The organism is Idiomarina sp. ST20R2A10 (assembly GCF_051842345.1).
Taxonomy (GTDB): Bacteria; Pseudomonadota; Gammaproteobacteria; order Enterobacterales; family Alteromonadaceae; genus Idiomarina; species Idiomarina loihiensis.
The window spans coordinates 1-56,892 of sequence record NZ_JBNIEY010000003.1 but is presented as its reverse complement, the minus strand read 5'-3'; the positions used below and the strand labels follow the sequence as shown (position 1 = coordinate 56,892).

Here is a 56,892-nt window from a genome sequence, read left to right as displayed (position 1 = left end):
GCATACTTAATAGCGTTATCCAGTGCGTTAGCAAACAAAAGATAGAGATGACTTTCATCACTTGTTTGCTGAAACACAGTGGGAAGTTGTGCATGGTAGCTCAGCCCCTTCGATTCCGCAGCGACGTACTGGTCGGCAAGTACCTGCCTGAGAACACTGGCAACATTAACTTGCTTTAGCTGTTCAGGTGGCAACTCAGCTTTAGACAACTGCAATAAGCTTTCAACCAATTTAACCAACCGTTCGGTACTGTCTAGGAGAGGCTGAAGCTCATTCTGCTGCTCTGAGGTAGCGCTCCCAAGTCGACTCTGAATCTGAGCCTTCAAACTGGCCAAAGGAGTTCTAAGCTCATGAGCTGCATCTGCGGAAAAACGCTTCTCACGTAAGAACGTTTGCTCTATACGATTTATGTAGTGATTTAAAGAACGTTTTACTAATGCAACTTCCTCTCTGTCGTTATCTTCAACAAAGGCGGTGTAGTCGTCAGCACGTTTACGCCTTAACTCACCTGCCAGACGGTTAAAGCTGGAGAAGTTCCGGTTGATGGTCCACCATCCCAACCAAAGCATAAAAGGTAAAATCAGTAATATCGGAATAACCGTATCGACGGTTAAATCCATTCTAAGTTCAGAACGAAAGCCGTCTTCCTGCAACATTAGTATTCGCTGTCCAGTTGCGTTCTCCAAGCCAAATGCATGCCAAAGTTCGTCTTTCACTCTCTTAACTGAAAAACCCGGGATAAACTCAAAAGCACTGGCATCCGGGGCGCCTTCAGTTTGCATAAGAAGCAGCTCTTCAGTGTTTTCTATCCTATAAGACAGCTTATCTTCATAGTTGTGCGCACCGATTGATTCAATGATCACCCCGGCTTCAGGCAAGCGCTCGGAATTCACGGACATAAATGCAGATAAGGTTTTTGCCTGCTGCAGCATTTCCGCATCAAAGAGTTCATCAACCTCATGGCTCACTTCAAAGTAAATCCATACTGCTGACAAGGTTGAACTGACAAGGTACAAAAGAGATACAGCGACAAGAATACGCCTACGAATAGAGTTTAGCTTGTGCCTTACATGCTTAACTAATTGCATTGCAGTCGGTAACCAATACCGCGAATAGTCTGAATCCACTCTTTATGGCCCAGCTTTTTACGTAAATTATGCACATGAACCTCCAGCGCGTTACTCTCTACCTGAGCTTCATTCTGAAACACAACCTGCTCGAGCTTGTCACGGCTGTGCACACGTTCCGGTGCGGACATTAATGCTTTCAGTAGCTCAAATTCGCGGCGGGAAAGGTTAACTGCCAGTCCTTCAACAACAACGGTATGGTTAGCGTCGTCCAAAACAATATCACCCACTTTTAACTCCGGGGAAGCATAGCCGCGCTGGCGACGAACCAGAGCGCGCAGGCGGGCAGCCAGTTCGTTCATATCGAACGGTTTGATCATATAGTCGTCAGCGCCGTTATCCAGCTGCTTTACAATTTCACTGGATTGATCTCGCGCTGTCAGAACCAATACAGGCAACGTCATACCCTTTTTTCTGAGGCTGGCCAAAACGCGGGTTCCGTCTAAATCCGGCAACCCCAAATCCAGAACAACAGCATCGTAGTGAGTTCGGTTTAGCTCGCTAATAGCCGCAGCTCCCGTGCGTACCCGCTGAACCAGGAACTGACGCTCGGACAAGCCGAGTTCCACAGCCTGTCCTAACATCGCATCATCTTCAACCAGTAACAACTCCATGCGGCCAATTACCTCTTCAACTCGTGATGAATCTTTTTCAGTAACGCCTGAACCTCTTTGCGTCGCTCCGCATCAGCTAATGGTCTTTGCTCCCGCACTTCAGCGCTCAGCGCATGCTCTGCGTATTTTCTTGCATCTGAGTACTTGCCCTGTTCATACAGATAGTCGGCGTAAAAGTAGTTAGGGTCAATACCGTCGGGGTTTATTTCCAATGCGCGTTGCAATAATTCACTGGCTTTGTCGTCGTCACCAAAACCAAACGGCCAGCCGGGAACTTTGTAATATAGCGTACCGAGACTTGCATAAGCAGAACCCTGCAAAGCTTGAGGATCAAGCTGCAATGCTCTTTGCAGAGATTTTCTCGCGTCTTTTGCCAAACCCAGAGCGCTCAACCCACCTTCAGCACCTGCCTGAGTGCTTTTAATAATACCCAGCCAAATATGCGCTTCGGCATTATCGGGCTCTTGCTCAACCCATTTTTCAGCTTGCGCCGACAGTTCTTCAAACGCTTTTAGCTGCTCGTCGCCCGCAATCTTATAATTCACTTCAGCCCAGCGTTGCTGAACGCTCAGCAACTGGCTGACTTCTTCTGCAGCAACCGGCGACAAGTAAAGCGTTACAGCTAACGCCATTGAGGTAAATAATACAGTTATTGGTTTCATAGCGATTTTTCCTTGATCAATTGGTGTAATAAAATTCGTGGCTTTTTCATACTGCGGTTAACCAGTTCCGGTAACAGCCCGTTAAGCCGGGCAAATAACTTTTCCGGCCAGCCCAGGGTTTTCAGTGGTTGTTGTTGTTCAATTTGATGAACGATTTGTTGCGCAACCCATTCCGGGGCATCCGCCGAGGTTTTCAACTGTTGGTTTAAACGACTGATAACGCCGTTATTGAGTTGCGTCTGTATTGCTCTGGGGGCGCAGTAAAGCACTCGTACGTCCTCTGGTTGCAACTCTCGCTGCAGCGCCTCACTAAACCCTCGTAGGCCAAACTTGCTGGCGCAATAAAGTGCCTGCCCCGGAAAACCAATGGCGCCAAATACAGAGCCAATATTCATGACCCAGCCATGATTTGCTCTTAGTCGAGGCAGTAGCCTATAAATAAGAGCCACGGGCACGGTTAGGTTGGTGTCGATAACACGCTGAATGTCCTCAGAGGTAGCGTCTTCAAGCAGTCCTTCATGTGTGGTTGCTGCATTATTGATAAGACCGGTAATGCGCAGGTTTTTCTGCTCAATAAACTGGTGCAAATGGCTTATTGCATCGGACGCACAGAGATCCAACACAAAACAGTCCTGCTGCAAATGCGCGGCAAGTGCAGTTAGCTCGGGCTCTGAGCGTCCTAATAATAAAAGTTTTGCTCCTTTAGCACTAAGCAGCTCGGCAAGTTGAATACCTAGCCCTCCGCATGCGCCCGTCAGTACTATGCTTTGTGATTTCCAGTTTATTTTGCTCATACACTCGCTTCCGGTTGTTCACCCGCAAGCTCCGGCAAAGCTCTGAACATATCACCATACAAGCGATAAACGTGTTTAGCGGTTTGAATAATGGCGCGCTGCGCGTCGGCGTCTTCAACTCGGTTCATCAGTTGCTCAAAAAACTGAACGTGCTCCTGATCCAGGTCTCCGTGGGACAGCAAATAACTAAAAGCTGACTCCGGCAAGCCAAGTGTGCTCTGGATTTTATGTGCGGCGGCCGTTGCCAGCTTCACGCTGGTTCCTTCCAGTACGTGTGCCATGCCAAAGAACGCCGTAGGATGCACATTGTCTATCGCGTTATAAACCAAAGACACCATGGCCTGTGTCGGTGTATGTGGCTCTGAGTTCTGCACCATATCCACATCGCCGCCAGCGGCATCGAGGTCGTTGAGTATCCAGCGCTCATGACCATATTCTTCGCCAATGTATTCAATAACCGCTTTGCGTAACCACTCATCGTTTAGCGACAGGCGGCTGCCACAGCGCATCAGCAATGGAACCGTATGCTTTACATGATGGTAAGCCTGACTTAAAAAAGCCTGATAACGAGGCAATGAAATATCGCCCTGCAATGCCTGTTGAATAGGTCTTGCGCTCAGCAAATACTGCTGTTCTGTCTGGGTCTGCTCACATAAAGTGTTAAAAAAGGACATAAAATACCTCTATAGCGTTAATAGCTCGGAATAGTCGTTAGCAATTTGATGACGACGAAGACGTCCGGTTCCGGTCAACTGTTGGTTGGCCTGAGAAAAAGGTTCAGTGATAAGAAAATACCGCTCGATTTGCGCGTAGTCAGGAAGCTGCTGATTAACCGCTTTAACACGAGCGGCAACAGAGTCGATGTTTTCAGGAGAATATAGCAGCGCGGTAATGGGTAACTCTTCCGAGCCCCAAATGGCCGCTTGTCGGATGTTGGGCTGCAGGCTCAACAGGGCTTCTGGCCACTCAGGGTCAACATTGCGCCCAAACGCCGTAATAATAATATTCTTAATACGCCCGCCAATGCGCAGGTTGCCCTCAGCATCCCATGAGCCAAGGTCGCCAGTTCTTATCCTTTTCGGATACCAGGAGTCTGGCTCACCCAGGTAACCCAGCATGCAGTTGCCGGAGACCACAACTTCGCCCTCATCAATAGTCACCTGTGCATGAGGTAGCGGTTTGCCAACCGAAGCGACAACCGGACGGTCGGGTGAGTTCAATGCGACAACAGAACAAAACTCTGACAATCCATAGCCGTGAACCAGCGGCAGGCCTAATGCCAATGCTTTTGACTCCAACGGCAGGGGTAATTTTGCGCCACCTATCGCTAACAACTTGAACTGCTGACTATCTAACAAACCTTGCTCAACACCCGATACAATAGCCGCCAACAGTGCAGGCGTTAGAATTAGGCTATCCGGTTGGTAGAGCCGTAGCGCAGCAAAAAAAGACTCTGCACAGAGTGATGATGATCCTTTCAGCCCCAGAGTTTCTGAACCAACCAGAACCACTTCATTACCTAGCCAAAGCGATAGATACACCCCGGCAATATTTTCCAGCAATACAGCAAGCGGCATCAGTACCATATGCCGCTTAACCTTCACCGCTCCCAGACGCTCCGCCAGTGCTTTCACTGTTTCCATCTGAGACGCGGCAGCAAGACAAACTCCTTTAGGTTCACCGGTTGTTCCTGAGGTATAGGTGATTTTAGCTGTCATCGACGGCAATTGCGGCGACGACAAGGTTTGCTGAACCAAATGCTGCTTCTGCTGTTCAGTAAAAAATGGTGGTACCGGGACACTGACTTTGCCCGCCCACAGCAGCGCCAGGTCATCTATAACCCAATCAATGGAGTTGGGTTTGTCGATAAGAACAACAGGGTCTGGCTGTTGCAGGTAATAGTCGCGTCGGGCGGCCACCCGACTAAGTAACGTGTGGTAAGTAATAGCCGTTTGCTCGTCACTTACAGAGAGCTGATTTGGATTACTTTTTGCGTGCGCTTGCAGTTGGTCAAAAAACTCAGTTACAGGCATGACGCAGCCCCTACTGTCGACCTGAAAACAGACGCAGGGCGTTGCTTAGTGAATAACGCATGCCCCTGGCTCAGCCAACCACCCAGAACAAACGGTGTGTGCTCATAGTAATTGCCCCATATATCGCGGACAGACTCGGGCAAAGCGTTTTTCTTAGCTTCGGCTAGAAGGGTTAATTCTATGCCTTGTCTCGCGAAATACTTTTGCAGAGCCCGGGTTGCAGTGAAGACAACAGCGGTTATTCCTCTCGACAAGAGAGAATCGATAACAGCCTGAAACAGCAAAGGTAAATAAGGCGGTGCCAGAGCGGCCATTGAACCGACTTCAGCTATCTTTTCAAGCGCTGGCATCGGCTTGTTGCCAACAGAGTATTGTTGCAATGGCTTATCGAGATAGAACTCTGAAAACAACGGCTTTTGTTCGGCAAACTGAATACCACATGCCGCAACCAGAGTGTCGTTTTCGTACAGGGCTAGCAGCACCTCGGGCAGTTGACTAAGGCAGGCATTAAAATTGAGCCAGTAGCGTTCACAGATAAATGCCTCAACCGACGACCGGTTAGCCTGTGTTGTTGTAACCCATTGGTAGCGCATGACGATTACTCCTTTTCCAGCGGACATCGCTGACAGAATCATTCATGCTGCTACTGTATGAGCGTTTACTTAAGAGAACCTTAAGGGCTATTAAGGAATAGTGGAGCGTTAGTTTGTAGAAAGTTCCTGAACATACCCAATAAATCAAAAAAACAGAATGCTAACCCAAACCACGAGCATAAACAGTAGGGCAAAAAAGACCGCTGCCGAGGCTAAATCTTTCGACCTTCCACTAAGCTCGTGGAACTCTGCCCCAACTCGGTCAACAACGGCTTCTACCGCCGAATTAAGAAGCTCAGTAATGAGTAGAATAAAAAGACTTGCAAGCAATAGCAGCCGCTCAGCCAACGATGCTTCAACGTAAAAAGCAACTGGAACCAAAATCAAACACATTAGTGCTTCCTGTCGAAAGGCCGCCTCGTACTGCCAGGCACTTTTAAGGCCTCGCAGCGAATTAAAAGTTGCGTACCAAATTCGTTCTAAGCCTTTCTTTCCCGGTTTCATTCTATCGCCCTCTTAGCCATCAACATCTTTAAATAACTTATTAAATGTTTCTTAAGGCTTACTTAAGAATGCGCTGCTAGTTTGCCTTTTATTAAGCAGCAACAAAGAACTAGTACAATATTTATGATCAAACCAATTTTACCAATTGCAGAATTATTGCGGCCAATATTTCTTTTCTTTGTTTCTGCGCTCGCTCTGCTTAGTGGATTCCGCTTTCTTCACTTCTCTCTGTACAGCAACCGTGTCAGCGAAGCTATAGGGTTAGGAGAGTTTTTCATTCTGGGCTTACGAGCCGATCTTATGCAAGTAAGCTATTTTATTATCATTCCACTTCTTGCGTTCCCACTTTTTATTCCTTTTATGAACCGATATCGAGTCCAGAGTCTCTGGTATCGTGCTGCTTTACTGTGGTTTACATTATGCTTCATCATTTTATGGTTCATGGAGATTTCAACACCGGCTTTTTTGGCTCAGTACGACACTAGACCCAACCGCTTATTCTTTGAATACCTAGAGTATCCCGCCGAAGTATTTTCCACACTATGGAACGGATTCAAAACTTGGTTAATGATAGGTGCGGCTTCTACTTTACTAACCATATACATTTTAAAGCGCATAGCCCGTATTATTGCTCAACGATTTCAACCAGAACCAATGCGCCGTCGGTATTTGTTGGGTGTTTACCCTCTTCTTCTAGTGATGGTAGTACTCGGCATCCGTTCAACACTAGCGCATCGCCCGGCTAACCCAGCATTTTTCGCGGTTACCTCTGATGCCATGGTCAATTCATTGATTCTGAATTCCACTTATACCTTAGAGTATGCACTTTACAATTTAAAACACGAATCAAAAGCAAATCTTATATATGGTGATATGAAAACCGATGAAGTTTTAACAACAGTTAAGCAGAACACTCACCTTAAAGAATATGAATTTCCTTATAAAGACTACCCCACAGTACACTTTCAGCCTGCGACACGGAAAAGTGAAAAGCCTCTTAATATTGTCATTATTTTAGAAGAAAGCCTGGGTGCGACATTTGTCGAATCACTTGGTGGCGTACCGGTAACACCTAATCTGGAGCGACTGAAATCAGATGGCTGGTGGTTTGAGCGGCTTTACGCAACAGGAACCCGTTCAGTACGCGGTATAGAGGCTGTTGTTTCAGGTTTTTTACCGACTAGAGCACGAAGCACCGTAAAACTTTCAAACTCACAGCGTCAGTTTTTTACACTTGCCGATGTTTTATCCCGGCGGGGTTATTTCACCGAGTTTATCTACGGCGGCGAGGCTCACTTTGACAATATGGCCAACTTTTTTGTCGGTAATGGCTTTCAATCGATTATCGATCAAGATGATTACAAAACACCGAATTTTACTGGGAGCTGGGGTGTTAGCGATGAAGATTTATTTAATAAACTACATCAGCGATTAGTAGTCAACACAGCTAAACACCCCACCTTCACCCTGGCTTTTAGCTCCTCTAATCACGAACCGTTTGAGTTCCCCGATAACACTATAAAGCTTCATGAGGAGCCTAAAAATACCGTGAATAATGCAGTTAAATATGCGGATTACGCACTCGGAGAGTTCTTTAGAAAAGCCAGACAAAGTGACTACTGGGATAACACCTTATTTTTGGTCGTGGCCGATCATGATACCCGGGTTTACGGTGACGACTTAATCCCGGTCAATAAATTCCACATACCAGGACTGATTTTAGGCGCAGATCTTGAACCACGAACCATTAAGTCGACGGCAAGCCAAATTGATTTGGCTCCCACATTACTCTCTTTAGCAGGTGTTTCCGCCTATTTGCCAACAGTAGGACAGGATTTAAGCCGCACAGATAAAGCTCCCGAAAACCGGGCAATGATGCAGTTTGGCGACAACTACGGCTGGTTGGAAGGTGAGACTTTAACCGTTCTTAGGGTAAATAAGCCAACTGAGCATTATCGCTATATCTCGGAAGCCGATAAGCAAGAGCCGATAGAGGATCCGCTAAACCCCGAGCAGTTAAAAAAATAAGAGCATTCGCTATGTTGCCGTCTATTTTGTATCAATCGCGAGAATATTATGTTCCTAAAGATTAGACTACTTCGGCGTACCAAACAGAATCTTGTCGGCTTGACCAGCTAACGCAATGATCATGGTCACAACCCAAACGCCCAGTATCCACCAAAAAGTTGACCAGGACATCCATGCCAGGTCTAAAAACAGCAAGTCGAAAATCCAGACAATAAATGCCGCGAATAAAATTGAAGGCAGAAATACAACGAAAAGAACGCAAAGGGCTAGAGGTATCGTGCCCAGAGTTTTCATCCAGTTTAACAAAGAGGACATAATGGCTTCAGATTAGTGAGAATGGACTGAAAATTACATTGAGTTGCGGGAGATATCAACTCACCCCGTGATTTCCCGGAAAAATCGACTACTATTTGTTCTTAGGAGGCCTTTATGACTCAAGAAGAAATCAATTCTCAGGAATGGCATGACGAAAGCAACTGGTCACGGCCTTTGTGGCTCGGCATATACTTTAGCAAGAAAGATACGCGCAGCTGGGTGCCGAAATTTTATCCAATGCTTGGCTGGACAATTAATTTAGGAAAGCGGGCTGGAGCTGCATGGTTTATCGCTATTATTGCCGGGGCACTTGCCGCAGCATTTTTTGCAGGGTGGCTAACAGCCAGCAAGTAGCCACCCCTAAACCCTTTATTTTTTAAATTGCTGACTGGCCGATTTCAGCGCCGTTGATAAAGACTCTGTTGCCGACTCAAGTCCCTTACTAACGTCAGACCATGCGTCTTTGCTGGATTTCTTAACTTCTTCCAGCTTAGTTTCTGCATCATTTCTTAACGCTTCAAGTTCACTAATTTTTTCTTCATACTTAATTTCAGACTCCGCTTCCGACTGCTTTGCTTTCGCTTTTAAGCGGTCAATCTCAGCTTTCATTTCTTCTATTTTTGCTTCGTGCTTTTTCTCAAATGCGTCTTTGTTATCCATTTAAACCTCCAAGTTTTTACCGTTACTCAGTAACTTAATTAAAATAAGCATGGTCAAAAGTCGTCGGGGAATCAAGCGCCCCTTGGTTCTCATGTATGATTACTGTAAAGATGCTTGTCCGGTTTATGGTTTTCGGGTTTCATATTCGCATTACCCAATAGACAGGGACGTCATGGCAAAAAGTAGAACAAGCACGCTAGATCGGAGTATCAGGCTCTATGAGCGTTTTAAAGATTATGCCTGGTTAATGCCTGAGCCGGTGCACAATGCTTCCTGACTTTATGCCATTCATAATAAAGCTGATCTTGTCGCAAATAGTCTGCCGATGTCACAAAAGCTTAAATGAACTGTCAACGGCGGTTCATTTAAGCAGAGGAGTATGGACGAAACCCACAGTGGGAGATCGTTATGCCTCAGGCTCGCTTGAACGCCCGAACTTTGTTTATTTCCGACGTACACCTTGGCTCTAAAGATTGCAAAGCCGAATTTCTGCTTCACCTGCTCAAACGCGTTGATATTGAGCGGTTGTATCTGGTTGGCGACATTGTCGACTTTTGGGCAATGAAACGGCAGATATTTTGGCCGGATCAGCATCATAAGGTACTTCAGCAAATACTGGCAATGGCACGTAACGGTGTCGAGGTTATCTACATTCCCGGCAACCATGACGAAGTTATGCGTAAATATCGCCATCCAGATGTGGCCAGTATTCGCATTCAACGTCAGGCTATTCATACTACCGCTGACAACAAACGTTTGCTGGTAATGCACGGCGACGCGTTTGATGCCGAAACCTGCCATAGCCGCTGGCTGTCGTTTGTTGGCGACCATCTTTATGACTTCTTACTGTGGCTTAACCGAACAACAAACCGCATTCGCAACCTGTTTGGCCACAATTACTGGTCATTGTCGGCCTACGTGAAAAGCCAAATTGGTAAAGCCGAAGAAGTCATTGGCCGCTATCGGGCGGCCTCATTCCGCGAAACTAAAAAGCGTGGTTTAGACGGTATTGTATGCGGACACATTCATCACCCAGAATTGGTTGAGTCTGACGGCTTACTGTACGCCAATACCGGTGACTGGGTGGAAAATTGCACGGCTCTGTTTGAAAACCATGACGGCGAGCTGTCGCTGATGAAATACACATTCTCGGATGCTCAGCCAGCTCGCTTAAGTCGCTTTCGTCGGCGCCGTCGCGCCTATAACAACGCGGCCTAAAGGCTAAGTTAAGGTATCGACAATACCGCCTTCGACTCGCAGCGCTGCGCCGGTAGTGGCGCTGGCCTGCGGCGATGCCACGTAAACACTCATATTAGCAACCTCTTCAGGCGTTGCTAAGCGCTGAATAATGGACGAAGGCCGGTTCTCCTGAACAAAGCGGGACTCTATTGTTTCCTGTGAAACGCCCTCTTCCTCAGCCATGTCTTTAAGCATATTAAGCACGCCTTCTGAGCGTGTGGGTCCGGGCAGTATGGCGTTAACTGTCACTTGAGTGCCGCTAAGTACTTTCGCCAACCCCCGGGAAATGGACAACAGCGCTGATTTTGTCATGCCGTAATGCACCATTTCACTAGGAATATTAATGCCCGATTCACTGGATATAAACTGAATACGCCCCCAGTCACGCTCCTTCATGCCTTTCGCATAATGGCGCGAGAGTCTCACCGCACTCATCACGTTCACATCGAAAAATTGCTGCCAGGTATCATCATCCACCTCAAAGAAGTCCTCAGGTCCGAAAATACCGACATTATTAACCAAAATATCAGTGTCTGGTTGCTGTTCAGTCAGAGTTTTACAACCTTCCGCGGTTCCAAGATCGGCTGCGACACCTTCAATGCCAGCATCAGGAGCCGCTTTTTTAATCTTGGCGATGGCTTCATCAACCCGCTGTTGAGTACGCCCGGTGATCACAACATTAGCACCAGCCTTGGCGAGCCCTTCGGCAATTGCAAAGCCAATACCGGCTGTAGAGCCAGTAATAATGGCGTGTTTTCCGTTCAGATCAATGTGCATAAGCTGCTCCTTTTTTCTGAATACCCGTGCTACATAGAAAAACGATGAACGCACGGCTTGTTAAGGAAAACATGGGACTCTTTTTATTATATTCAAGGTGCAGAAGGCCGGAAAGTCGCCGCCTCTTTCTCTTCATTAGACGAAGGTTTACTCAGCTTCAGACTGCCTTCATGTAATACCAGATAGACCTCTGGCTTATCTGCCAAATGATAAGAAGACCACTCACTATTGGACAGGCCTTCAACTTGCTTAAAGGTCGCGTTGGCGATAAAACTGTCTGAGCCATCATGCTTGCTTACGGTTAACTTACCGTTTTCCGAAACAAGGTAGAAACCAGGTGATGCTTCAGGCTGAAACGAAACCGTATTCTTCTCACCGCGTAACGACTGCAGATGCCACAGCTGGCTATAGTTTTCTTTCTCACCTGCAGCAACAGCGGCACCGTCACCCTGATAAGTCAGAAACTCTTTATTTGAAAAGGCCTGCAACTGTTTCGCATTGTAGTGAATACCCGACGCCGTTGGGGTAATTTTCTGGATGCTGCCGTCCTCATTGTACTCAAGATGTTCTATCGAAACCGAACGACGATAATTCCCACCCGTTGGCAGCGCGGCGGTGTGATAAACCAAATACCACTGCTCTTCGAACTCAAGAACAGCCTGATGGCTAGTTCCGCTATCAGGTAACACATCCATTATCAGCCCCTGATATTCCCACGGCCCTTCAGGCGAGTCACTTACCGCATACGCCAGCTCTTCAGGATAATTCATCGCAAATGTCAGGTAATATTTATCCTGGTATTTATGCAGCCACGGCGCCTCAGTGAAGGTACCTGGCATGTTATTGATATCAACTTTATGAATTTCGCTGTCCAGTTCGGTCATATTGTCTTTCAGACGTGCGTAGTAGAGGTGCGTGTTCCCCCAATACAAATACGCTTGTCCGTCATCATCAATAAATACAGTTGGGTCGATATTGTCCCACGGCTCATCCTTCATAAATTCAGGCGATTCTGTCATATCAGCGGTTATCAATGGCCCGCCTATTGCGTCTTTCCAACCATTAACCGGGTCATCCGACACCGCCACTCCTATCGCAAAACCTTGTTTTTCCGGAGCGGGGTCGTCGTTTAGTACGGTTACATACCAGTAAAACTTACCGTCTCGTTCAGTCGCCTGGGCAGCCCAGGCGGTATCGCCTTTTGCCCACTCAAATTCCGTGCGGGGAAAAGCGCCTTCCAGCGTCCAGTCCTTCAAGTTATCTGACGAATAGATAGACCACTCGCGAAGGACAAAAAAGTCGCCGTCTTCTTTAGCTTCGTCATGGCCTACATACAGATAGACCACACCGTCATGCACTAAGGTTGCCGGGTCGGCGGTAAAGCGTTCTTTAATAATAGGATTTCCGGCCACAGCAGAGCCAATAGCTGAAGCCGCCAGCACAAAGCCCCCGAGCATAGTCATTAATTTATTCGGCATATAACATGATTCCTGGTTTAAGGTGCCCGGGAAATAGCTTTAGAGACTACCCCGAACTTAATTCGCACAAAGTTAATTTGTATTACTATAAGACATTAACTGATTTAACTACAAACCCTAAACTTTGTTTGTAAGCTGACTTTGCGTATCATTGAGACAAACGACACAGGAGCAACGCATGGCAGACAATAACAGTAATAAAGTGCTCAGGCTGGATAACCAGCTTTGCTTTGCGTTGTACTCAACCTCGCTGGCAATGAATAAGCTCTACAAGCCGCTGCTCTCGAAGCTTGATTTGACCTATCCGCAATACCTTATTTTATTGCTTTTATGGGAGCGCGATGGCGTGACCATTACGGAAATAAGCCGCAAGCTGTTTCAGGAAAAAGGCGCGTTAAGTCCGGTTATTAAGCGGCTGGAACAGCGCGGGCTAATAACCCGAAAGCGCAATATCGACGATGAGCGACAACTGCATTTATACCTCACCGAACAAGGTCGGCAACTGGAACAGTCTGCCTGCGATGTTCCGGAGCAGGTTTTCTGTGCCACTCAACTTGAGCCTGATGAGGCCCTTGCCTTAAAACACACCCTTGAATCACTGCGGGCGCAGTTACAAGACAAGCCCGACCACTAGCCAAGTCCGATGTATCGAAAATATCGATAACTTCGTTCGGAAAATGCTGTTATCGCGATAACTATTATTGCACTAACATTATGCGTGTTAGTTCCCAACACACCAAATAGTGAGGTAATCGTTATGGATATTCTGTACAAAGCTGTAGCAACATCAACCGGCGGACGCGATGGTCAGTCAGAGTCTGACGACGGCCAACTGAAAGTAAAATTGACTACGCCTAAAGAACTGGGTGGCGCAGGCGGTGATGGCACCAACCCTGAGCAATTGTTTGCGGCAGGTTATTCAGCCTGTTTTATCGGCGCACTGAAGTTCGCGGCGGGTCAGGAAAAAGTGAAACTGCCCAAAGACACTGAAGTTAAAGCCGAAATAGGTATTGGCCAGATTGAAGGCGGATTTGGTATTGATGCCACGCTGAACATTCATTTGCCGGGCATGAGTCAGGACGAAGCGGAATCTATTGCTGAAAAAGCACACCAGGTTTGTCCGTACTCAAACGCGACGCGTAATAACATCGACGTACGCCTGAACGTCACGGTGTAACCGCTATTAACAGCGGTGGTGTTGAGAGTGTCAGCCGATCAGTTTAACTGATCGGCTGGCTATTTCAGGCTCCTACTACCCCGCCGTCTTCACGAGTAATAATAACCGTTGCTGAACGCGGGCGTGCACCGTTACCGGCAGGCCAGCTACTGCTGAACTTACCGGGCGCCAGTCGGTCACCAGGGTGCTGAACATTAACAAACATAGTTTTGCCATCCGGCGTTGTTACCACTCCGGTAATTTCGCAATCTACAGGGCCAACTAAAAAGCGTTTCAACTCGCCAGATTCAGGGTTAGCAGCGTACATACCGTTGTTACCAAAACCGCCCTCACTTAACAGCTCACCACTCATGTCGGTTTGGATCCAGAGCGTGCCTCTATGATCAAACCACAAGCCATCCGGGCAGGCGAACTGATTGTCGGCCGTTAGAGTCAGGTCATCCCCTTCAGCGTTTGGAGTGCGTGTACCCGCTTCACCGCCCATTAAGAAAATGTCCCAATGAAAGGATTCAGCACTTTGCTGGTGGTCTTCGCTCCAGCGCACAATATGCCCGTAAGCGTTTTCCGCGCGCGGGTTAACGGCGTTGGTCTGCACTTCGGTGCGGCGGGTGTTATTGGTTAAGCTGAAATAGACTTCTTTGGTCGTTGGGTGCACAGCGCCCCATTCCGGGCGATCCATTTTCGTCGCACCCATAACATCGGCCGCAAGCCGGGTATTTAACAGCACATCGGCCTGAGAATGGAACTCGACACCCGCTTCACTGGCCTTTGCCTGGAACTCTGAGTTTTCAATATCTAACGGCAGCCAGCGACCCGTTCCGTCATCATTAAAGTGCGCAACGTACAGTGTACCTTCATTCAGCAGCTCACCTGAGGCAGTCGCTTTGTAATAAGGCTTCGCCGAAACAAACTTATAAATATACTCAAAACGCGAATCATCGCCGGAATAAGCCACCAACGGCTCACCTTCCACTGCCGGAGCAAACACAATACCTTCGTGAGCAAAGCGACCCAGCATGCTTCGTTTAACCGGTGTGCTTTTAGCGTTAAAAGGGTCTATTTCAACAATCCAGCCAAAGTGGTTCGGTTCATTTCGGTAATCATCTGCGGCTGCAGCACCGGTAGAAGAGGCATTAAAGCGCGCGGTTTCATCAAGACCCGGCGTTGCCGTTTCCCAGTAATAACGGCTGTTCCCGCGGTTCACACCGTATCTTTCATGCTCACGAGGATGAGTCTCGTCATCGTTCATGAGGCAGCCCGCCCAGTTTTCTTCGCAGGTTAAGTACGTGCCCCAGGGCGTATGGCCATGCGAACAGTTATTGATGGTTCCGCGAGTCCTGGTGCCGTCAGGGCTAAAACGAGTTATCAACTTGTCATGACCGGCAACAGGCCCGCTCATTTGCATTGGGGTACTTGCGGTAATTCGACGGTTGTAGGAGCTGCCTTCAACAAGCTGCCATTCTCCGTCGGGTTTACGAATAATATGAGCGACCGATACTCCGTGCGCCATCATCTCCTTCAATACTTCGTGCTGCGGGCGCGGTGCGTTAGGGGAAAAACTGGTGTGAAGAATTTGCGGATCGACGTATTCATGGTTCATCACCAGCAGCCCTTCTTTCGAGGAAGCACCGCCTTCTTTCACATCTATGGGAAAGAAATGCATGCCATCGTGATGCGAACCAACTTGCCGCGCCTGATCTAACGCCGAATTGCTTGCGTCAGTTTTAAACTCACCGGCACCAGGCACAAGTGGTGTACCCCAGGGCAGAAAAGGTTGAGCACGATACCCAACGGGTACATCAACAACATCAGTTCGGTTGCCGGCAATGGCCTGAAAACCAAGCCCCGCGGATGAACTAGCAGAGCCTTTAGGGGACGTACAACCGGCCATTAAAGGCGACAACATAAAGGAACTGACAGCAACGCCAAGGCCTCCTTTTAGGAAAGAGCGCCGGCTTAACTGACGGTTCACCACATCATAAAAGTCATCACCTTTTGACTTATTACAAATTGGATCAACACCTGAAATATCAATCTTCAGCTTTTTCTCTTTCGTGGTCATGCCGTCTTCCCCGTTCTGAAACCTCTGGCTTAACAAGCTCAGCGTTATATTTTCGAACAGGCAATAGTACTGACTTTAAATGACAGTTTGATTACGTCGTTAGCCAGCTTTAATGACGGCTATTTCCTACATTTTTTGAATATCAGCGCCCTGCTTTTCAAGTTGCTCAAGCACGCCTTGCTGACCACCAAGGTGCCCCGCACCAACGGCCACGAATACGTTATCAGACTCAGTTACCTTAGCGAGCTTTGTTATCCATTCATTGTTACGTTTAGTGATCAGCTCGTCTAACGCCTTCGGAGGTAGGTTCTGGTTTAAGTAGTGGGTGAGTTTATCCAGATCGCCCTCTAGCCAGGTCTTCTGGATATCGGCAAAAACCTCTTCAATTTTTTCCACTTCCGCAAGCGTCTGCTCCAGCAATTCACCCTCACCAGATTCACTTTGAGCCGCGCGTAAAGCATCAATTTGCCGCTCGACGGTTTCTAGCCCTTTAACCGGTATGTCCGAGCTTTTTGCCAACTCAAACAGTTTTCCTTCAGAGCCACCTTCGGCGGTGTAACCGGATTGCGCAATGGCTTGCGAAACAATGACAATTTGTGCAAACCAGGCATTGAGCTGTTCTAACGCACTGGCGTTCATACCATACTTTTCTGCCAACGTAGTGAGCTGCTGCCAGGTTTCGCTATCAACCGAGTCAGATAACTTACCCTCGGAGCGCCGGGCATGCTGCATAAACAAAGGCTGAGCACTTCCCAGCTTTTCAGGATGTACCTCAAACCACACAGTTTCACTGTTTTTTAGTGCGTTTTTTGCCGTTTCAGACAGGATTATGGCGTCTTTTTTGGCGGCGTGCAGCGTTCCGTAAACCCAAATAGTCTGGTCTTCTTTTGTCACCTTGTAGAGGATTTCAGCCTGCGCGGAGGTACTCAATAAACACAATACAAAACTGATGAGTATCGTTTTCAACTTCAGCATGGTTATCTCCGGTCTATTTTTGTAGCAGTAGTCTCATATTTACCAGTATACGACAACTCTATAGCGCTCATCAGCCAGCTAACGAGTAAAGCCCACCGCTAGCCTGTGTTTTTACAAATCCTTAACTTAAAGTTGTGCGCTTTAACAGGTACTCTTAGCGGTCATGCTTTAAACGAACAGAATTTTTAGCGCCAGCTGGTACAGGTATAAGTAAAACAGATTAGGTACTGTCATGAATAAAAAAGGGATTTTGTTGCTTATTGGCGCGCTTTCAGCGAGCGCTATTACGCTGGGCTGCAACAGTAACGACAGTTATTCAGCAAGAGAGGTACTGAGTGTGGAGCAAAAAGAAGCGGCTTTGGCTGAGTTACAGCAAAAGAGAAAAGAGCGTAAGGAAAAAATCCAAACCATTGAAGATAAAGCTTTGTTTGAAGCTCTGGAAGGTGAAGAATTTATAGCCCACCGGAACATTTACAGAACGATAAAATTCGATGAAAAACCTGCGCAGTACTTTTATGTTGAGCCTTTCAAGGCTTCTTATATTGGCCCTTTAGGTCGCCCCTACACCGCCGACCGCTTTAAACGACTGAAAGACTACGAAAGTCCACAAAAGCTTCTGGATATTTACCGTAACAATTTTGTGGCTTCCACCGCTTCACGCGAGGGTCAGTGGTTTCAGGTCCGTGAACCTTTTGCTTTTCCCTTTAGAAGTCAGCTGCAGTTTACCCAGGTAGTTATGGATAACGGAGACGTTAAAGCCCTACCAGACCTATTAGACTGGGTTGCCCAAACCGATGAAATTCGTTACGACCCGGAACGCTTTTATTTCAAAGAACCACGTACCGAAGACGACCCACAACCCGTTAAACTGCTCGGCGACGTTGAAACTGAGTTACCAAAAGATGTGCTTCAGTTTGAGTTTAAAGCAAGCGATGTTGGCAAAACTCTAGAGCAGCGCGGATACTCTGTCACTCTGGTTAAGGCCGGTGATTTTAACTACGACATAAAAATTGAAGTACCGGATGACCAGGCAATGCCGCTGCGGGACGAAGACATTATCGGCGAAGCCCTCTCTCCGACAGAGCGCGAACTTCAACTACGAATGGATACGACACTGCGGTCTGATTATCACGAACGAATGGGTGAATGGCTTGACGAAATCATAGAACGAGCCATGCGGGGTGAAGTTGATGCAGAAACCGTACGCACCGAGGGCAATAACTTACATGACAAACTTTCAGTGGGCGAAGGCCGCGTTCTGCATAAAGCCTTTTCCTTCATGGGACCTGTGGCTACCGCACGAGTGACTTTGCTGCCTCGTAAGAAAACCACCAATAAAGTAACCCACAAAATTGAAATTCCAATTCATTTCCTTGGTCAGCAAGGAAACAGTGATGAAATTGATTTGAGCACTTTGCCTGATATCGACCTGGAAGGCCCGGTTTATGATGAAAGGCCAAAACGACGAGTCGATTTAACCGAAGAAGAAATGAAGCAGCTTATTGATATTCGCTATGAAAAAAGTCGTCACCTTCCGGAGTATCAACACACAGAACGAATCTATCTGAAATACCCGCCGGTACAAAGCCAGCTTTTTATCAGCAGTTCAGAGCGCTACCATTTCAACTTAGAGCCCAAATTTAAGCGAGTGATACTGACCGAAATGGTGAAGTTTTTCGATGACGCAGACGAAACCATTGAGCTAACACGCGACAAAGATGAGGTATTCAGTTTCACCACATATGGCTTTGCGTATACCCCTGAGTATATGCCGGAGTCGCCCGCCCGTATTGAAGCCCGCATTCCGCTATTAACAGCACCGGATATTGTCAAGAAAAGATACAGTGCCGACAATTTACCCGATGGTATGCGCTTAGACGACAACCGACTTGTCGTTGACTACAGCGTGTTTACTCCCGAAGAAACCCTGGACGGTACGTGGTTGAACACAAAACTTCGCAACCGAATTTTCGCGAAGAACGCAGAGCAAAAATACCTACAGCCCTTTGAAAACGTTATTCTACTTGAGCGCGAAGACGGCGAACCGGTGCATGTGTTCTATTATTACGGGCAGCCTGAAAGTATTGAGCTCTGGTATCGCGGTAAAACGAAAGTCGTCGACTTCAACCTGGATGTCGAGACGCGGGAGCAGAAAGGTTAGTCAGGGCGGCATTCGTTTGATTCATTTTTTCGATGGTTGAGATAGATTATTTCTAATTATCTCAAACCAGTGTCCGAGCTAGTATAGGTGCCTCAAAATTGCTTTTACAGCAAGCGCAGTAATTAACAGGAGTACTTAAGTTGTCCGCATTATTTCAACCGTTCGAGTTAAAAGACGTACGTTTGCGTAACCGCATTGCCGTTCCCCCAATGTGCCAGTATATGGCTGAAGAAGGTGTCGTTAACGATTGGCATTTAAGCCATTACACCAGCCTGGCGCGTGGCGGTGCCGGCTTAGTGATTGTTGAAGCCACCGCGGTTTCTCCTGAAGGCCGCATTACCCCCAACTGCACCGGTCTCTGGAACGACGAACAGGCAAAAGCTTTTGCGCCGGTTGTCGAGAATATTAAAAAAGCAGGCGCCGTTGCCGGTATTCAAATTGGTCACGCCGGACGCAAAGCCAGCGCAAACCGCCCTTGGGACGGTGACGACCATATAGCTGAAAATGATGCTAAAGGCTGGCAACCAATATCGCCTTCTCCTATCGCTTTTGGTGCAAACCTGCCTCGCGAACCTAAAGAAATGTCGCTGGATGACATAAAACGCGTGCAAAATGACTTTGTTTCCGCTGCGGAACGAGCTCGTGATTTAGGATTTGAATGGCTTGAACTGCACTTTGCTCATGGTTATTTGGGACAAAGCTTCTTTTCCCCTCATGCCAACCAGCGTACTGACGAATACGGTGGTTCATTCGAGAACCGCGCCCGTTTTCTGGTGGAGACAGTTCGTGCGGTAAAACAGGTATGGCCAGATAATTTCCCACTAACTGCACGCTTTGGTGTAATTGAGTTTGACGGTAATGACGAGCAGCAGATGCAGGAGTCCGTTAAACTGACTCAGTTGCTAAAAGCTGAGGGACTGGACTTTTTAAATGTCAGTATCAGTTTCTCAACACCAAACGCCGAAATCCCCTGGGGTCCGGGCTTTATGGCACCTATTGCTGAGCGCATTCGTAAAGAGGCGGATATTCCAGTGGCTTCCGCCTGGGGCATTGATTTACCTCAGCTGGCAGAACACACGGTTGCACAAGGGCAACTGGATTTGGTCATGGTGGGTCGTGCTCATTTATCGAATCCTCACTGGCCTTACGACGCAGCCAAAGCACTGCGTGTCGAGAAGCCTTCGTGGGTATTACCAGCACCTTACGCGCACTGGCTTGAACGCTATTAGGTAATAAGTTGTTCGCAGCTCAAGCAAAGGCGGTCACCCTATACGGTGGCTGCCTTTGCTTATTAAGCGCCGAGATCCATTAAGTCGGTTTACGCGTATAAAGGGGTGATGAACAAATAACAGGAGGAATAATGAATACAAGTGATAAAACAGCTGAATTCACCGCCCCTGGGATTAAAGACAAGTCTGCCCAAGACGCTATAGCACTGCTCGACGACCGCCTGGTCGCACTGCTTGACCTTCAACTGACGCTTAAACATGTTCACTGGAACGTGGTTGGTCCAAACTTTATTGGCGTACATGAAATGCTGGACCCGCAGGTTGATAGCATTCGTGAAATGACCGACACCATCGCAGAGCGAATCGCCACTATGGGCGGCGTGCCCGCCGGTACCCCTCAGTCAATTGTGGATCGCCGTTCATGGAAAGACTATTCGATAGGCAGAGGTCTGGTCACTGAGCATCTGGTTGCACTTGATAAAGTGTACAACGGTGTAAATAAAGACCACAGAGACGCACTCAATAAGCTCGCTGAACTGGACCCGGTTTCGGAAGACATGCTCACCGGCCAACTTGCCGAGCTTGAGCAATTCCAGTGGTTTGTCCGCGCTCATATCGAGTCGGCGTCGGGTGAACTCAAAAGCTAATTAATTTTTACAATTAGCAAACCACTCTGGAAGCCCGGCAACGATGTTGCTGGGCTTTTTTGCTTTTAAGGCCGGGCTACTGCAGTTAAGAACTGCCTATCAATGCGGGGGGCCCCGATATAGCTAACAAATTATAACTTTGTTAATATCATTTGAATTAAAATAATAATCATAACGAGATCGCCACATGCAAAAACTTCGCCCCCTTTATATTGCTCTATTAAGTGCTGCATTATTGCAGGCCTGCTCTCCCGCGAATCAAAACACCGATACCAGCTCATCGACCTCTAAACAAGGCGTTGAAGCTCCGGTAGCAGAAAAAGTCCCTCATGAAATGACCATTCATGGTGATACCCGCATCGATAATTATTACTGGATGCGGGACGATGAACGTAAAGACCCTAAAGTACTGGCTTATCTTGAGGCAGAGAACGCTTATACGGATGAGATGCTGGCTCACACGGAAGATTTGCAGCAAAAGCTGTTTGAAGAAATGAAAAGCCGCATTGCCAAAGATGATAACTCCGTACCAGTACGTGACGGCGACTACTATTACTCAACAGAAATGCGCGGCGATAACGAATACCCGATTTACGTTCGCAGTACAGATTTTTCCGGTACCAACAAGCAAATTTTGTTAAATGTTAATGAGCTTGCTGAAGGTAAAGATTATTACTCCGTAGGCAGTCTTGAAGTTAGCCCGGACGATGCGATTCTTGCCTATAGTGAAGATACCGTTAGCCGCCGTATGTATGAAATTAAACTTAAGAATATGAAAACCGGTGAGTTACTCCCGGATCAAATCAAAAATACGTCTGGCGATATTGTCTGGGGTAACGACGGACAGCATTTTTACTACATAAAGAAAGACCCGGAAACCCTGCTGGGTTATCAAGTATATCGTCATAAAGTGGGTACCGAACAGCAACAAGATGAACTGGTCTATGAAGAGCAGGACACAACCTTTTACACCGGCATTCGCAAAAGCAAAGACGACTCAAAAATTTATATTATCCATGATGCGACCGAATCTAAAGGCGTCTCGCTAATTGATGCCAATGACCCCAACGCCAAGCCGGTTGAGTTTGTGCCACGGGAAGACGGCCTGGAATACAGCATAGCTAAACACGGTGATGATTATTATGTGTTGACCAATCTGGATGCCGTGAACTTTCGCCTGATGCGGGTAAGCGCAGATAAGCTTGGCGACAAGCAGCACTGGCAGGAAGTTATTCCACATAAAGAAGACACTCGACTGGAAGACATTGAGCTGTTTGACCAGCATTTGGTTTATAAACAGCGCCAGCGCGGACTAACAGAGGTGTTCGTACGAAACCTAAATACCGGTGATGAACAAGAGCTTTCATTCCGCGACAAAGCTTACACGCTGTATTTTTACGGTAACAAAGAAGCCGATAACCCTGAGCTGCGCCTTTACTACACCAGTATGACCACTCCGGGTAGCCATTATAATGTAGACCTGAACAGTCTGGATAAAACGCTGTTAAAGCAACAGCCTGTACTTGGCGATTTTAAACCTGAAAACTACGCTTCCGAACGGTTATTTGTCACCGCCCGGGACGGTGCTGAGGTACCGGTAACACTGGTTTACCGTAAGGACAAATTTAAAAAAGATGGCGCCAACCCACTTTATCAATACGGTTATGGCTCTTACGGTTCTACTTCAGAACCCAGCTTTAGCAGCAACCGTCTAAGTCTGTTAGACAGAGGTTTTGTTTTTGCTATCGCCCATATTCGCGGCTCGCAAATGCTGGGGCGCCCGTGGTACGAAGACGGCAAAAAACTGACAAAACAAAACACCTTTAATGATTTTGTCGATGTCACTAAGGCATTGGTTGAGCAAGGCTATGGCGCCAAGGATAAAGTCTTCGCCATGGGTGGTAGTGCTGGTGGTCTGTTAATGGGCGCAGTGATCAATCAGGCGCCGGAACTTTACCTTGGCGTAGCGGCACATGTACCTTTTGTCGATGTTGTGACAACCATGCTGGATGAAAGTATTCCTCTCACTACCAACGAGTTTGACGAGTGGGGTAACCCGAAAGAGAAAGTCTATTACGACTATATGTTGTCGTATTCACCTTATGATCAAATCAGCGCACAGGACTACCCTAACCTGCTGGTAACCACCGGACTCTTTGACTCACAAGTGCAGTATTTCGAACCGGCCAAGTGGGTCGCTAAGCTCAGAGATTATAAAACCGATGATAATCTGCTGCTGTTTAAAACCGAAATGGAAGCGGGTCACGGTGGTGTTTCCGGGCGCTTTAAGCGCTTGCAAAACACGGCGCTGGAATACGCTTTCTTTCTCGATTTACTGAAAAACCAATGAGCCAATTAACACAGTCTCCAGCATATAAGGCAACATTATGAATATTCGCGGCATTATAAGCAGTGCCCTACTCATGTCGGTTAGCCTGTTCACTCAGGCGGCCGATAATAACGCATCGTCACACGAGCTCAGCCTCTCGGAAGCCAATAAGCTGGTGGCTCTTCCATTACATTGCGTCGAAACGCCTTATCCGTACAAAACGGGAATAATATTAGGCAGTGCCGATGATTTAAAAGAACCGTCGGTTATACACCCGGTTTTTTATGGTTGCTTTGACTGGCACAGCGCCGCTCACGGTTATTGGTCAATGGTTACTTTGCTGCGTCAGTTTCCGGACTTAGAACAGGCCGACGAAGTCAAAGCCATACTTAAACGTAATTTAACCGCCGAGAAAGTGGCGCGCGAAGTCGACTTTTTCAGTAAAGATATTAATGACTCGTTTGAGCGCACTTACGGCTGGGCCTGGCTGTTAAAGCTGTCTGACGAGCTCCATTCATGGGAAGACCCTATGGCCAAAGACCTAGCCGCTAACTTACAACCATTAGCCGATTTAATTGTTGAGCGCTATATCAACTTCTTACCTCGATTAGTTTACCCAGTGCGGGTGGGCGAGCATACCAACACGGCCTTTGGCTTAAGTTTCGCCTACGACTATGCCGTTAATCAGCAGCACACCGAACTACAGCAGTTAATTGCCAAACGCGCGAAAGACTATTTTCTGGAAGATAAAAACTGCCCCATAGGCTGGGAGCCCAGCGGCTACGACTTTCTTTCGCCCTGCCTGGAAGAAATTGGCTTAATGCAGCGCGTTCTACCGAAGCAGCAGTTTTTAACCTGGCTGGATGATTTTATGCCACAACTCGCTGACCCAGAATTCAGTCTAGCGGTAGGTGAAGTTGGCGACAGAACCGATGGCAAACTGGTTCATCTGGACGGTTTAAATTTCAGCCGCGCCTGGAACCTCTATGCGCTGGCTAACCAATACCCGCAGTACAGGCATTTACGCAAAATAGCCGATAAGCATATGGCGCACTCATACCCTAATCTAATCGGCGATAGCTACGAAGGTGGTCACTGGCTTGGCAGCTTTGCTATTCAGGCGTTAAATCAAGCCCAGCAGTAATTGCTGGGTTTGCTAAAGAGCAAGCTTCGGGTCGGCATCAGCTAAAAAGCCTTCTATGATTAATAGCTCAGCCAGCATTACTCCTAGCGTCTGATGCTTTAGGTTTTACCACTTCTGGATAGTGGTGTATCAATTAATCGTATCTAAAGGTGATGGTTATGTCTGATTATATCCGTATTGAAAAAGCCATGGCCTATATGTCAGAGCATGTATCGAGCCAGCCGACCCTGGAAGACGTTGCTGCTCATGTTCATCTCAGTCCGTTCCACTTCCATCGGGTGTTTTGTAAATGGGCAGGCACCACACCGAAACGCTTCCTGCAGGCCCTCACGCTGGAGCGAAGCAAACGAATGCTGAAGGGAGAAAGCTCTCTTATGGATGTTTCCCTCAGCATGGGTTTAAGCGGAGGCTCCCGACTGTATGACCACTTTGTAAAGCTAGAAGCCGTAACGCCAGGTGAATACAAGAACGAAGGCCAGGGAGTTACTATCCAATACGGCGTAAATGAAACGCCTTTTGGTAAGATATTTGTCGCAATTACTCCACGGGGCGTATGCCGCATTGAGTTTTTGGGCTCCAGAGCTGTTGACGAGATACTTACTGATTTATGCAAAGACTGGCCCAAAGCCTCGCTCGTAAGAAACGACAACGCGATCAACTATGTGGCTAACGTACTGTTTAGTCGATTAAAAGACGGGCAGTCTAACCCCTTGTCATTGCACGTAATGGGTACAAATTTTCAAGTAGCCGTGTGGCGAGCTTTATTGAGGATACCACCGGGAAAGCTGGCGAGTTACTCACAAATTGCCAATGCATTAGGTTACCCTAAAGCGTCTCGGGCGGTTGGTAATGCTGTTGGTTCGAACCCTGTTGCCATGCTAATTCCGTGTCACCGTGTTATTCAGAAAAGCGGTGCTTTGGGCGGGTATCGCTGGGGTTCAACGAAGAAAGAAATGCTTCAGGCATGGGAGTCCCTGCACGAAGAGCCCGTAGAGCAGTAGCATCGTTCGGTAACCGCGTTATTGCCCTTATTTAAGAAGAGTGCGAACGCCAGATTCGAAAGCGCGTCACTATGTACCAGATAAGACCGCCGATAAACATAACCAGAGGTATCACATTAATTTCGTTACTTTGCTGAGACTCCTCGGAGGTTAGAAAAAACCAAAGCACACCCACGATAAGAATAACGAGCGATAACACACCTTGTATCTGCAAACTTTTCGATGTGTTCTCAGACGTAATCGCGCTGTTTTCGCCCGGTTGGTTCTCTTGCTCCGATTTTTCACTCTTCACAAAACCACAGGCAGGACAGCTATAGTTATTATCCAGTACCTGATCTTCACATTTTGGACATTTTTCAAATGCCATTGAGGTACCTCTCTGCTTTATTGATGAGTGTTCATTGTTGAGTGTAGTCAAAAACTTTTGTGTTTGTCATTTCCATTACGCTGATGACATCCGTTATAAGCTGTGCCACGTAATAGGATTTTATGTATTTAAGTATATTTCTGACAGCCTTTCTGGCCGCCACAATACTGCCTGCTCAGTCTGAGTTTGTGGTCGTGGCAGCCCAGCGCATGGATTACGATGTCTGGATAATCTGGTGGCTGGCCTCAATCGGTAATACGCTGGGGTCAGTGGTCAACTATGTTCTGGGTCGTTTTTTGGTACGGTATCAGGATCGCCGCTGGTTCCCGTTCAAACCCAAATCTTTAGCCCGTGGGCACCGCTGGTTTGAACGTTTTGGCAAATGGTCGCTGCTGATGGCCTGGGCACCCTTCATTGGCGATCCTCTTACGTTTATAGCCGGTATGCTGCGATTAACCTTCTGGCAATTTTTGATTCTGGTTTTCATCAGTAAAGCTGGCCGCTACGCTATTTTGTTGGGTATTACGCAGTTGTTTTAATAACTCTCATCGCACCATTACACCTACCGGATTCACTCTAAAACGGTGACCTGTTTTTTTTAATCTGTGAACACAGACGAAATTTTTCTTTAAAGCTATACTCAGGTTCGATAATACGAACATAAGGCTTTGCAATGGAGTTTATTGATTATTACGAAGTACTGGGTGTAGAGCCGACCGCCGATAGTAAAGCAATTAAAACCGCGTACCGCAAACTCGGCCGAAAGTATCATCCCGATGTAAGCAAGTTACCAGATGCAGCCGAGAATTTTAAGCGCGTAGCCCAAGCCTATGAAGTATTACATAGTGCTGAAAAGCGTGCTGAATATGATGCTTTGTGCGAGGCTCGCAAACGCGGTTATAACAATCAAAATAGGAAATCGAGCGCCAACTATCACACTAATAATAGTACGATGGGTAATCAGGACTTTACTGACTTCTTTAACTCAGTGTTTGGAGCAGCAGGTTCCCGCAGTCGCCAACAACATCGTCAGCAACCTTGGTATGAGGACGCCAACCAAGCCAAAGGAGCTGATGTTGAATTCGACTGGCCGGTTATGCTCGAAGACACCTTGGCCGACACGACCAAACAAATTGAGTTCGTTATTCCGGTTTATGACCAACAAGGTTACCAGCAGCAGGTAAAAAAATCGCTCAAAGTAAAAATTCCTGCTGGCGCACGAGATGGCGAACGTATTCGACTAAAAGGACAAGGTGCCCCGGCTTACGGTAACGCCCCAAGCGGCGATGCTTACTTAACCATCAAAATACTTCCGCATCCATTATTTGATGTGGAAGCCAATAATCTTTTGCTCACCTTACCGCTCGCGCCATGGGAAGCGGCATTAGGAACTAAAGTAGAGGTGCCGACGCTCTCTGGCAAAGTTCAACTAACCATTCCAGCTAACAGCCAGGCAGGTCAGCGCTTACGTGTAAAAGGCAAAGGCTTGGTCGGGAAGCTCTCAAATGGCGATTTGATTGCCACAATAAAGATTGTGATGCCATCCTCACTAAATGAAAACAGTAAGACCCTTTGGGCTCAGCTCGCGGACAGCGAAGCCTTTGACCCTCGTCGCGAATGGAGCGATAGATAATGACAACCTTACAACAAGTGTACTCACCCAATTTTCACCTGAGTTTCGAAGAGCTCTGCCTTTCTGCAAATGTCAGCGCCGAAACCATGCTTGAGCTGATTGAGCATGAGATTGCGGTACCAGTCACCGGAGAACACCCGCATCAGTGGATGTTTCATGTTACCTCGGTGATGACAGTAAAAAAGGCGGCGCGTCTCAACCGGGATCTAAATATAGACTGGCCCGATCTCTATTTAGTGCTAAACCTGCTTGATGAAATTGAGCAGATAAAAGCTGAGAACCACAGGTTGAAGCAACGGCTCAATAGAAAAATTTAGAAGAGCCGCCGGTAAATCAAACGTCTGGTCGGAGTCGATTACAGCACGTTAAAGCTTATCGAACTCGGATACTCAGAGTTGTGATAAATTTTATGAGTTGCCTTTGCAAAGTCGCTCTCTTTTGCATTAAAAATGTTTTCAACGTAATTCTGGGGGTTAATATCCAGAAACGGAAACATGCTGCTTTGTATTTGAATCTGCAGCTTATGCCCGCGTTTGAACGTATGTAAAACATCGTACAGCTCAAACCCAATTTCAGTTGGTTGATTTGGAACGAATGCTTTAGGCTCACTCATACTCTCACGAAAACGCCCGCGTAACACGCCCCAACGCACAAGCTCATGGCGGTTCCCGCGCTCCATGTCAGCCTTATTGGTATTCTCATCAATGGAAGGAAAGACATCGACAAGCTTCACCACAATATCCGCCGCTGATTTATTGGTAGCGAACCATAGGTTAAGGTCGATGGCCCCGGCAATTGTTAAGTCCGATTCCAGCGTATCGGTCTCAAATACCAGAACGTCAGGTCTTCTCGCCGTAAAACGCTGATCTTCTACCATGTATGGTCTATCCCAGCCGCGACTGATTTCGGCAGAATGAGGAACCGGCTTGTTAGGATCACTTAGGTACTCGCTGCTACCCGTATTGTTTTCCTGCTCAACGATTTTTTCGTCATCCGCTAAATACAGGGTTTCTCTAGATGTATCCTTAGGCGGCCAAGCTTCAAAATGACGCCAGCGATTACTGCCGGTTTCGAACATGGTTGCCCTAGTCAGATTGGCTTCATCAGCACCTTTTAGGTGCTCTTTAAAAAATGGCAGCAACACATCTCTTTGAAACCAAGCACTGGTATCAAAACCAAAATGAGCCTCTCCAAGTTCAGTACCGCCCTGCTCGCTTTGCCATTGACCGTGATACCAGGGCCCCATGACCAGTTGAACATGATCCTTCTTATTGTTGTCTGACATGGTTTGATAGGTATAAAGCGGTCCGTAAAGGTCTTCTGTATCATACCAACCGCCAACAACTAGCGTGGCAGGCTTAGTGTTTGATAAGTGCTGTAAGACATTCCGCGCCTTCCAGTAATCGTCGTAATTTGGATGCTGAATAATCTCATTCCAAAATGGGCGTTCTCCGTTAAAGTACTTATCGTTTACATTGGAAAGTGGCCCAAGATTTTTGAAAAACTGATAGCCGTCTGGCGTTTCAGTTTTCATACCTTCAGGCCAGTAAGCGAAGGTGCCATCGCGCTGCTTATCGAAGGTATCAAAAAATATGAAAGCCATAGGCGTGACGAAAGCACCATTTCTATGAAAGTCATCAAAGAACCAATCAGCAATGGGAGCCTGAGGAGAAATTGCCTTAAGCGCAGGGTGACTGTTAATTGATGCCACCGACGTGTAGTAACCGGGGTAAGAGGTTCCCCACATACCCACTTTTCCGTTGTTACCCTTTATATTGTTTACGAGCCAATCAATCGTGTCGTACGTATCTGTGGCGTCATCCGTTGCGTTCTTTCCGCGAGTGTAGGCATCCTGCGGGCGCATGTTGACGAAATCCCCCTCCGACATGAACTTGCCGCGCACGTCCTGGAAGACAAAAATAAAACCGTCTTTTTCAAATGCTTCGCTCGGTCCCAAACGTTTTTTATACTCGTCTACCCCGTACGGTGCAACGCGATAAGGCGTTCGCTGCATCATAATAGGGTAAGATTTGCTGGTATCATTGGGTACGTAAACCGACGTGAATAACTTTACGCCATCGCGCATCGGGATTTGATATTCATATTTGGTGTAGTTAGCCCGGATATAGGCTTCCCTTTCATCCGCTACACTTTGTTTACTGAATGCGGAGTTCACCGTCAGCAAACATATAGCCAGCAAAAAGCTGCGTATAACAACCTTCATGTTCTGTCCCTTTTATTATTGAACCAACTCGTTTACCACCTCGAATGGATGCCGCGGATAGCCGTTTTCGACCTTTCTTTGTTATAAATCCAAAACCACTCAGTAGCAAGTTTTGTGTTTGTTCAAAGTTTTAGTTGTGGGAAGGCCGCCGAAGTCCCAAAAATTCTCTGTCTTCGCGTTAATATCGACTGCTACAGCCATCGTGTATTGGGGAGCCAGCTTTGAGCGCCACGGGACACGCCACCATGATTGGCAAGTATCCTTCTGGGTTAATGAAGGAACACTTCCAAATAACTTTTTAGATCGTTCATATCAGCAGTTTTTTCCTTGCTAGATCCAGAACGCCTTTGGTTATTTGTTCTCCTGTTTCCCGATGAAAGTGTTCGGGAGCATCAGCCCAGGTTTTATCAAGAGCACCCTGCAACTCCTCATTTATCGCACCAATTAATTCTTGAGCAATATCGGGGGAAAGGCCAGAAAATTTGGCATGATTAGGCCAATGCCGAGGTAAAATTTTATGCCAATGATAATGGGAGTTTTTACTTTTTACCCTCATTGCCATTTTAGCTTTTTTCGGCTGTATTTTACCCAGGGTTGGATACGCTGAAAGGACATCATAGATTGGCGTTAACCAATAACCCGAAGCGTCCAAATAAACACTGAAATTCTTTGCATGACCATCAATAGCACACAGTAACCAGAATACGTATTGACTCAAAAAAAACACTTGCTGATCTTTTAAACCTTGCTGACTTGTTGCGAGCAGATCCGATATTTCAAAAGCGCCCGGGCCTCCTTTATCTTCATACTTCGATTGCCCGGCTCTGCCCAGAGCCTGGCACATATCTTCCTGGCTTATCCTTAAAATTTGACCATCTTCATCCGTATGTCTATCAAAACGTTCGACAACAAGTACCTTTTGCTCACCAAAAACTTCTATCTCAGCGTGCGCTACATCAAACCCTAAATGATGCATAAAGCGTAAACAAAACCATTCATTGTCGACACTTTGCTCCATATTTATGCCACTAGGTAACTCTCCCATAGCCATTTTAAAAATATGGGTTGTAGGAGTGTTACCTATCGGTTGATGCCACTGACCACGGTGATAGGTTAATGCTGTTTTTTCCTGAGCTCCTGCAATAGAAATACGAAAAGTATCGTCATCCCCCATTCCGAGGGTATGCCCGGTAACCGCATGATTTAAAATCTCATTGATTTCATTCTCATCGACCGGGTTCATCTGCATAGATGGTTCTGGAGGTATTTCCGTTAAGGAAAGAGATAACGCTCCCACACAGTCACGCCCGATAGCTGATAGCAAATCCATAGTGTCTGTTGAGTAAGCGCCGATTCTATCAACAATTTGCTGACGAACTTCTTCATTATCTGGCAACAAATTATCAAAAAAATAACGAACGCGCTCGCCTGTATGTCGTTTAGATGTCATTGGCAGTGACAAGCTTATCGAATGCGCATATTCTGCTCCCAACCATTCATCATCATAAATAAACTCGAAGGTGCCACTTTTCCGCCTTACGGTTCCTACTTTTATTCCATTAATCCCGCAATGTAATTCTCGTGTAGCCTTGCGCCTTGGCATGACGAATCTTCCTTTTACTTTTTAGGTGGTGATTTTCGAATCACAATAGGCCTACGATTGCTCTTAAGCGCATCAAGAGGCCGATGCTTGGTTTGCGGGAGATTTTCATCCACAGACGCTTTCCTGACCCTATTTAAGACTTCATAACCGTCATCTGCGGAATTAGAAATATCGAACCGAATGTTCAAAGCAGCCATTACTTTCATTAAGTTAGCGAAAGTAATGGATGATGTTTTGGTCTCAACACGGGATATAAAACGCTGATCTTTACCAATCCGTTTGCCTAATTCCATTTGGCTATAACCAGCTTCCTGTCGCCGTTGTGCTATATATTTACCCAAGGAACCGGGAGTGGTGATTCGCATTTTAATTCCTTATATAGAATATAGGCATTTATACTAAATAGAGAATATAAAAATTTAGTTTATATATGGAATATAGTCAAATAATGCATATATGGATTATCTCGTAACTAAACCCACTGAATTGAGTGCATCCACAAGTCTGTTATAAGCTCTCCGATGTCTTTCCTCACTCATTTCTCCAAGATTTTTCAGCTTCCACCTAACCGCCGGTAGCCGATCAACACCATCAAGTCCGAGTAATGACCAATCCGGTTTGCGTGATTTAAACGTCAAAAGAAACGACCTCTCCTCGTCAGTAAATGCCGCATGCATGAGTTTTACAATTTTCCCACGCGCAGCCACAAGCTCCGCGAATGGGACATCGATGTCCGCCATCGATTTAAACTCCCCCTCATAAAGTTCGGAAATATCTTTGAAATGAGGTCGTAATAACTCCGAAATAGGACGGGGGTGGCTGACAATATAAACAAGTAACGCTTTACGAATATCATCAGTGAAGCCTTCGTTATCCAGAAGTAGTTTTACGTCAAACAAATCTCTGGGGTGCTGCCGGTCGAGCGCGGCGCAAATCTTACCAGCATAGAGATCGGCGAAATTAACCACGGAAATTTCTGCGAAGCCAAATTCATTTTCCACCGCTTCAGTAACACTCAAGGTTGTCGGTTTGTAGACAGTTCCTCGAAGTACGGGTGACAGTTCTATCTTTATCTGAACCTTTGTACCGCGAACCTCACGCTCCACCAATAAACGGAGCGCGTCTTTTTTGACTTCAAATGGGCGTATGACAGTCACATTCTGAATTTCGGCTGTGAGCTTTTTACCTATTTTCTCCAGGTGACTAGTGATCGTATTAAGTGCTTCATCTCGATCCATCATAGGTAGAAAAACGAGATCAATATCAACCGACAGTCGCGGAAAGTCTCTGACAAATAGGTTAATCGCTGTGCCGCCTTTGAGCGCAAAGCAGTCATGAGCCGCAACAAATGGTAACACCTGCATAAGCAACTGAACCTGCCGATAATAAATGCTATTTCTATCCATGATAATTTACATCTCCTTGGGTACCGTGATCTGCCATTTGCTTTCCAGGCGACCATTTACCGCGATAGCTCTTTTACCTGAGCCTAGATCGTAGTCTGTTGACACTAAACGTTTAAACCAGGGCTGTTGATTGCGCTCCGCTAGCCAAAAGAATAGCCGTTTTACTTTGACATTAAGGCAGTTTTTTAGCAGCGTATCTAACTTCCGGGGTGATAAGTTATGCAACCCCTGAAGCAGCGCATCAGCATGCTCAAAACTGATATGTTTAGGTACCTCGTTGAGCACTTCCAGATAAGCTTTTTCAACACAAGAATACGTTATTTCCGGCAAACCTTTTGACCATTCATAAGGACGGAGAACGCGCTGGTCGCGCATGAGTGATTCTGGCCACAATCGCTTCGTTCCATGCCATTCGAAAGTAGCTTCCACACCAATTTTATCAACCCATACAGGCAGCTTCTCAGGACAATATAGACCAATCGTAGGTTTTCCACTTTGATTTACGTAATGGCTTACACCATTTAACTCTAGAGCTGTCAGGCCCCCCACATTGACTGCGAACGTAGCTATTCGCTGCAATGAAGCCACAACACCTTGCCAGGTTGGGTAAGCTTCTTCGCGATAATAGACCCCGGGCGTAGCAACGATTAAAGCTCCTCGTCGGACGGAGTTGTCGATATAGTGCAAACTCAAGCCCTGCTCTTGTAGCCAACGCTTTGTTGCTATCATACCGAGAGGAAGTTTTTGCTTTAGCGTTTTGCCCGCTTCATGATTTAACATGTGATGCTCTTTTGGTTTGCAATATACTTTATACACGTTAATTATTGACGTGTATAATGAATTAGTCAAACTGAAGGCACAGGAAAATCGTAAACCTGTGGTTAGCTTCTCTTGACCACTACAGTTAGTGTCGCCCGTCTGTCGTGTATATTTCGTGACCGACACCGACGTTGTTGCTTCATCATTGAGCCTGAATACAGATACCAGGAGAATTTGAATGATTAAAAATTGAGAGAACGTAAAAATTGGTCTCAAGAACAATTAGCGATAATGTCAGGCTTGAGTGTAAGAACAATTCAACGTATAGAAAGCGGCAATAAAGCAAGTATGGAATCTCTTAAATCACTGGCCTCTGTATTCGAAGTTGATGTGTCGAAGCTAACGGAGGAAATTACTGTGATTGATAAAGAATCTAAATACTGGAAGCAACAACCGGTCTGGTTCAAATTAAGTTTGTTTGGCGTCAATAGAAGAAATAAACTCGTTTGGGTCGAGTACTTAAGCGTGTTACTGGGACTGGCAACCTGGATTATGCATCCAGACATTTTTGCGACGCCTGCTTTTTTCTTAGCTGCTTACTTAATAAGTAAATTGGTAAACAGAGCAGATAGCCGGAAAGTTTGGTAAAGAATAATAGGCAAAGACCTGTTGAAAAAGAACCGTTATACGTAAAGGGAGTTAAACATGTTCTGGCAAGTATCCTTCTGGATTTTAGTTGGGATACTCGTTCTGCCGTTGCCGACTCGGGCATTACTGATGGTTTATAACCCCGTAGCGCCACGGCCGATTCGCAAGTGCCCGAGCTCGGCAACAGCCTGGCTTACTCCGAATCCGCTCCCATAATTTCATAGCCAGATGGCGCTAAGTCGAACATTTCAGGGTCTATCGCTTCATTAAATGCCACATCTGCCTCAAAAACAAAATACGGTCCATCCATTGTCTCTACTCTTATACGAATAGGTAATTCAGTCTTAGGATCGACCCATAAAGTCAATCTCATGTTTTCAGGCTCCACTGTAAAGACAGTCGTTTCTATTCCATCGATAACTACACCTGGTTCACTCTTCACTTCACCGTCGTAATTTAAAATTTTCGTGTGCCAATCAAGTAACTCATTTTCCAGCGCCTCTTTCGCGTTTTGACCAGGCGTAAAATTAATAGGCATGGCAACTTTGCGTTCAGGGAAGAGTATTAACCCCTTACCAAGTTTAGTATCCATCACGTTCACTACTGAAGGTGCACCTTCAATGTCTGGAAGCGGTGTGTTGACCACCCTAATTTTACTGGGCGATTGGTAAAAAACCTCTACTGTCATAATAACTTGGTCATCCGACTGCATTTGTCCTGTGTACACCATACTGGTGATTTCGCTTAACTTCTTGACCACCGATGCAAATGCAGGTTTGCTCACCGACGTGGTGATAATCAACACAGCGGTTAGCACCAAAGCGGCAGCCGTTCCAGCAAAGCCAAATCGCTTTGGTTGTGAGGCGGTTTTTAACCAACTCCAAAGACGAATCATACCGTTGCCGGGTTCTTCTTCATCTACAGGGTTGTCTTGTGCATCAATGGCAGCGTGAAGTCGGGACTGCATTGCTATATCGTCATGTTCCGAAGGCTTTTGTCCCTTAACTTTATTAAGCATAGTCTGAATAGAATCGTGATTAGTGTTCATGACGAGCTCCTAAATATTCTGATTTACCTACGATACTGGAGAGTTTTAGCTGTGAGCGATGCAGGGATACGCCGACTGAATTGCTAGAGACATGCATTAATTCGGCGATTTCTTGGTAAGAGTATCCTTCGACATGACGCAGGCAATATATGTGAGCGTCTTGCTCTGTCAATTGCAAAAGGGCTTGTTTGAACAGTATCAAATCACGGTCTCGTAAAACTTGGTTCAAAGGGTGCCTTGATGTATCACTTTCATTTTCAGGCACGCTTTCCAAGTCGTCTTCCGCTAATCTTTTATTACGACGTAGATAATCAATCGCTGTGGTAACTGCCATAGACTTTAAATAAGCAGGCCAGTTTTTCACCTCGTTCATGCTTTTAAGAGATTTTTTAAACAGTTTAATAAATACGTCTTGAGTCACATCCTCTGCAAGGTGTGTATCGCTTAACAGTCGATATGCGCAGTGAAAGACTAGCCTCCCGTGTTGCAGTGCCAAGTCAGATATTTTCGCTTTGTGTTGCTGCAATGTCATTCTCCAAAAACACATCTCGACTTAAAGACGATCCAGTTGTCGAAAATATTACCGTTTTTTTAATTCTTTCAGAGCAGCATATGTTAATTGTGCTTTGTTGACAGTTAGGAAAGCAATGAAGGGTAAAACGCCCTACTAAAATAACAAAGTTATCGTAAGCGTGTAGTCGGAGATAATTTGGGACACAGAATGGACACAAGAGAAATTGAGTTAATAGTTACTATCAATGCGAGAACTTCAAAAGATGGCGCGCCCGACAGGAGTCGAACCTGTGACCTCCGCCTCCGGAGTAAATAGCGACTGGCTGACGTTAAATGGTGAGAGAAGTTACTAACCGTGCAGGCCACGTTCTATAGGGATCTCAGGAATATTTTAACGAGGCCATTTAGCCAGATGTTTTAGCGTTTTATCTCCAACCCCTGCAAAACTTGCCACAAAAGGGTATGGAAAAAAGGATAGTTAGCCAGATAACCACTACCCTAAATTATGCGTCGATTAGCAATCACCGTGGTTTAAATATTAACTAAAACGCCTATAATTTGGTAGGAGCAAGTGCTCTTGAAAGGGAGCTAAACCTCCCTATGCAGTTTCTGCCTCTGTGTATTATCTTCATTGGACTCTCGGTACTGATGTTAACTTATGCTGTAACTTTGGGAATTTAAATCTACCGGGCGCTTCTTAGCAGCGCCTGGATTCTACCCACTCAGTTTTTACAAGATAAATTCTGGGTTCCTCATTGCCATTAGGCTCGAGACACATCGCTACATGGAGAGAACTCGAGGCCAGTATTGCTAAGGCTGACAAGTTAAGTATCAAGACTAATGCCGTGTACGGCATAAAGCGACCAACCAATCGCCCAGGGACTCAAGCCCGGGACTTTTAGCGGTACTGGAAGGGTAAACAAAATAGAAACTGTCATCGGTTTGAATACTGTGAAACGGCAATTCAAACAAACTTTCTTCACGCTCTTGCTCGGTTGTCATAAACTCATTTAACAGCGCAATTCCCTGTCCGTATTTAGCCGCCTCGGCAGCAAGTAATAAATGACTAAAGTGGTGAACCCTAGCGCTCACAGGTAACCGAAGGTTGGCTTTTTTAAACCAACGCTGCCAGTCGGTTCCCGGTTCGCCGCTGGCAAATGCGCTTATCGCTGACAGTAATGGATATTGAATGAGGTCACCCGCACTTTCGAGCCGATGAGCCTCAGCCCATAATGCTTTTGAACAATAGGGCTTTAACGTTTCATCATACAAATGGTAGCGCTGATAACCCATGCCTGGCGGCTGTGTTGTAATAAAGCAGTCAGCCCACTGGGTATCAAAATTACCATCCTGAGTCAGCATTTGCAGCGTCAATTCCACATTAGGATAGCGTTGTCGGAACTCATCGAGGGCCGGTATCAGCCACTTTACCGCTAACGAACCATGCACCGCCAGCTTTACCTGCCGGGTATCATATTGCCTGACGTTTGCAGTCGCCCCTTCAATCGCGTTAATTGCTCCAGCAACTTCATTAAAATAGTTCTCGCCGACTGCTGTTAACAAAATTTTGCGGCCCCGCCGAACAAAGAGATCATCACCCAAATATCCTTCAAGTAGTGCCACCTGATGACTCACGGCACTTTGTGACACATGTAAGCGCTCTGCTGCCAGGGAAAAGCTCTCGCAACGCGCAACTTCAACAAAATAATGGATGGAGCGAAGCGGAAGGCTCATTATCTAAAAACCTCATGTGAAAATTAGTTAATATCATTATATTTAATAAAAAGAGCCACGTAAAATGCCCTCATCGCTAACAGTTTAAAGAGGAGAACAAAGGTGGATCGCTCATTGCTCATGGCTATTATTATGTTGGTCTTAGGAAATAACATCGTTATTCTCTCAGATTCTTTGATTAAGCTACTGGATGGTTTTGAGGCACCTTTTCAATTTGTTTTATACCGTCAAATAAGTGCCACGCTGATGCTTTTACCGTTTATGTTGCTTTTTAAGCGCCCATTATTGCCTAAGAATATACGTTGGCATGCCACTCGCGCTCATATTTTTTTACTCGGTACGGTGTTTATGGTGATATCATTAACCACTTTACCGCTAGCGACTGCGAATGCCATATTTTATGCGGCGCCTATTATCACGGTTGTATTAGCCCGCATGTTTTTTAAAGAGCGTGTCACACGCTTATCTTTGATTACTGCAGTCTTAGGCATGGTTGGCGTATTGGTAATTGTGAACCCCTCCTCTACAAACATTTTTGCGTTGGCGGCCCTGGTGGTTGCTACAACCCTGGCGCTCAATAATCTGCTAGTAAAAAAGCTTCCGGCTGAACACAGTATTCTGGACACGCTTTACTTAACTAACCTATTGGGTATTCCTTTAGCTTCTGCAATGGCATGGTTTGAAGGTGCCAGTTTTGATGTCAGTACTTTTTTAATTTCAGTGGGCTCCAGTTTGTTTGCGATGATTTATGCCGGTACCTGCGTTTTTGCTTATCGAGCCGCAGAAAGCAACAAAGTCACCAGCGCCGAGTATACAGGCCTTATTGGGGCGGTAATACTGGGGATTGTGTTTTTTACCGAAACCCCTGACGCAAGGTTTTATATAGGTTCAGTCCTTATCATTGCACCACTCACCGTTTTAACTCTGCGGAACTCTAATAGATCGGCTTAAAGTCGGAAGTCTGGCCTTAAATTACTCTTTGCTCAGCCGGTGGCGGCGTGAAGCCGAACCATCCTCTAAAAAGCTTTCAAGGGATCAAGTAACCCCCGTGACGAAGAAATGGCGCGGCTTAAACGCGAGAATTCCCGGCTTAAAAAGGAACGGGATTTTTGCGAGAAGCGGCAACGTTCTTCGCAAAAGACTCGTTCTGAGATATCAGGCGATAGAGCGTTGCCGAGATAAGTTTCCGATACGCTTAATGTGTCGATGTCTGAAAATGTCACCCAACGGATATTACGCCTGGGCAGCACAGCCTCCCAGTGCCCGGGACGTCGAAAATCAGCGGATACTGACGCGCATTAAGGAGATCCACGAGGACAGTGGTGGTGTAATTGGCGCACCACGTATGCATGAAGATCTGTCTATTGAAGGTGAACGAGTGAGTCTGAATCGTGTGGCCCGCTTAATGGCCGTTAATGGCTTTCAGGGCTGGACTCATAAGAAAGGACGAGGCCGAAAGCGACCGGCCGCCAGACCCGCTGGCCTTAAAGATCACCTGGCACGTGACTTCACAGCAACAGAGCCTGAAACTAAATGGCGAAGTCAAAACCACCGAAGGTAAACCGTTTCTGTGCGTTGTGCTCGACTTGTACAGCAAACTGATAGTGGGCTGGTCTATGCATCATCGGCAGGATCGTTACATGGTTGTTCGCGCAGTGGAAATGGCCGTCTGGCAACGAACAGGCAATCAGCCTGTGATTTTACATTCGGATAGCGGTTCTCAATTTACCAGCGGTGATTATCAGCGTGCTCTCAAATTTAATAACCTGATCAGCAGCATGAGCGCAGTCGGTAACTGCAGCGACAACGCCGGCTGTGAAGGATTTTTTGGGATACTGAAGCGTGAAAGAGTGAATTATCGCCATTATCGAACAAGGGATAAAGCTCGTTCAGATATTTTTGATTATATTGAGCGGTTTCATAATCCAAGAATGCGTCGTAGACTGGCAAAACAAGATCAGCAGTTTAGCGCGAGTTTAAACCGTCCGTGATAACGAAGTAGAACCCCAACTGGAAGGCGCATGGAATTACTAAAGGTAAGGGGCTTTCCGTAAACCAACGAATTGAGAGCGACATCAAAGCGCTTTGGTCTGTCATCAGAAGTAAACTTGAGCAGGCTGTTGATGACGGCATACTAAAGTAAACCAGCTAAACCGGGGGTGAAGGTTTCAAATGTCTGAAAAATTCATGCTGGAAGCTTTGAATATTTCCAAACAAGCACTTCCCCACTGTGAACCGAATCCTCCTGTCGGATGTGTGCTGGTTAAAGATGGCGAAGTAATATCCAAAGGCTTTACGCAGGCCATTGGTGGAAGTCATGCAGAAGTAGAGGCTTTAAATGCTCATTCAGGAGACCTAAGCGGCGTTACTGCATACGTCACTTTAGAGCCTTGTTCTTTTGTCGGCCGGACTGCTGCTTGCGCAAGCACACTTCTCGCTTCGGGCATCAAGCATGTGATTATCGCAATGCTCGACCCAGACATCAGAAACAATGGTAAAGGCGCAGAGATACTAACGGCGGGAGGCGTAAAAGTTGAGGTCGGCCTGTGTGCTGAACTGGTAGCACAATTCCTTTCCCCCTATTTAGCAAAATCATAAATAGTTTCGCTAAAAACCAGAAAGCTATGGTTTAACAAGGATTAGGTTATAACTACACGAATTTTCAGTCTTTCCAGCCCCTTAAACTCGATTAAAGGTTGAGCACTTCTGTTTACTGGGCAAGAACCGACTACGCTCCAATATTGAATGTAAATATTATGGGCAAAACTACTGCAGAAAAGGACGCTCTTGAATCAGTAGATCCCGGAATAGTAGGTGAAATAATAGGGAAGTGGGATGCCAAAAACGGTTTGGAGACAACGATGTATTTGTATAGCGAAAACGGAAAGCATTATATTGCCCAAGTATTCGGGCCAGGTGAAATTAGCAAGCATGAAGTAACATTAAGCGATATAAAACACGGAACAAAAATTGAGAATGTTGAAGAAAACACGTTTGGCGAATATTTCGTTATGAACGACTCAGGCTGGTTATAGTTCTGGAGCGATAACGGAAATTACTACACAGCTCCACCTGCTAAATAAAGCATGTAGTGAGCCGATTACTTTTTCTCTGGAGGAGTTCGTTTTATTATTAGATTAGGCAAAGGTCAAAATTTACATCCGCTAATTTGTCACCCGCAACCGCGGCCACAATCTGGACACAGAATGGACACAGCCCTGATCCAGCGCCAAATCAGCCACAATAGCTAACGGTCACGCCGAAAAATCAGCAAAGAAAAGAATTTAGAGTAGATACGAAAGGAGGAAAATCTCTGCAGGCTAGGGAAATGGCGCGCCCGACAGGAGTCGAACCTGTGACCTCCGCCTCCGGAGTAAACATCACCATGCCGTTTTCAAGTGGTGTTAGTAGGTACTAAGCGTTCAGGCCAAGTATTCTGGAGGATCTGGAGAAATTTAAGCGAGGCCATTTAGCCAGCTATTTTGTCGTTCTATCCCGAAACGCTGCAAAAGTTGGCACAAAGAGGTATGGAAAAAAGGATAGTTAGCCAGACAGTTCAGGTTCCTGACAAGCCGATCAAGGCCCCCAAAATTGAAAGACCAGAGTATAAAAAATCACCAATTCATCAATATTCGGAGAATAAAGTGGGTATGTTGATTTGATGAATTATGGACGATTCTCACCCACCGACCTGATGTCTTCCTCAGACGTTTGATAGCTCAACAGGAAGACAGAGTGCTTTCGCGAAGTGACCTGATGGGGGTAGCTAAGTTCGATCGCGCCCAGTGAATCAGGCAGTACAATACCGGAAGATGTCGATGCCGTTAGGGAGTACTGGGACGTGTATCGGCGACTCAACTATGAGCTTGGGCGCAATAACTTAGGTCAGGGTGAAGCGGATCCACCTGCCACCATACTCAGCGTATGGCTCAACCGCAGAAGCTGAATACCCATAAAAGCTCTTGAAGATACTTCGGGTTTTGGACGCGTTCATCGGTAGGCGGGCAATTGCCTCCTGGCAACAAGCTAAAACGTATGCTGAAGCTAACTATGATTTCCTTATTATAACGGACTAGTGTAAGGCTTTTACTGGTACTGGATCTTATTTGGTCTAATAGAATAATCGAAAGCTTCTACACTAACTTGACAGGCAATTATGAGCGAGCAGCGAACCTCTTAACGTCGGTCTGCTTCAGTCCCATCACTCGTAAGTGAGAGAGATGCCAACGATGCACGGCACGTTCACCTCGAAAATATTACACTTTTTGCTGTTGTGTTGTTTATTTAAGTCTATTAATGTCAATGACATAACATAACCATACGTGCCAGTAGGATAGCTTATTCCGTGGTTTTTTGTGCTAGCGTAGCGGCGAGCGCAAAACGCCACTCCACAAACCGGCGCCGCACGATGCGTTAAATGATACGGAGGTTGTGGTGATAGAAGATATTGAAGGCTACAAATCATATCTGAGGGATGTTAGGGGTTTAGTCGAGGGTACGGTAAATAGTTACCCTACATATTTATCTGCCATCACAAATCATCTACACATTGATATAACCTCAGACTCTGTAAATAGCTCCGAGTCCGTTAGTGATATTCTGAGGCGGTTGAAAGTTTCTCTTAAAGAGAGAAATTACTGGGGAAACTGCCAGTCTGCATTGAAAGCCTACTTAGAGTTTCTGGAATTTAAAAGCCGAGCAACACCGCCATTGAATTCGAATGAGGAAAGGCTTCTAAATTACCTAATTTCACATATCCAAAGTGGTACTATTGATTCAAACAACCCAATGACACATCTACCCTATTTGAAGGTACTCAATGATTTAGAGTTTCCCAATGATGGAAGAACACCTGGCGACAGTCTGAACAAACATGCTATGGGTGGGTTGGCTGAGTGGCTCCATCATAATAAACTGCCTGCTATTACCGGAATTATCATAAATAATAAAAACCACCCTGATAGAGCTTTGTTTCCGTCAAAGTCATATTTTGAGTTTCACAATAAGCAGGATATGGATTTCGCTTGGCAGAGACAACAAATAAAGTTGGCTTGTGAACTTGATTGGGGGACTGAACTGGCAAGCCGAGGGGTTTATCTTTCTGATGATTTTTTCTTTGCTGAAGAGGTTAACGAGCCTCTCAAAGAAGGAGCAAAAACAACTATCACTGTAAATGCATACGAGCGCAACCCCGAAGCAAGAAATGCATGTATCAGAGAATATGGAGCTCGATGTTGCGTATGTGATTTCAGTTTCAGTGAGTTTTACGGAAAGCGAGGCGACGGTTACATCCATGTACATCACCTCACCCCGATGTCGGAGATTAAATCTGAATATGAAGTTGACCCGATAAGGGATTTGCGGCCAGTTTGCCCAAATTGTCATGCAATGCTTCACCGGAAGGGAAATATAAGCATAGAAGAACTAGCGGGTGAAATATCATTTAACAAAGCATTACAGCGGACAAGCCGCTGAATTTGGCGTTAGCCAATCCAACCTCAAACAACAGGTATTGAAATTGAAAAATATTCCTCCAGTTCAAATACCACCACCAAAAAACTGGCAAGACTTTGAGAGTTTATGCTGCGATTTGTGGGCGCAAGTATGGAATACTCCAAATATTCAAAAAAACGGCAGGAGCGGTCAAACTCAACATGGTGTTGATATTTTTGGAAGCCCATCAAATGCTTATGGAAAGTATTATGGAATTCAGTGTAAAGGTAAGGATAATTACAGCGGAAGCATGCTTACCCTCCGTGAACTAAACTCAGAAGTAGAAAAGGCTTCAAGGTTCTTGCCCAGACTTGAGTGCTTTATCATAGCTACAACATCAGTAAAAGATGCTGGCATTGAAATGAGAGCAAGAGAAATAACTGAGGAAAATAGAAAAAAAGGTATTTTCTCGGTTCATGTATTTGGATGGGCCGACATAGTAGAAAGGCTATCCGAGTACCCGGAAGTTATTGATAAATACTATTCTTGGGCCATAAAATCTAATGATCCGAACGAGAAGCTTTTTGAATCGTGGTACAGAGATGCTGATATAAAAAATCTCCAAACAAACGCTAATATTATTCCCTTTCAGCTTTTTAATATCAGGTTTACTGGTAAATTTTTACATACTATTCATTCTTATTTGATGAAAATTGAAACCAATTTAAAGGTGTTTCCATCAAGCTCTGCAAGCCAAACCCTTAAAGAGGCTATTGTCAATTTTAACCATGTTGCTACTGATGTATTGAAATCGTGTTATGAATTTGAAAATAAGTACGATATTGAATCTGATGTTTACACTTACTGGATTGATACCGGAGATCTTCCATACCATGAGCAAGGTCAGTTCATTGACTTAAAAAAGGGAATACTTATGGTTCTTTTTTATAACCTTGTGAAAGCTGCCAATTATGTAATCTACATCCGTAATTCTCTTATTTTAGATAGCAGTAGAACATTGGATTTTATAGGTTTCATTGAGCACTTTAACCCTAATTCTCCTCTTTTTGGAGATCCGTATCCGTCCCCAGAGTACTATCCGCTATACTCGGAACGAGAACTGGAAGAAGTTGGACTGTATCAGGGCTTAGAAAATATTGAACAATATGTTCATGACCAAGTATACAACGGCTAACAAGGCGCTGCTGGTCGACAAGCTTTCCGCTACGCTACAAATTTGCCGCAGAGCGCGGCGTCATAAATTATGAGTCGAAGATACTGGAAGATTGAAGGGTACGACGGAGTCGAGAAGATTTTTGAGAAAAAGATCAGGGCGTGGACATTCTCTGAGGCTCAGATCGAGGACGTATTAAAGACGCTAGTTGCCCGCGCAGGTCTGGAGTTTGAAGACATCCTTGGTGCCTATGCTCGGAGAGGTTCTAAAGAATCAAATGATCTGCTTGCGGTGCGTCGAGAAGGAGAAGCTCCGGTGTTTACTTGCGGAGAAAATCCGCATTTTATTGCTACCGTAATCAACGAGAATGATTTATAACCAGTCGCAACAGTTCGCACTTGCGGCACTGGACTCTTACTTTGTTGGTGCCGCTGTGGTTGGGCGTTCTATTTTAGGGAAAGGTCATGCGTAAAGAAGACATTAGTAAGGAATTGAAAGATATCGCATTTGATTTCTTCTACTGGTTTTCACGGTTTGAGTTTGCATTGAAAGAGAACAAATGCCTAAAGCGGGATGGCGCAGGAGATACTGCTGAGCCAGGATGGGAGAAGTTTATTGAACAGCACAAACGAGCCTTTCAGCACACGGATGAATCGAAAAAGCTGTTAGAGCTAAACCCCAAACGGCAGAAAGTCGGGGAAAACTCAGACCTTGAATGGAGAAACGTGGGTTTAGATGACTGCGGTTCTGACCTGTGTAAAGTGGTTCGTCTGCTGAAAACCATTCGAAACAATCTATTTCATGGTGGCAAACACGGGGTTGAAGGCTGGGATGACCCTGAACGAACTAAAGAGCTCTTGGAGGTTGGGAAAACCATATTAGACCAACTCGCCGAGTTAGCTGCCTTTGAAGCCGATTATACGCAGTATTACTGAAAATAGAACAATGCCATGCACGAGACAAGCGCGTGATGGTCGCCGTTATGAATCATAGGGAATTTAAGTGGAAACCTTACAGAATGCACTTATAAAGCAGATGGAGGACTTTCTTCGAGAAAATCCAGATAAAGTTACTGAATTTGACGTAGAGAAAGTCATCGCCGAAACCACACCCGAACTTGTCAATTCAATAAAGACATCACTCATTAAATCGACATACGGAATGCTTGAAGAGCATAGAAAACTTTCTGCAGAGTTTGTTTCCCGAAACATCAGCAGATGGCAAGAAGGTTTCGATTTATTGGAGGCGTTGATAGTAATTTGCACAGAGTCAGGTGAAGAGTTCAATAAATCCTACCGACCCAATGCTGTCTCTAAAAACAATTTGGTCTTTGATTTGGTAGTGCGGCACCATGCGAGGGCTTGCCATATTGCGAGAGAAATATTGTGCTTGTTAGAGAATGGGTTTGCAGACGCCGCTCACGCGAGATGGCGTGCGCTTCATGAAGTAGCCGCGACAGGAATGTTTCTGGCAAAGCACGACGGTGAATGCGCTAAACGCTTCTACTTTCACGATGTGGTCGATTCATATCATGGAATGCTGGAGCACAAAAAATATGAGCATAGGCTGTCACCGGCAATGTAAAACTGACCCACTAACGGCAATTTAAAATTGACCCACCTGAGGCACAATGACCGCCTGATCTGAAAAAAAGAACGGCGGTTGAGATGCAATGTTAAATCAGGAGTCACTAGTGGATATTCATGTGTTACACCAACAAGGTCACAGTATCCGGGCTATCAGCCGCAAATTAGGCATAGCACGCAACACAGTTCGCAGTTATTTGCGCGACATAGCGCGCACACCGAGTTATGGACCAAGGCTTGAGCGACCATCAAAACTGGATCCCTTTAAGCCTTATCTGCGGGAGCGTATTGAAGCCGCAAAGCCCTACTGGATACCGGGAGCCGTCTTGTTCCGTGAAATTGAAACGCAGGGTTATGACGGTAAGGAAGGGATTGTAAAAATCTATATCCGTCAGTTTAAGCCTCAGACTGAAGAGGAAATTGTCCGATTTGAAACGGCACCGGGGAAGCAAATGCAGGTGGACTTTACGACCATCAAGCGGGGTCGCTTTAAGCTCAAAGCTTTCGTTGCAACCATGGGCTTTAGCCGCGGCTCTTACGTTCGGTTCAGCACTCACGAGAAGCAGGAGGACTGGATAACCGGTATTCGGGAAGCCTTGCACTACTTCGGCGGTGTGCCGAAAGAAGTTTTGTTTGATAATGCCAAATGCCTGATGATTGAGCGCGATGCGTATGGTGAAGGTCGTCATCGCTGGAATAAGCACCTGCTTGAGCTGGCGTCCGATTATGGATTTAGGCTAAGAGCCTGCCGCCCATATCGAGCTAAAACCAAAGGTAAGGTCGAGCGGTTTAACGGCTACCTGAAAAACAGTTTTATTACGCCACTGGCAGCGACGTTGAAGCAAGCCGGGCTGGCATTGGATGTAGAAACGGCTAACGCTCAGGTCGGTCCCTGGCTCGAGGATGTCGCGCATCAGAGAAAACACGGAACCACGAAGCAAAAACCTGCGGTATTGCTGGTTAAAGAGCAACTGGCGTTAGCACCGTTACCGGCAAGGCCGTTGTCCGATAAAACCCGGCCAATACCATCACGTACCGCAATGCCGATAGAGAGCTTCCAGCACCCGCTAAGTGTCTACGACCAATTACTGGGAGCTCGCCCATGAACCTGCAAATGGAGCGGATACAGAGTGCCTGTGACACACTGAAATTAGGCACCCTGGCAACCGAATGGTCAGCAATCGCTGACACCGCCGCCGGTAGAGAAGACTCATTGGCTGACTTCCTTGAGCAGTTGCTGAGCGTTGAGCTGGAAGCCCGGCAGCAACGCACACGGGAAACCCTGCTCAAGTTCGCCGGATTACCGGCCATAAAATCGTTCTCGGATTACGACTTTAAGTTCGCCACCGGGGCACCCAAAAAACAGCTTCAGGAGCTGACCAGCCTGGCCTTTATCGAGCGGGCAGAGAACATCGTTTTACTCGGGCCAAGCGGTGTGGGGAAAAGCCATCTGGCATTAAGTTACGCCTATCAGGCCATTCAGAAAAGCATTAAAGTGCGCTTTATTACCGCTGCCGACCTGATGCTGCAGCTGGCGACGGCAAAGAAGCAGGACCGGCTCGAAAGCTATATTAAACGCAGTGTTATGGCACCCAAACTACTGGTCATCGATGAAATCGGTTATTTACCCTTCGGACGTGAAGAAGCGAATCTGTTCTTTAACGTCATAGCCAAGCGTTATGAGCACGGCAGCGTTATTGTTACCAGTAACTTACCGTTCTCACAATGGTCAACGGCCTTCGCTGACGACCAGACGCTGACAGCGGCACTGCTCGACCGGTTACTGCATCATGCACACATCGTGCAGATTGCCGGAAACAGCTATCGGTTACGAGGGAAAAAAGCGGCCGGAATAGTACCGGTAACGAATCAGCAGATTAATGAGTAAACCGCTAAGGGTGGGTCAATTTTACTTTACCGCTAAGTGGGTCAAAATTAGATTACCGTTGACACATAGGCTACAGGAAAAAGGCCCAAGCGATACTGAGATTGCCAGCTGCAAGTTGGAATACGACGCATTGATTGCTAAATACGGAAAATCGTACGCAGGTAACTACGGATGGGCAGCCCATCTTTTCCCGAATCATAATAGAGTTGGGTTTGCGGCTATCGAAAAGAATGTAAAGCTCGACCATATGCGCCCGTATTACAAATGGGCTAGCCAGAACATACACTCTGGGTCAAAGGCTATGAGAAACCGATTGGGGTTGTGCGAAGCCACGGAAGACATTTTGCTTGTAGGACAAAGTAACTCGGGCATGACAGACCCAGCTCATGCAGCAGCAATAAGCCTGTCACAGATTACTATAACCCTCCTATTTCTTGAGCCGACATTGGATCACATCGTAATTGCCAATATTATCCAGGAATATTCCGATGATGTGGGGGACACTTTCCTCCGGATCGATAGGGCAAATGATTCATAACGAACCGCTCCTGAATCGCCACTAGTTCATTAAACACTCAGTAGCCGCTTTCTCAAAGCGTTTCTCATACTCTACTGGCGACGGTTGATCATTAAAACCACCACGATATCGCGCCTGGCTTCACCCCGGGGTAAAACTTTAACGTCGCAGCTTTCGAGCATGCCAACGAACTGCATCTGCATTTCGATTAAGCACCTGACCTATCTCCGCGTAGCTCTTAATCCCGAGGTTTTGCTCGAGATACTGCTGCTCTTCTTTTGTTAGCGCTTTGACATGACTTGCTGTCGATACACCGAGCCGCTGTGCGCGCTTTCGAATAGCATTTACTGACCTGTTGAGCTGTTCAGCAACAGCTTCTATACCCTGCTGTTCGATAAAACCTTTAATGTAGGCATCCTCCTCGGCTGAGTAAGTAGGCCGCTCGGCACTGTCAGACTCAGTTTTCCGTTTAACGTCAAGCTTCCTTGCACGTCGAAGAACCGCTTGCTTTGATGTCTGTAATTCGGTTGCTATTTGCGATGCAGACTTTGAGTGATAATGGGCCACGAGATACGCGTCCATCTCGTCAGTCCAGTTGGTGTGTTTTGAGCTCATATATAATTCCTTTTAAATTTCTTTTTGCTTCCTTGAGCAAAGATCTTTAGATAACCAGAGAATAATTTATCGTCGTTCGTCAATGACTCACACTCTGATTATATCAGATCCAAATTGGTTTCTTTTTATCCAAAAATATCAACCCTCAGCAAGAAAAACCAATAACAACATTTATAAAAACATAACAAATTCATGCAGTTAAAATTAATTTTGTCGGTTGCGAGAATTTTTTTGAGCAAATCGGATAACTTAGCCCTGAATTCAGGATGAAGGGGTAATCGGAATGGACAACGCAAGAATTCGACGTGTGCCTATCGCGAGAGTCGCGATACACAAAAACGCAAAAGCTGCTTTCAGGTTTACGCAGGGGCTTAAACCCCAATGTGATATTTCATTGCTTAAATCATGCAGTACCGGCACTTGGTCTACGTGTGTACCACGAGCTATTAAAATCGATAAATTCTATCACGTATTCAGTGCCTGGCATGGCCTGCTTTATTCTGGAGCCATCGAGCAACAGATATCGGTGATTATTGAACCTGAACTGGAATCTTACCAAATAACACATGAGGCCTGGCGGTTCGCAATAGGTGCTCTGGCGTTCCAGTCGGACAAAGCTAAGCATCCAGCTTACCTGGCTGAGCTGGCTAAAATCTGTCCGTTGGTAAATTCCGCACGGTTTCTTACTCGTCGTTTTGAAACACCGCGAGCGTTCAGTTATTCATTTGCTTCGATTGATCCAAAGTCAGTGGATACGCAACTCTCAAAGTTGCTTACATCTCGCCTGCAACCGCTGGAGGGTAAACAATGATCCTTCCAGAGCTCAAGCGCCTGAAACCCAATTCCAGCCGTTATAGTCAGTTGCATGAGATTAAACGCAGTAAACTGGCATCCAGTTCGAAAGATCGGCTCTCGATGGCAACTCTATTGGAGCTGGTCAGGTATTGCGATAAGCATCGGCATAAAGGTAACTGGTTTGCCAGTCTCGCATTATTGTCATTAGTGACCGGTTACTCATTCACAAAGCTATTGAGCGATGACCAACGAATTGAGCTCACAGGACTGGGAGTCGCAAAGCTCTATAGCACTTGGGATTTAGCGCAAACGCCGGAATTAGCTCTACCTATGCTAAACCTTGTATCGATTGAGCGAGATGGTTATGTCGTTGTACCAGAGTGGCTCGCAGAGCCAGTTATAAAAATGCGCGAAGAAGGTATTACGGCTGACGACTGCACGAAGAAGTTTAAATCTTTCTTAACCAATATTAAGCCAACCACGGAAGAGCACGTGACGCCAGCTAGGCTATCTAATGTGTTGGGTTACCAAAAACATCAATTTGGTATTACCTCTTTTGAATTGTCATTCATCGTGAATGAACCAAAAGACACTTACAGTCAAAATTCATATATCGCGTTTCATGCACTGCCACTACTTGAGAAGCATGTGGCATTTATGAACCAATACATCGACGTTACTGATGTGCGCAACTATCTCGCGTCAAATGTACCTAATGACCTTCGATTTGGCTCACCCCGTGTGCTGACTCATGATTCTGTGATTGCACTATTTGAATATCTACGCAGCAAACTGAGGTCGGCACTGCAATCTCGTTATGATTATGCCGAGATCCACAATTGCTACACAGATTATGTCATCAATCTACTTCAGCTAGCTACGTTACACCGCCCACATGCCAACATCTTTCGGACCCTTGAATTCTTCGACTTCAACGCAAATACCGTTGAAATTTTGGACAAAGATTTGGGGTCGAACCGACTGATTCCACTTTGCGACTATGCGCTGAGAGAGCTTAAGCAGTATCTCAAATACCTCAGGTCCCTTGAGCGTCTTGTCCGATTTGACAGCCCATCTGTTGCCGAATCCCTAGGGAAGACCCTCAAGGGAAAAGAAAACCTTTTCAGAGAGTGGCGTGGCGATGTTTTACTCGATGACTTTCAGTCGTTAACCAACGTATATCAGCGAGATAAAACCTATGGGTCTAACTGGCACAGACACTTCATGATGACATCACTTTTCGACAGCGGCATCGATCGATATGCAGTCAATACGTATTCGGGTCATCAACTCAAGTTTGAGCACATCTACGAGCGCAGCAAAAACACTAAGTTTGAACAGTTAAGAGAAGTCAGCAAAGTGATTGAGGACATCATTATGGAGATGAACCTTTTTCGGCCAACCAACATGCACCAGTATTTTTAAAGGATTAGATTTATGACAACTGCTATTACCAGGATCGGTGAATTGATTCAGAAATTTGCTGGCAACCCGGCCCAATCAAAATCTTCCGTGCAGGCAACCATCGTGTACGAAATTCTGTATTTGCTTGAACAAGAAAACTTCTTCCCCAAGGATTTACTCGAACAACTACGGAAGCAATGCTCTAACCGTATTACAAACACAAAGACCGCCCGAGTATTGTTTGATGCGCTCCATTTAAAATTGACAGGTCGAACCTACTATAAAAAGAAGAAGGTTAGGAGCCCCATTAATCCAGTCGCAGAAAAATGGTATCGCAGAATTTCAGGGGCTGAGGCGAGAATTTTTGAATATGTGACTCACAGCGATACCATAACCCAAGAAGACCGTCTCGCAATCTTCCTATTCAGTGCCGCAGCAAATGGCGGTTTGTGCCACGCTCCTGGTTTAAATTCGTTATTAAGAACAGTCATTGAGAAAGCAATTGACGACTCACAGGCAGTCCTAACCCAGGCAGGAGCGGAGCGCTATTTTCGTCTAAAATATTCCGCCTCTGGGCATCCCGTGAATGTCAAAAATGACGATGAGCGATACAATACACATGTATTCTATCCACATCCCCTGACAACTGCTGCGCTTATTGGATTGCTACGTAACAGCCACACAAAAAATTATAAAACAGACAATGCGGTGGAGAGGATTAAGGACTTCCTTGCTGAGATTCTGAACGACCGGGAACTCAAAAAAGTCACCAACCAACGTCTCACCGACGCACTATCACTGCTCTTCTTCCGGCAAGAAGGTGGGCGAGTTCCAGTATTCATTCAACATTATGCCGCTGGCCGCGCAAATAACGCATCGACGTTCGATGAATGCCTGCTGTCTCTGAATACACGTCATTGCATAACAAAACGTACGAGGCCAGTCACTAAGAAAGACGGGAAGATCCTAAATAAGCGTGATTTGCAAACAACCTCGGATGCTTTGCTTTATGAAATAGCCGATATTTATAGGCGTTTCGCAGGGCGCGACGATGAAAGCACACTTATCGAAAATGCTCTCATACAACTGCGAGACCAGAGCCAATTTAGTGCCAAAGCGGCGAAGCCCATGCTCAATTGGTTTATTTGGAAGTTTCAAGCTGGCAAATGGACATGCGGGGCTTCTGGCAAACGCACGTTAAGCTGTTTGGGGAAGATTTGGCTATATTTAACCGAAAACATTGGAGCGGAGGGATTGGAAGGATTAGATCAAACAGACTGCTCATTACTTTATACAAAATTGCGTGCTTTTGAGTCAGGCGCGGATTCAACATTCCCATCCACCCTCAGGCATTTTTGGCTGTATATGCATAATCACCTGGGCTTCGAAATTCCTGAACAACTGGCTGACTTTGTCAGTGGTACCAAGTTTGTTCGTTGTGCAATTCCAGGTAGCCATCAGATAAGACAGCTACTGATCGACACGGCTGAAGCCTATAGTCACAGCACTCAACATGTCATCGAAACCGTAACCGCAATGACGTTGTTGATGGCTCGTCTTGGTCTACGTCCGGACGAAGCCATAAACCTTGAAGTGTCGGATATTGACTTGAGAGGAGATGGCCTAGTTTTTATCAGACCCAATGAGCATTTCAATCTTAAAACATATAGTGCACAACGCACACTACCACTCATGCTGTTTCTGATGCCCGACGAGGAGGAATTCATCCGACATTACTGCCGGCGTCGACAGTTAGAAACAACGGAAAGAACAAATGCGCTGTTATTTTCAGAGTATGAGCTCGCTGACACATTCATCAATTATGACACTCTCAGCGCAAACATTACTCGCTTGCTGAGCGACTACTTAAATGTACATACTAATACCTATCAGCTACGCCATTACGCGCTGACTACATGCCAATTAATTTGCTGTGCCAGCAGTGAGCGCGCTCAGCAATTAACGGGATACTCAGCTGAGCAGATAGCGGCTATTCGGCGCTACTTTAACGGCGCTGATCATGACGATGTTCTATCCGAGATAGCTGAGTTTGCAGGTCATCTAAATACCGAAACATCGACCAGTACATACTTTCATCTGACTGATCTGTTACGTTTTGAGGCCGCAATGAGCGGATCTCAGAAGTACGACGTCTCGTTTATAACAAAGCTAACATCGCTCCAAGGAGGAAGATTGAGACGGCTAGCCCAAGAAAACGGTGGCACTGAAATGCTCGATAATAAATCGTTGTTGGCGGTGCTAGACGACGTATTCAAAACCGAACGCACGCATTGGGTTAAATACCTTCGCCCTCAAAATACTCCGAAAAAGAGCAAGGTACCAACGTTCAACACAAACACAAAACGCAGCGCAGAGTACGTTGAAAAAATCCTGCACATGCACGACCACGGAGTTTCCAACAATGAGCTCGCTGACGTTTACAATCTGGACATATGTTGGATTAATGAGGTTATCCAAGCCGCTTATTTCTATCGTGATGACCCTAGGTTTCAGACAGGAGAGAATAAGCCCCGCCTCTACTCTGAGGAGGCATCAAGTGGTCTTACAATCGCTATGCCCGCTACAAATATTCAGAAATTGGAATCCGTTGATATTTTACAACGATTAAAAGAACTCCAAGGTGTCACGTCCAATCGAGCCGCCAAAGCGGCAAACATTATTTTGGAGAAAACGACGAATAATAGGACGTATATACGACTAGACTCCAGAGCCGAACTGCGAAAAATCGCAAAAGGATTAGATGGTGTAGTATTGCCGGATCGTTGGCTACTCAAAGTTCACGTCAAACAGAGAAAAGAACCTGAAGACTCGGAAAAGCTCAACTATTGGCGAACAGCATTGCCAGCAGGAGCCACCATCAAAATAATTAACAGCAAGGACGCTAACGAGTCGCGCTACGGAAAAGCTCATCTTTCATATCGTGATTCGACACTCAGTGAACAAAGAACGGCATTTTTGAAAACAAGAGGTGTCGAGGATGGCAGCTCCAGAGCTATGCTCTCAGCATTACATAAATACATGATTTTTATGCGAGCTGAGGAGCAATATTGTAAATAATAAACACTGAGGAACTTCAATCAGCCAAACCAGTTGCTGGCTCTGCAAATATAATTAGTCTAGTTGTTGATATAGAATTGTATTAAGAATATTTGGTTAAGGACTGTAGGCTTATCGTCCTTAGGACGATAAGCCTACAGTCCAAAACGAGCTTTGTCAAGAGCTCTCATGAATTAAAACTTGACTTATTCATACCTATAATGTATACGTCCTAAGGACGTATACATTATAGGTTGAGATAAAATGGAACTAACGAAGGCAATGACTCTTTCTCTAGGAAATCTCAATTTCCCTGTGTTTACTCAATATCACTTAGGGAAACTCTTATTTGGGCTATATAAGGAAAAACACTTTCGCGGAGAACCACTGATAAAGATTCAAAAAGACTACCCAGACAGCAGAGATTTCACACGTATTACAAATAGGCTACTAGCCGAAGGAATCTTGAGCGAATATCGAGGAATGCCAAATACAGTATTCACTTTATTGGGCAGAGAATTAGATTCAATCGAAGATATTTCATGCACCATTGACCCCTTTTGTTATTTATCTCATTTAAGCGCAATGGATTATCATGGAATAACTGATAGGATCCCATCTAAGCTTTTCCTCTCATCGCCATCACCAAAAGAGTGGAAAGCAACTGCCTTAAAAAGAATGGAGTTAGATCTAAAAGAGGATTTAAACACATACATCGAGTGTGGACTTCCACGATTAAGGCGAGTTAATTTCAAACGAGTCGGTAAGCAGGAAGTTAGCGTACTACATTCCAGCCACTTGGGCGCCTATAAGAACGTTCGTGGACGTAACTTCCGAGTATCAACTGTTGGCCGAACATTTCTAGATATGTTGAGAAATCCTGAACTTTGTGGTGGCATGAACCATGTGATCGACGTTTTCTCAGAGTTTGCCAACCAGTACTTGCGGCTGATAACTGACGAAATCGATGCCAATGGCAGAGCAATTGATAAAGTTCGTGCCGGTTATATTCTCGATGAAGTGGTGGGAGTTAAAAATGAAACCGTCGCATCCTGGGTTCACTTTGCTCAACGAGGAGGTTCTCGTAAGCTAGATCACTCAACAGAATATATACCTCAATGGTCTGATAAGTGGTGTATTTCTATTAACGTATTTAAACGCTCATAGGCAGAATCATGATTTCAGATCATAATATCGAAGACTGGGTCGCTCAGGCGGAAAAAGGTCAACAGGAATTCAGGGAAGCCGTGCACACAATTCTTGTCGCTATAGCCCAACAACCCGACTTAAGAGATAGGATGATTATTAAAGGAGGGATACTTCTCGCCATAAGGTACAAAAGTACCCGATTTACTCGAGATATTGACTTCTCAACCCAACAGAAACTAAATGACATCCCCCCAGAAGAAATTCAGTCCACCCTAGAAAATGCGCTGAGCCAGACAGTCGAGCAACTAGATTATGACCTAGACTGCAAGGTACAAAGCATTACCGTTCAGCCCAAAGACCGTCCGAATGCAAGCTTCCCGAGTATGAAAATAAAGGTTGCTCACGCTTATAAAGGAACAACTAAGCATAAACGCCTTCTAGCGGGTGCGTGTCCGTCGGTCATTTCCATCGATTACAGTCTTAATGAGGAAACTTATTTTGTTGAAGACTTACAGATAAGTGATGATGACAACGTTGTTGCTTACGCTCTGACGGATCTTATATCTGAAAAGTTTCGTGCAATACTTCAACAAATAGATAGAAATCGACAGCGCCGACAGGACATTTTTGACCTTTTCTACTTGCTTCAGTCACAAGGCCCTTTCGACGGAGATGAAAAAGCTCGAATTCTCTACAGTTTAGTTTTAAAGTGTCGCGCACGAGGAATCGAACCAGATCATAAATCGCTGAATAATAGAGAGATTTATGAACGAGCTAAAGCCGATTACCCCACGTTAAAAGATGAAATAACAGGAGAACTGCCAGAATTTGACCAAATCTATCATAACGTCAGAGCTTTTTATGAATCATTAGATTGGCCTTAACGTTTGATATCCCTAGCTTCTCCTATGCCCAGCATTAGTATGCTTTATTAAATACATGGGGACGTTGAAATCAGCCGAAACTTATCTCCATAGTAACGCACAGTTGAGTCAACTCTACAGCTTTCTGTATCACAATCTTTGTCCTACGCTTCACTCACATAACACGCTTCTGGGGAACATCGTGAGCGTGTACTTGATTTTTATATCACTACCCAGAAGCAACTTTCATAGCCAAACACCTTCAAACTAGAACTTTGGAAGATTTTCTAAGTTGTCTTTAGATTTTTTGTTTGCATCAGTTCTCAGGAATCTTCGGCCATCTACCGTAATGATGTGGACGTCCTGTCCTTTCTTCCACTTATTGTCGCCATCTTTAACAATAGTAACGAAAGTCTTACCATCATCCATCTTCGCAAGTACGTCTTTCCTGCTCCAAATATCATCGGCCCCTATAGTGTCGCCGTTGTCTTTATGAACTTTCACCTTATCAATATATTGGTCGTCGCTATCGTAGCGAACAGCTGATATTCCGTAGTCTGCCCATTTAGTCATTTATCTGCCCTCGAAGTTAAGCGGAGCCTTGCTGGTCCCTTTAGTATTAAACGCTCATTCGCGGCTAATTTGATCGACAGCGAATTGAACATGCTCACCTACGCACTATCACTGGCTCACAATATCCAGCTTTGACTCTTTATTACGTAATGGAAGTTAAATCATATAACGATTTATTTCAACAAAAATATATCTAATATCATATTAAGGAGAGAATTATTAAGTAATAAAAGGTGATTATCAGCCAAAAAAAGCCCGCCGTGTTCAAACGGCGGGCTGTAGTGGTCAAGAAAAACTGGCCACCGGTTTATAGTTAATCCAGTATTTTTGCTCTGCCTGATTCGGGCTCAAACC

The 56,892-nt window shown here is 45.8% G+C and carries 56 protein-coding genes and 1 pseudogene (1 of these 57 only partly in view); 32 read left to right on the top strand and 25 right to left on the bottom strand.

What is annotated here, in order from left to right; all coding sequences use genetic code 11:
- From ACP7H9_RS06070 to ACP7H9_RS06035, 8 genes are all read right to left on the bottom strand, one after another.
- Nucleotides 1-1,088, bottom strand: partial view of a histidine kinase dimerization/phospho-acceptor domain-containing protein gene (locus tag ACP7H9_RS06070; RefSeq protein ID WP_439222351.1) — the 5' portion only. The gene continues 256 nt to the left of window position 1, outside the view; only the first 1,088 of its 1,344 coding nucleotides appear in the window; its start codon is at nt 1,086-1,088; its stop codon lies off the left edge, out of view.
- Nucleotides 1,079-1,741, bottom strand: a complete 663-nt coding sequence (locus ACP7H9_RS06065; protein ID WP_034819167.1) for a response regulator — start codon at nt 1,739-1,741, stop codon at nt 1,079-1,081. Before ACP7H9_RS06065 ends, ACP7H9_RS06070 begins: the two co-directional genes overlap by 10 nt.
- Nucleotides 1,742-1,749: 8 nt before the next feature.
- Nucleotides 1,750-2,403 (bottom strand): tetratricopeptide repeat protein, encoded by a 654-nt coding sequence (locus tag ACP7H9_RS06060; RefSeq protein WP_439222350.1) that lies wholly within the window; start codon nt 2,401-2,403, stop codon nt 1,750-1,752.
- Nucleotides 2,400-3,197: an SDR family oxidoreductase gene (locus ACP7H9_RS06055; RefSeq protein WP_439222349.1), complete on the bottom strand. Its 798-nt coding sequence runs from the start codon at nt 3,195-3,197 to the stop codon at nt 2,400-2,402. Before ACP7H9_RS06055 ends, ACP7H9_RS06060 begins: the two co-directional genes overlap by 4 nt.
- Complete coding sequence (locus tag ACP7H9_RS06050; RefSeq protein ID WP_034819173.1) at nt 3,194-3,871, bottom strand: TenA family transcriptional regulator; 678 nt, start codon at nt 3,869-3,871, stop codon at nt 3,194-3,196. The genes ACP7H9_RS06055 and ACP7H9_RS06050 overlap by 4 nt, the downstream gene beginning before the upstream one ends.
- A 9-nt stretch (nt 3,872-3,880) precedes the next feature.
- On the bottom strand, nt 3,881-5,230 hold the full coding sequence (locus tag ACP7H9_RS06045; RefSeq protein ID WP_439222348.1) for an AMP-binding protein: 1,350 nt from the start codon (nt 5,228-5,230) through the stop codon (nt 3,881-3,883).
- Nucleotides 5,221-5,823: a thermostable hemolysin gene (locus ACP7H9_RS06040; protein ID WP_439222347.1), complete on the bottom strand. Its 603-nt coding sequence runs from the start codon at nt 5,821-5,823 to the stop codon at nt 5,221-5,223. Before ACP7H9_RS06040 ends, ACP7H9_RS06045 begins: the two co-directional genes overlap by 10 nt.
- Nucleotides 5,824-5,967: 144 nt before the next feature.
- Entirely contained in the window at nt 5,968-6,327 is a 360-nt protein-coding gene (locus ACP7H9_RS06035) for a diacylglycerol kinase (protein WP_011233352.1), read from the bottom strand.
- 123 nt (nt 6,328-6,450) lie between these two features.
- Between ACP7H9_RS06035 and ACP7H9_RS06030 the strand changes: the two genes are divergently transcribed.
- On the top strand, nt 6,451-8,355 hold the full coding sequence (locus ACP7H9_RS06030) for an LTA synthase family protein (RefSeq protein WP_439222346.1): 1,905 nt from the start codon (nt 6,451-6,453) through the stop codon (nt 8,353-8,355).
- Between the two features lie 66 nt (nt 8,356-8,421).
- On the opposite strand, the gene ACP7H9_RS06025 is transcribed toward ACP7H9_RS06030, so the two are convergent.
- Nucleotides 8,422-8,670 carry a hypothetical protein gene (locus ACP7H9_RS06025; RefSeq protein WP_011233350.1) on the bottom strand — a complete coding sequence of 83 codons (249 nt, stop codon included), beginning with the start codon at nt 8,668-8,670 and terminating at the stop codon, nt 8,422-8,424.
- A gap of 114 nt (nt 8,671-8,784) precedes the next feature.
- Here ACP7H9_RS06025 and ACP7H9_RS06020 point away from each other — a divergent pair, with 114 nt between their 5' ends.
- Nucleotides 8,785-9,024, top strand: coding sequence for a hypothetical protein (locus ACP7H9_RS06020; protein ID WP_011233349.1), 240 nt, complete (start codon nt 8,785-8,787; stop codon nt 9,022-9,024).
- Nucleotides 9,025-9,039: 15 nt separating this feature from the next.
- Here the strand turns inward: ACP7H9_RS06020 and ACP7H9_RS06015 are convergent, their stop codons facing one another.
- Entirely contained in the window at nt 9,040-9,330 is a 291-nt protein-coding gene (locus ACP7H9_RS06015; protein WP_011233348.1) for a hypothetical protein, read from the bottom strand.
- 408 nt (nt 9,331-9,738) lie between these two features.
- Here ACP7H9_RS06015 and ACP7H9_RS06010 point away from each other — a divergent pair, with 408 nt between their 5' ends.
- On the top strand, nt 9,739-10,548 hold the full coding sequence (locus ACP7H9_RS06010) for a UDP-2,3-diacylglucosamine diphosphatase (protein WP_011233347.1): 810 nt from the start codon (nt 9,739-9,741) through the stop codon (nt 10,546-10,548).
- A gap of 3 nt (nt 10,549-10,551) precedes the next feature.
- Here ACP7H9_RS06010 and ACP7H9_RS06005 read toward each other — a convergent pair whose 3' ends face one another.
- A complete protein-coding gene (locus ACP7H9_RS06005; protein ID WP_011233346.1) occupies nt 10,552-11,346 on the bottom strand; it encodes an SDR family NAD(P)-dependent oxidoreductase in 795 nt (264 codons plus the stop codon).
- A gap of 92 nt (nt 11,347-11,438) precedes the next feature.
- Nucleotides 11,439-12,824, bottom strand: coding sequence for a family 43 glycosylhydrolase (locus ACP7H9_RS06000; RefSeq protein WP_439222345.1), 1,386 nt, complete (start codon nt 12,822-12,824; stop codon nt 11,439-11,441).
- Between the two features lie 178 nt (nt 12,825-13,002).
- Between ACP7H9_RS06000 and ACP7H9_RS05995 the strand changes: the two genes are divergently transcribed.
- Entirely contained in the window at nt 13,003-13,458 is a 456-nt protein-coding gene (locus tag ACP7H9_RS05995) for a MarR family winged helix-turn-helix transcriptional regulator (RefSeq protein ID WP_439222344.1), read from the top strand.
- A gap of 123 nt (nt 13,459-13,581) precedes the next feature.
- Nucleotides 13,582-14,001: an organic hydroperoxide resistance protein gene (locus ACP7H9_RS05990; RefSeq protein WP_286823151.1), complete on the top strand. Its 420-nt coding sequence runs from the start codon at nt 13,582-13,584 to the stop codon at nt 13,999-14,001.
- A gap of 64 nt (nt 14,002-14,065) precedes the next feature.
- On the opposite strand, the gene ACP7H9_RS05985 is transcribed toward ACP7H9_RS05990, so the two are convergent.
- Complete coding sequence (locus ACP7H9_RS05985; protein WP_439222343.1) at nt 14,066-16,063, bottom strand: PhoX family protein; 1,998 nt, start codon at nt 16,061-16,063, stop codon at nt 14,066-14,068.
- A gap of 126 nt (nt 16,064-16,189) precedes the next feature.
- Complete coding sequence (locus ACP7H9_RS05980; protein WP_414018822.1) at nt 16,190-17,038, bottom strand: TraB/GumN family protein; 849 nt, start codon at nt 17,036-17,038, stop codon at nt 16,190-16,192.
- A gap of 232 nt (nt 17,039-17,270) precedes the next feature.
- Between ACP7H9_RS05980 and ACP7H9_RS05975 the strand changes: the two genes are divergently transcribed.
- The 6 genes from ACP7H9_RS05975 to ACP7H9_RS05950 all read left to right on the top strand — a co-directional run bounded on the left by ACP7H9_RS05975 (nt 17,271) and on the right by ACP7H9_RS05950 (nt 25,549).
- Nucleotides 17,271-19,199, top strand: coding sequence for a hypothetical protein (locus ACP7H9_RS05975; RefSeq protein WP_273025366.1), 1,929 nt, complete (start codon nt 17,271-17,273; stop codon nt 19,197-19,199).
- A 140-nt stretch (nt 19,200-19,339) separates the two neighbouring features.
- Nucleotides 19,340-20,428 carry an NADH:flavin oxidoreductase/NADH oxidase gene (locus tag ACP7H9_RS05970; protein WP_439222342.1) on the top strand — a complete coding sequence of 363 codons (1,089 nt, stop codon included), beginning with the start codon at nt 19,340-19,342 and terminating at the stop codon, nt 20,426-20,428.
- A 131-nt stretch (nt 20,429-20,559) separates the two neighbouring features.
- The gene (gene dps, locus ACP7H9_RS05965) at nt 20,560-21,075 is read left to right on the top strand and encodes a DNA starvation/stationary phase protection protein Dps (RefSeq protein ID WP_034819182.1); all 516 of its coding nucleotides are present in this window, start codon (nt 20,560-20,562) and stop codon (nt 21,073-21,075) included.
- Between the two features lie 187 nt (nt 21,076-21,262).
- Nucleotides 21,263-23,425, top strand: a complete 2,163-nt coding sequence (locus ACP7H9_RS05960; protein ID WP_114981769.1) for a S9 family peptidase — start codon at nt 21,263-21,265, stop codon at nt 23,423-23,425.
- Between the two features lie 37 nt (nt 23,426-23,462).
- Nucleotides 23,463-24,548, top strand: coding sequence for a DUF2891 domain-containing protein (locus ACP7H9_RS05955; RefSeq protein WP_114981770.1), 1,086 nt, complete (start codon nt 23,463-23,465; stop codon nt 24,546-24,548).
- A 158-nt stretch (nt 24,549-24,706) separates the two neighbouring features.
- Nucleotides 24,707-25,549: a bifunctional transcriptional activator/DNA repair enzyme AdaA gene (locus ACP7H9_RS05950; RefSeq protein WP_110012922.1), complete on the top strand. Its 843-nt coding sequence runs from the start codon at nt 24,707-24,709 to the stop codon at nt 25,547-25,549.
- A 31-nt stretch (nt 25,550-25,580) separates the two neighbouring features.
- Here ACP7H9_RS05950 and ACP7H9_RS05945 read toward each other — a convergent pair whose 3' ends face one another.
- On the bottom strand, nt 25,581-25,916 hold the full coding sequence (locus ACP7H9_RS05945; protein WP_011233331.1) for a zinc ribbon domain-containing protein: 336 nt from the start codon (nt 25,914-25,916) through the stop codon (nt 25,581-25,583).
- 122 nt (nt 25,917-26,038) lie between these two features.
- Here ACP7H9_RS05945 and ACP7H9_RS05940 point away from each other — a divergent pair, with 122 nt between their 5' ends.
- From ACP7H9_RS05940 to ACP7H9_RS05930, 3 genes are all read left to right on the top strand, one after another.
- Nucleotides 26,039-26,455, top strand: a complete 417-nt coding sequence (locus ACP7H9_RS05940) for a YqaA family protein (RefSeq protein WP_011233330.1) — start codon at nt 26,039-26,041, stop codon at nt 26,453-26,455.
- 134 nt (nt 26,456-26,589) lie between these two features.
- The gene (locus ACP7H9_RS05935; protein ID WP_034819197.1) at nt 26,590-27,549 is read left to right on the top strand and encodes a DnaJ C-terminal domain-containing protein; all 960 of its coding nucleotides are present in this window, start codon (nt 26,590-26,592) and stop codon (nt 27,547-27,549) included.
- Entirely contained in the window at nt 27,549-27,866 is a 318-nt protein-coding gene (locus ACP7H9_RS05930; RefSeq protein ID WP_114981771.1) for a chaperone modulator CbpM, read from the top strand. Before ACP7H9_RS05935 ends, ACP7H9_RS05930 begins: the two co-directional genes overlap by 1 nt.
- A 38-nt stretch (nt 27,867-27,904) precedes the next feature.
- Here ACP7H9_RS05930 and ACP7H9_RS05925 read toward each other — a convergent pair whose 3' ends face one another.
- From ACP7H9_RS05925 to ACP7H9_RS05905, 5 genes are all read right to left on the bottom strand, one after another.
- Nucleotides 27,905-29,773: a CocE/NonD family hydrolase gene (locus ACP7H9_RS05925; protein WP_114981772.1), complete on the bottom strand. Its 1,869-nt coding sequence runs from the start codon at nt 29,771-29,773 to the stop codon at nt 27,905-27,907.
- 307 nt (nt 29,774-30,080) lie between these two features.
- Nucleotides 30,081-31,376 carry a type II toxin-antitoxin system HipA family toxin gene (locus ACP7H9_RS05920; protein WP_114981773.1) on the bottom strand — a complete coding sequence of 432 codons (1,296 nt, stop codon included), beginning with the start codon at nt 31,374-31,376 and terminating at the stop codon, nt 30,081-30,083.
- A gap of 14 nt (nt 31,377-31,390) precedes the next feature.
- Nucleotides 31,391-31,741, bottom strand: a complete 351-nt coding sequence (locus ACP7H9_RS05915; protein WP_034819205.1) for a helix-turn-helix domain-containing protein — start codon at nt 31,739-31,741, stop codon at nt 31,391-31,393.
- A gap of 96 nt (nt 31,742-31,837) precedes the next feature.
- Nucleotides 31,838-32,782 carry a nucleotidyl transferase AbiEii/AbiGii toxin family protein gene (locus ACP7H9_RS05910; RefSeq protein ID WP_034819207.1) on the bottom strand — a complete coding sequence of 315 codons (945 nt, stop codon included), beginning with the start codon at nt 32,780-32,782 and terminating at the stop codon, nt 31,838-31,840.
- A gap of 6 nt (nt 32,783-32,788) precedes the next feature.
- Nucleotides 32,789-33,562, bottom strand: a complete 774-nt coding sequence (locus ACP7H9_RS05905; protein WP_034819209.1) for a type IV toxin-antitoxin system AbiEi family antitoxin domain-containing protein — start codon at nt 33,560-33,562, stop codon at nt 32,789-32,791.
- 270 nt (nt 33,563-33,832) lie between these two features.
- Here ACP7H9_RS05905 and ACP7H9_RS05900 point away from each other — a divergent pair, with 270 nt between their 5' ends.
- Nucleotides 33,833-34,189, top strand: coding sequence for a helix-turn-helix domain-containing protein (locus ACP7H9_RS05900; RefSeq protein ID WP_114981774.1), 357 nt, complete (start codon nt 33,833-33,835; stop codon nt 34,187-34,189).
- A 193-nt stretch (nt 34,190-34,382) separates the two neighbouring features.
- Here ACP7H9_RS05900 and ACP7H9_RS05895 read toward each other — a convergent pair whose 3' ends face one another.
- The 3 genes from ACP7H9_RS05895 to ACP7H9_RS05885 all read right to left on the bottom strand — a co-directional run bounded on the left by ACP7H9_RS05895 (nt 34,383) and on the right by ACP7H9_RS05885 (nt 37,484).
- Nucleotides 34,383-35,237, bottom strand: coding sequence for a LolA family protein (locus ACP7H9_RS05895; protein ID WP_011233319.1), 855 nt, complete (start codon nt 35,235-35,237; stop codon nt 34,383-34,385).
- Nucleotides 35,227-35,769 carry an RNA polymerase sigma factor gene (locus ACP7H9_RS05890; RefSeq protein WP_011233318.1) on the bottom strand — a complete coding sequence of 181 codons (543 nt, stop codon included), beginning with the start codon at nt 35,767-35,769 and terminating at the stop codon, nt 35,227-35,229. Before ACP7H9_RS05890 ends, ACP7H9_RS05895 begins: the two co-directional genes overlap by 11 nt.
- A gap of 818 nt (nt 35,770-36,587) precedes the next feature.
- Nucleotides 36,588-37,484: a LysR substrate-binding domain-containing protein gene (locus ACP7H9_RS05885; RefSeq protein ID WP_011233317.1), complete on the bottom strand. Its 897-nt coding sequence runs from the start codon at nt 37,482-37,484 to the stop codon at nt 36,588-36,590.
- 102 nt (nt 37,485-37,586) lie between these two features.
- On the opposite strand from ACP7H9_RS05885, the gene ACP7H9_RS05880 reads away from it, so the two are divergent.
- The 12 genes and pseudogenes from ACP7H9_RS05880 to ACP7H9_RS05825 all read left to right on the top strand — a co-directional run bounded on the left by ACP7H9_RS05880 (nt 37,587) and on the right by ACP7H9_RS05825 (nt 48,103).
- Nucleotides 37,587-38,435 carry a DMT family transporter gene (locus tag ACP7H9_RS05880; protein ID WP_011233316.1) on the top strand — a complete coding sequence of 283 codons (849 nt, stop codon included), beginning with the start codon at nt 37,587-37,589 and terminating at the stop codon, nt 38,433-38,435.
- Between the two features lie 19 nt (nt 38,436-38,454).
- Nucleotides 38,455-39,475: pseudogene (locus tag ACP7H9_RS05875) on the top strand (IS3 family transposase); the annotation flags it as partial.
- 181 nt (nt 39,476-39,656) lie between these two features.
- Nucleotides 39,657-40,082, top strand: coding sequence for a bifunctional diaminohydroxyphosphoribosylaminopyrimidine deaminase/5-amino-6-(5-phosphoribosylamino)uracil reductase RibD (locus tag ACP7H9_RS05870; RefSeq protein ID WP_011233313.1), 426 nt, complete (start codon nt 39,657-39,659; stop codon nt 40,080-40,082).
- A 98-nt stretch (nt 40,083-40,180) separates the two neighbouring features.
- Nucleotides 40,181-40,519 carry a hypothetical protein gene (locus ACP7H9_RS05865; protein ID WP_439222341.1) on the top strand — a complete coding sequence of 113 codons (339 nt, stop codon included), beginning with the start codon at nt 40,181-40,183 and terminating at the stop codon, nt 40,517-40,519.
- Nucleotides 40,520-41,918: 1,399 nt separating this feature from the next.
- Entirely contained in the window at nt 41,919-42,959 is a 1,041-nt protein-coding gene (locus tag ACP7H9_RS05860) for an HNH endonuclease (protein ID WP_227016332.1), read from the top strand.
- Nucleotides 42,916-44,112 carry a hypothetical protein gene (locus tag ACP7H9_RS05855; protein WP_439222340.1) on the top strand — a complete coding sequence of 399 codons (1,197 nt, stop codon included), beginning with the start codon at nt 42,916-42,918 and terminating at the stop codon, nt 44,110-44,112. The genes ACP7H9_RS05860 and ACP7H9_RS05855 overlap by 44 nt, the downstream gene beginning before the upstream one ends.
- A 69-nt stretch (nt 44,113-44,181) precedes the next feature.
- Nucleotides 44,182-44,469, top strand: coding sequence for a hypothetical protein (locus ACP7H9_RS05850; protein ID WP_114981779.1), 288 nt, complete (start codon nt 44,182-44,184; stop codon nt 44,467-44,469).
- An 86-nt stretch (nt 44,470-44,555) separates the two neighbouring features.
- Nucleotides 44,556-45,026, top strand: coding sequence for a hypothetical protein (locus tag ACP7H9_RS05845; protein ID WP_114981780.1), 471 nt, complete (start codon nt 44,556-44,558; stop codon nt 45,024-45,026).
- Between the two features lie 67 nt (nt 45,027-45,093).
- On the top strand, nt 45,094-45,675 hold the full coding sequence (locus tag ACP7H9_RS05840) for a DUF5677 domain-containing protein (protein ID WP_114981781.1): 582 nt from the start codon (nt 45,094-45,096) through the stop codon (nt 45,673-45,675).
- 88 nt (nt 45,676-45,763) lie between these two features.
- Nucleotides 45,764-46,783, top strand: coding sequence for an IS21 family transposase (gene istA / locus ACP7H9_RS05835; protein ID WP_034823186.1), 1,020 nt, complete (start codon nt 45,764-45,766; stop codon nt 46,781-46,783).
- Nucleotides 46,780-47,565 carry an IS21-like element helper ATPase IstB gene (istB, locus tag ACP7H9_RS05830; RefSeq protein WP_114981782.1) on the top strand — a complete coding sequence of 262 codons (786 nt, stop codon included), beginning with the start codon at nt 46,780-46,782 and terminating at the stop codon, nt 47,563-47,565. Before istA ends, istB begins: the two co-directional genes overlap by 4 nt.
- Nucleotides 47,558-48,103: a DUF5677 domain-containing protein gene (locus tag ACP7H9_RS05825; protein WP_227016333.1), complete on the top strand. Its 546-nt coding sequence runs from the start codon at nt 47,558-47,560 to the stop codon at nt 48,101-48,103. The genes istB and ACP7H9_RS05825 overlap by 8 nt, the downstream gene beginning before the upstream one ends.
- Before the next feature lie 138 nt (nt 48,104-48,241).
- On the opposite strand, the gene ACP7H9_RS05820 is transcribed toward ACP7H9_RS05825, so the two are convergent.
- On the bottom strand, nt 48,242-48,697 hold the full coding sequence (locus ACP7H9_RS05820) for a hypothetical protein (RefSeq protein ID WP_114981783.1): 456 nt from the start codon (nt 48,695-48,697) through the stop codon (nt 48,242-48,244).
- A gap of 283 nt (nt 48,698-48,980) precedes the next feature.
- Here ACP7H9_RS05820 and ACP7H9_RS05815 point away from each other — a divergent pair, with 283 nt between their 5' ends.
- From ACP7H9_RS05815 to ACP7H9_RS05795, 5 genes are all read left to right on the top strand, one after another.
- Nucleotides 48,981-49,508 carry a hypothetical protein gene (locus ACP7H9_RS05815; RefSeq protein ID WP_114981784.1) on the top strand — a complete coding sequence of 176 codons (528 nt, stop codon included), beginning with the start codon at nt 48,981-48,983 and terminating at the stop codon, nt 49,506-49,508.
- Complete coding sequence (locus tag ACP7H9_RS05810; protein WP_114981785.1) at nt 49,505-50,917, top strand: site-specific integrase; 1,413 nt, start codon at nt 49,505-49,507, stop codon at nt 50,915-50,917. The genes ACP7H9_RS05815 and ACP7H9_RS05810 overlap by 4 nt, the downstream gene beginning before the upstream one ends.
- A 12-nt stretch (nt 50,918-50,929) precedes the next feature.
- On the top strand, nt 50,930-53,974 hold the full coding sequence (locus ACP7H9_RS05805; RefSeq protein ID WP_114981786.1) for a site-specific integrase: 3,045 nt from the start codon (nt 50,930-50,932) through the stop codon (nt 53,972-53,974).
- A gap of 243 nt (nt 53,975-54,217) precedes the next feature.
- Nucleotides 54,218-55,120: a type IV toxin-antitoxin system AbiEi family antitoxin domain-containing protein gene (locus tag ACP7H9_RS05800; protein ID WP_114981787.1), complete on the top strand. Its 903-nt coding sequence runs from the start codon at nt 54,218-54,220 to the stop codon at nt 55,118-55,120.
- Between the two features lie 8 nt (nt 55,121-55,128).
- Nucleotides 55,129-55,986 carry a nucleotidyl transferase AbiEii/AbiGii toxin family protein gene (locus ACP7H9_RS05795; protein WP_114981788.1) on the top strand — a complete coding sequence of 286 codons (858 nt, stop codon included), beginning with the start codon at nt 55,129-55,131 and terminating at the stop codon, nt 55,984-55,986.
- 246 nt (nt 55,987-56,232) lie between these two features.
- Here the strand turns inward: ACP7H9_RS05795 and ACP7H9_RS05790 are convergent, their stop codons facing one another.
- Entirely contained in the window at nt 56,233-56,538 is a 306-nt protein-coding gene (locus ACP7H9_RS05790; protein ID WP_114981789.1) for a DUF3892 domain-containing protein, read from the bottom strand.
- Between the last annotated feature and the right edge of the window lie 354 nt (nt 56,539-56,892).

Excerpts from the sequence above, each read along its gene's own strand:
- ACP7H9_RS06065 (WP_034819167.1), bottom strand. The coding sequence starts at position 1,741 with ATGGAGTTGTTACTGGTTGAAGATGATGCGATGTTAGGACAGGCTGTG.
- ACP7H9_RS06060 (WP_439222350.1), bottom strand. The coding sequence starts at position 2,403 with ATGAAACCAATAACTGTATTATTTACCTCAATGGCGTTAGCTGTAACG.
- ACP7H9_RS06055 (WP_439222349.1), bottom strand. The coding sequence starts at position 3,197 with ATGAGCAAAATAAACTGGAAATCACAAAGCATAGTACTGACGGGCGCA.
- ACP7H9_RS06050 (WP_034819173.1), bottom strand. The coding sequence starts at position 3,871 with ATGTCCTTTTTTAACACTTTATGTGAGCAGACCCAGACAGAACAGCAG.
- ACP7H9_RS06045 (WP_439222348.1), bottom strand. The coding sequence starts at position 5,230 with ATGCCTGTAACTGAGTTTTTTGACCAACTGCAAGCGCACGCAAAAAGT.
- ACP7H9_RS06040 (WP_439222347.1), bottom strand. The coding sequence starts at position 5,823 with ATGCGCTACCAATGGGTTACAACAACACAGGCTAACCGGTCGTCGGTT.
- ACP7H9_RS06035 (WP_011233352.1), bottom strand. The coding sequence starts at position 6,327 with ATGAAACCGGGAAAGAAAGGCTTAGAACGAATTTGGTACGCAACTTTT.
- ACP7H9_RS06030 (WP_439222346.1), top strand. The coding sequence starts at position 6,451 with ATGATCAAACCAATTTTACCAATTGCAGAATTATTGCGGCCAATATTT.
- ACP7H9_RS06025 (WP_011233350.1), bottom strand. The coding sequence starts at position 8,670 with ATGTCCTCTTTGTTAAACTGGATGAAAACTCTGGGCACGATACCTCTA.
- ACP7H9_RS06020 (WP_011233349.1), top strand. The coding sequence starts at position 8,785 with ATGACTCAAGAAGAAATCAATTCTCAGGAATGGCATGACGAAAGCAAC.
- ACP7H9_RS06015 (WP_011233348.1), bottom strand. The coding sequence starts at position 9,330 with ATGGATAACAAAGACGCATTTGAGAAAAAGCACGAAGCAAAAATAGAA.
- ACP7H9_RS06010 (WP_011233347.1), top strand. The coding sequence starts at position 9,739 with ATGCCTCAGGCTCGCTTGAACGCCCGAACTTTGTTTATTTCCGACGTA.
- ACP7H9_RS06005 (WP_011233346.1), bottom strand. The coding sequence starts at position 11,346 with ATGCACATTGATCTGAACGGAAAACACGCCATTATTACTGGCTCTACA.
- ACP7H9_RS06000 (WP_439222345.1), bottom strand. The coding sequence starts at position 12,824 with ATGCCGAATAAATTAATGACTATGCTCGGGGGCTTTGTGCTGGCGGCT.
- ACP7H9_RS05995 (WP_439222344.1), top strand. The coding sequence starts at position 13,003 with ATGGCAGACAATAACAGTAATAAAGTGCTCAGGCTGGATAACCAGCTT.
- ACP7H9_RS05990 (WP_286823151.1), top strand. The coding sequence starts at position 13,582 with ATGGATATTCTGTACAAAGCTGTAGCAACATCAACCGGCGGACGCGAT.
- ACP7H9_RS05985 (WP_439222343.1), bottom strand. The coding sequence starts at position 16,063 with ATGACCACGAAAGAGAAAAAGCTGAAGATTGATATTTCAGGTGTTGAT.
- ACP7H9_RS05980 (WP_414018822.1), bottom strand. The coding sequence starts at position 17,038 with ATGCTGAAGTTGAAAACGATACTCATCAGTTTTGTATTGTGTTTATTG.
- ACP7H9_RS05975 (WP_273025366.1), top strand. The coding sequence starts at position 17,271 with ATGAATAAAAAAGGGATTTTGTTGCTTATTGGCGCGCTTTCAGCGAGC.
- dps (WP_034819182.1), top strand. The coding sequence starts at position 20,560 with ATGAATACAAGTGATAAAACAGCTGAATTCACCGCCCCTGGGATTAAA.
- ACP7H9_RS05960 (WP_114981769.1), top strand. The coding sequence starts at position 21,263 with ATGCAAAAACTTCGCCCCCTTTATATTGCTCTATTAAGTGCTGCATTA.
- ACP7H9_RS05955 (WP_114981770.1), top strand. The coding sequence starts at position 23,463 with ATGAATATTCGCGGCATTATAAGCAGTGCCCTACTCATGTCGGTTAGC.
- ACP7H9_RS05950 (WP_110012922.1), top strand. The coding sequence starts at position 24,707 with ATGTCTGATTATATCCGTATTGAAAAAGCCATGGCCTATATGTCAGAG.
- ACP7H9_RS05945 (WP_011233331.1), bottom strand. The coding sequence starts at position 25,916 with ATGGCATTTGAAAAATGTCCAAAATGTGAAGATCAGGTACTGGATAAT.
- ACP7H9_RS05940 (WP_011233330.1), top strand. The coding sequence starts at position 26,039 with ATGTATTTAAGTATATTTCTGACAGCCTTTCTGGCCGCCACAATACTG.
- ACP7H9_RS05935 (WP_034819197.1), top strand. The coding sequence starts at position 26,590 with ATGGAGTTTATTGATTATTACGAAGTACTGGGTGTAGAGCCGACCGCC.
- ACP7H9_RS05930 (WP_114981771.1), top strand. The coding sequence starts at position 27,549 with ATGACAACCTTACAACAAGTGTACTCACCCAATTTTCACCTGAGTTTC.
- ACP7H9_RS05925 (WP_114981772.1), bottom strand. The coding sequence starts at position 29,773 with ATGAAGGTTGTTATACGCAGCTTTTTGCTGGCTATATGTTTGCTGACG.
- ACP7H9_RS05920 (WP_114981773.1), bottom strand. The coding sequence starts at position 31,376 with ATGCCAAGGCGCAAGGCTACACGAGAATTACATTGCGGGATTAATGGA.
- ACP7H9_RS05915 (WP_034819205.1), bottom strand. The coding sequence starts at position 31,741 with ATGCGAATCACCACTCCCGGTTCCTTGGGTAAATATATAGCACAACGG.
- ACP7H9_RS05910 (WP_034819207.1), bottom strand. The coding sequence starts at position 32,782 with ATGGATAGAAATAGCATTTATTATCGGCAGGTTCAGTTGCTTATGCAG.
- ACP7H9_RS05905 (WP_034819209.1), bottom strand. The coding sequence starts at position 33,562 with ATGTTAAATCATGAAGCGGGCAAAACGCTAAAGCAAAAACTTCCTCTC.
- ACP7H9_RS05900 (WP_114981774.1), top strand. The coding sequence starts at position 33,833 with ATGTCAGGCTTGAGTGTAAGAACAATTCAACGTATAGAAAGCGGCAAT.
- ACP7H9_RS05895 (WP_011233319.1), bottom strand. The coding sequence starts at position 35,237 with ATGAACACTAATCACGATTCTATTCAGACTATGCTTAATAAAGTTAAG.
- ACP7H9_RS05890 (WP_011233318.1), bottom strand. The coding sequence starts at position 35,769 with ATGACATTGCAGCAACACAAAGCGAAAATATCTGACTTGGCACTGCAA.
- ACP7H9_RS05885 (WP_011233317.1), bottom strand. The coding sequence starts at position 37,484 with ATGAGCCTTCCGCTTCGCTCCATCCATTATTTTGTTGAAGTTGCGCGT.
- ACP7H9_RS05870 (WP_011233313.1), top strand. The coding sequence starts at position 39,657 with ATGTCTGAAAAATTCATGCTGGAAGCTTTGAATATTTCCAAACAAGCA.
- ACP7H9_RS05850 (WP_114981779.1), top strand. The coding sequence starts at position 44,182 with ATGAGTCGAAGATACTGGAAGATTGAAGGGTACGACGGAGTCGAGAAG.
- ACP7H9_RS05845 (WP_114981780.1), top strand. The coding sequence starts at position 44,556 with ATGCGTAAAGAAGACATTAGTAAGGAATTGAAAGATATCGCATTTGAT.
- istA (WP_034823186.1), top strand. The coding sequence starts at position 45,764 with ATGTTAAATCAGGAGTCACTAGTGGATATTCATGTGTTACACCAACAA.
- istB (WP_114981782.1), top strand. The coding sequence starts at position 46,780 with ATGAACCTGCAAATGGAGCGGATACAGAGTGCCTGTGACACACTGAAA.
- ACP7H9_RS05825 (WP_227016333.1), top strand. The coding sequence starts at position 47,558 with ATGAGTAAACCGCTAAGGGTGGGTCAATTTTACTTTACCGCTAAGTGG.
- ACP7H9_RS05820 (WP_114981783.1), bottom strand. The coding sequence starts at position 48,697 with ATGAGCTCAAAACACACCAACTGGACTGACGAGATGGACGCGTATCTC.
- ACP7H9_RS05815 (WP_114981784.1), top strand. The coding sequence starts at position 48,981 with ATGGACAACGCAAGAATTCGACGTGTGCCTATCGCGAGAGTCGCGATA.
- ACP7H9_RS05810 (WP_114981785.1), top strand. The coding sequence starts at position 49,505 with ATGATCCTTCCAGAGCTCAAGCGCCTGAAACCCAATTCCAGCCGTTAT.
- ACP7H9_RS05805 (WP_114981786.1), top strand. The coding sequence starts at position 50,930 with ATGACAACTGCTATTACCAGGATCGGTGAATTGATTCAGAAATTTGCT.
- ACP7H9_RS05800 (WP_114981787.1), top strand. The coding sequence starts at position 54,218 with ATGGAACTAACGAAGGCAATGACTCTTTCTCTAGGAAATCTCAATTTC.
- ACP7H9_RS05795 (WP_114981788.1), top strand. The coding sequence starts at position 55,129 with ATGATTTCAGATCATAATATCGAAGACTGGGTCGCTCAGGCGGAAAAA.
- ACP7H9_RS05790 (WP_114981789.1), bottom strand. The coding sequence starts at position 56,538 with ATGACTAAATGGGCAGACTACGGAATATCAGCTGTTCGCTACGATAGC.